This is a genomic window from Parashewanella sp. 2210YD4-3 (assembly GCF_056591735.1).
Map to the genome: position 1 here is coordinate 230,687 of NZ_JBWQOG010000006.1, position 53,257 is coordinate 283,943.

The window sequence follows — 53,257 nt, forward strand, 5'->3', positions numbered from 1 at the left end:
TGTAATTCGTCGCACCAGTGCCAGTATTGCGGCAGATAAAGGTGCGATTGGTGTGGTTATTCGCTCTATTGGTACCTCTAAAAATCGTTTTGCTCATACCGGTCAGATGAGTTACGCCAAAGGCAGCAAAAAAATTCCAATCGGTGCGCTTTCCTCACCTGATGCCAATCTTCTTGCGACCATGCTTAAGAAAGCGGGTCACGTTAAGCTGAGCATGACCCTTGCAACTGAAATTTTACCTGCGGGTAAATCGGCTAACGTGATTGCGGAAATCAAAGGCCGTGAAAAGCCAGAAGAGGTGATTATCCTTGGTGCTCACCTTGATTCTTGGGATTTAGGTACAGGTGCATTAGATGATGGTGCAGGTATTGGTATTGTGAGTGAAGCGGCAAGATTGATTGCGGGCATGCCACAAAAGCCACGTCGTACGATTCGTCTAGTATTGTGGGCTGCTGAAGAGATTGGCTTAGTCGGTTCTAAGCAATATGTACGTGAGCATGAAAGCGATCTTAAAAACATCAAGCTAGTATCAGAGTCTGATTTTGGTGGCAGCAATATTTTCCGCTTTGACAGTAACTTTGCTGCAAGCGACCTTCATTTTGTTAATAAAGTGATGAAAGTGCTGGCGCCACTGGGCATTGAAAAGGGCAATAATACTGCAGGTGGTGGCCCTGACAGCTGGCCATTTAGAATGAAAGGTGTTCCTGTATTCTCGTTACGTCAAAATGGTATCGATTATTTCGATTATCACCATACGCCTAATGACACCCTCGATAAGTTAGATCCTAAACAGATGCAACAAAATGTGGCTGCATGGGCTGCGGTTATCTATATGGCTGCAGAATCTGACGTTGAATTTTCACATTTGCCAGTAAAACAATAACAGCAAGGCCGTAAAACACCATGGAACAAAATAAGAGTGTAGAAGTGCCTGAGTTGGCCTCTGAACCTACAACTGAGCCACGCTCACTGAGTTTATTAATGGCGTCGCTGCCAATCTTAGTGACCTTTTTATTGCTAGTGATTGGCTATGGTCAATTTGATCTGGCGATTGAGCCGCTGCTGATCATCTCTGCTGTATTTGCAGCAGGGATTGCGGTTTATCACGGTTACACTTGGTTAAATATCCAAAATGCCATTGTAAAGAAGCTCTCTGATGCCATGCCATCATTACTGATCTTATTATTGGTGGGTGGTTTGATTGGCTCATGGGTCATTGGTGGCACGATTCCATTATTGGTGTATTACGGCTTAGCCATTATTACCCCTGAATATCTCGCGATTACTGCATTTTTAGTAACGGCGTTTGTGTCTTTATGTACAGGCACATCATGGGGTTCGGCTGGAACGATTGGTGTGGCGTTAATGGGCGTTGCGGTTAGTCTAAATGCGCCTGTCGCAATTGTGGCTGGAGCTGTGGTATCGGGGGCTTATTTTGGCGATAAACTGTCCCCACTTTCAGATACCACCAATCTTGCCCCAACCGTTGCAGGCACGGACTTGTACAGCCATATTAGACACATGCTGTGGACAACCATTCCGGGCTTTATCTTAAGCTGCATCGTTTTCACTTTTGCTTTGCAGGTAGATAGTGAGCAGCCAATGGTGTCTTCGCAAGAAGTAGCTGCAATCCTAGAAAATATTCAACAACTTTATGATTTAAATCTGCTATTACTCTTACCACCAGTATTGGTGTTGTTTGGTGCTATCAAGAAATACCCAACCATTCCTGTGATGTTGGCGGCTTGTGGTTTAGGTTGCTTTAACGCTTTTTATTTCCAAGGTTTTAGCTTGGACGTGATTTTCCAAGCTTTCTTGAATGGCTTTAATGGCAGCATGTTTCCTACAGATACCATCATTAATCCTGATGTGTCCAAAATCATTAATCGCGGTGGCGTAGCATCAATGCTTGATGTGTTGTTACTGGTGATCTGCGCCTTTTCGTTTGCAGGGGCGTTATCGGTTTCTGGTGGTCTACAAGTGATTGTTAAGCACTTTGCCAAAGGGATCACCAACGTATTCAGCTTGATTGGTGCCACTATCGCTACAACACTATTGGTTGTAGGGACTACTGCTGATGGCAAACTGGCGCTGATCATGCCAGCTGAATTGTTTAAAGATATGTATAAAGATTTCAAGCTTAGCTACACCAATTTATCTCGTACCATTGAAGATGCAGGAACGGTTATCGAGCCATTAATGCCTTGGACGGCAGCAGGTGTGTTTATGGCCTCTACCTTGAATGTCCCTACTTTGGATTACCTACCTTGGGCTATTCAGTGTCACAGCGGTGTCATATTTGCCTTAATTTTGGCAGCAACAGGTATTGGTATTTCCACTGTAAAAGCTAAGTCAAATGAACAACAAGCGGTAAATGGATAGGTGTAGCGATGACAACCAATTTCGATCATATCTGGCAACGTCGCGGCACTGATTGTTTAAAGTGGGATTTTCTGGATGAAAGCCTGCAGGCGGATGCAGAGCAAGTGCTCGCCAGCGGCGTGTCAGATTCAGACTTTGCTATTTATGCCCCTATCGTTAAAGCGGTTTCCAAACGCCTAGAACATCCTATTTTAGGCTATTCAGAACGCAGCGAACGTTACTATCAATCGGCCATTGATTGGTATCAAAAACGCCATAACTTAACTCTTAAAAAAGAGTGGTTTCATACCACAGAAGGCATTTTACCTGCAGTTGCTATGCTGATTGAGTTAACCACGAAAGAGCAAGACGCTGTCGTGGTTCAAACACCGATTTATCACGGTATTTCTCGTGTGGTAAATAACCTAGATCGCACTTTAGTGGACAATCAACTTATCAATGATAATGGCTATTATCGTATTGATTTTGATTTGCTAGAGGAGCAATTAAGCTCTGGCGTAAAAGCCATGATCTTTTGTAATCCTCATAATCCAGTTGGACGAATGTGGACGCAAGATGAAGTTTCAAGAGTCGTAGAGCTGTGTCATCGATATCAAGTGATGCTGATCAGTGATGAAGTCTGGGCTGACTACAACCTTTATGGCAAAAGCTTTAACAGTTGTCTTGCCACCAATTCAGATTGGCATCAGAAACTTGCGGTGTGCACCTCACCAACCAAGACCTTTGGTCTAACGGCGCTAAGACTTGCCAATACCATCATTAAAAATAGCCAGTTATCAGAGCAGCTTAAACGTAAGTTATCGGCTTATGGGATGGACGTGTTTAGTTGTTTAAGTGTGCAAGCCAGTATTGCGGCCTTTGAGCAAGGCGAAACATGGCTTGATGAGATGCTTAGCTACCTAGAAGCCAATATGGATTTCACGGCTGACTATTTGAGTACTCACATACCGAAAATCAAATTCCAAAAACCAGAAGCCAGTTACTTAGTCTGGTTAGATTGCCGTGAGTTAGTTCTATCTCAGCAACAACTGATGAATAAGTTGGTTCAAGAGCAAAAGCTGCTGGTGAATTATGGTGAAAACTTTGGTGAAGCAGGGCAAGGTTTTATTCGCTTAAACCTGAGTTGTCCACGCTCAATACTCGAACAAAAACTACAACGAATCGTAAAGGCATTTGCATCATGAATCTACAAGTAGGCGCATCAATTAGCCTTGTGGCTACTCTATTACTTGGTGGCACTTCGTGTGCGACTGTTTCTGAACAACAGTCGGAAAAAACGCTAGAAACCAAAAAGCCGAATATCATTTATATTCTGGCTGATGATATGGGCTATGGGGATTTAGGCTCTTACGGTCAAACTAAAATCAAAACCCCAAATCTTGATCAAATGGCATCGGAAGGCATTCGTTTTACTCAGCACTATGCTGGTTCAACTGTCTGTGGCCCATCCCGTGCCAGTTTATTAACGGGATTGCATTCAGGTAATAGTCCCGTTCGTGGAAACCCAACGTGGACCGATAGCCGTAAGCCATACGATCTACAAGATGCCGATATTACTTTAGGTGAAATGTTGAAAACCGCGGGTTATCAAACCGCGGTAATCGGCAAATGGGGGATGACGGAAGACAGAAGCTTTCCTGAAGATAAAATCAACCCAAGTATGCCCAATCAGCAAGGTTTTGATTACTTCTTTGGTTTTAAATATCACCGTGATGCCCATTATTACTACTGGGACAAACTTTGGGAAAATAACTCGCCTTATTGGTTAAAAGAAAATGATTATATGAACAATAAAGGGGTGTATACCCATGATTTGTTCACCAATAAAGCCATTGATTACATCAAACAAAGTGATAAAACCAAACCATTCTTTCTATATCTGGCTTATACCATTCCGCACCTGCCAATGACTGTGCCTGAAGACTCTAAAGCTCAGTATAAAGACTTAGGCTGGCCAAAGCGCAAGATGAATACCGAAGGCCATTACCGTAATGATAAAGAAGGTAATGTGACTTATGCAGGCATGGTTTCGCGTATGGATAGGGATATTGGCGCGTTACTTAAACTGTTAAAGCAACAAGGGCTTGATGAAAACACCTTAGTGATTTTTGCATCAGACAATGGTCACCACTACGACAATGGTTTCTTTGATTCTAATGGCCCTTTTCGTGGTAAGAAACGTGACTTATATGAAGGCGGAATTCGAGTGCCATTCATTGCCAAATGGGCAAATAAAATTAAGCCAAATACAGAATCAAATCATATCTCGGCTATGTGGGACATGATGCCAACTTTCTGTGAATTATCGGGTGCAGATTGTCCTAAGACAGACGGTGTGTCAGTTGTTCCAACATTATTAGAAAATCACCAGCAAGAGCAGCATGATTTTCTATATTGGGAATTTAATGAACGCCAAGGGCCGATTCAGGCGGTGCGTCATCAAAATTGGAAGTTAGTACGATTTTATGAAAAACCAGCAGAGCTTTATGATTTATCAACCGATGCTGGTGAACTCAACAATGTTGCAACTAAGTACCCAAACGTAGTGAAAAAAATAACAAAAATGATGGATGGTGCACGAAGCCCACATCCGCAATTTTCTTTAAAACCATTAAAAAAATAATACTAAACCTATGGGTGAATTACGGAAATATAAAAGAGTAATAGAGTGATAAGACAACCGTCCGTGACAGGATGTCACGGTCGTCAGCACATGGACGTGCGTTTCAGTTGGTGTTCACTCTATTGCTCTTGAGCTATTTGAAAAACTGATTCACACAACGAGTTATTAAGTAAATCTGGAAGCAAGAACAATGGCAAAAAAGTTAACCACAGCTGTAGCGACAGCGTTAGTGTTGTTATCAGCTGGTTGTAGCAAACCAAGTACCCCTGAGTCGACAACAGAAAAAGTAGCTGCTGAGACACCACAAAAACCAAACCTAATCGTGCTTTATGTCGATGATCTTGGTTATGGTGATGTTGGCGCTTATGGTGCAAAAGGCGTCGAAACCCCAAATATTGACAAGCTTGCCGCTGGCGGTGTGATGTTTACTGATGCGCACTCTTCATCTGCGACTTGTACACCATCGCGTTACTCATTACTTACCGGTGAGCATGGCTTTAGAAATGATGCCGCTATCTTACCCGGTGATGCACCATTGCTTATTCGTCCGGGTAAGAAAACCTTACCGTCTTTATTAAAGCAACAAGGTTATGCGACCGCTGTTGTGGGGAAATGGCACTTAGGACTCGGTAACGGCAGCGTCGATTGGAACACTGACGTTAAACCTGGGCCACTTGAAATCGGTTTTGACTATAGTTTCCTACTACCAGCAACCGGTGACCGTGTACCTACCGTTTATCTTGAAAACCATAACGTGGTGAATTTAGATAAAAACGATCCAATCACGGTGAGTTACCATGAAAAAGTGGGCAACAAGCCTACAGGGTTAACCCATCCTGAGTTGTTAAAATACCCAGCAGACCTAGAGCACAGCGAAACCATCGTTAATGGCATCAGCCGAATGGGGAGCATGACAGGTGGTGAAAAAGCGCTATGGAAAGACGAGGAATTTGCTGACATCTTTACTGAAAAAGCGGTTAAGTTTATTCGTGCCAATAAGAATCAGCCATTCTTCTTATTTCACTCTTACCATGATATCCATGTTCCAAGAATGCCACATGAACGCTTTAAAGGGAAAAGCTCAATGGGACCAAGAGGGGATGCCATTGTTCAAATGGATTGGATTTCTGGTGAAATCGTTAAAGAGCTGGAACGCTTAGGTATTGATGATAACACTATGATTGTCTTCACCAGTGATAATGGCCCCGTATTACATGATGGCTATTTTGACCAAGCCAAAGAGCTGGTTGGCGATCACAAACCCGGTGGCGTATATCGCGGTGGTAAATATGGTGCGTATGAAGGTGCAACCCGTGTTCCAACGATTGTTTACTGGAAAGGAAAAATTCAACCGATTGAATCTGATGCTTTGATCTCTCAAATGGATTTATATGCGTCTTTCGCCAAGCTGATCGATGCGCCACTTGCAGAGGGTGAAGCCCAAGACAGTAAAGATTTTCTTGATGTATTCATGGGTAAGTCTCAGGCTGCTCGTGATTATTTGATTGAAGAATCGGTAGGTACGATATCTTTGCGTTACAAAAATTGGAAACTGATTGATAAAGCCAGCAAGATCCCTAATTGGATTGCTGATAAGAAAATGGACGTTGGATTCAGTGATGAACCACAGCTGTTTGATCTCTCCAAAGATCCGAGTGAGCAAAATAATGTTGCAACAGCTCACCCTGAATTAGTGAATCAGCTACAGCAAAAAATCCAAGATATTAAGCAAAACGGATATTAAATTTATCGATAAAACAGCTGGATTCCATAGTCGAATACAAGTCAGTTAAGCATTTTTATCGTCGCTCCTGCGAAGGCAGGAGCCTAGTGTCTTAAGCTTCTTCAAGCAAGGAACTGGATGCCTGCCTCCGCAGGCATGACAGATTTTATTTAATGATGGGCAGTAGGCTTCTATATCCAGCTTTTTTATTGCTTCTAAAATAGAACGGATCTTCTCTATGACTCGCATAAAATGTTTGATGAACAACGTTACTCAAATATTCCTAGTAACACTAGGAAGCTTATTTTTGTCGCAAGTCACATTGGCTGCTACACCATCTAAATTTGATGCAATTAAATCAAGTAAACAACCCAATGTTCTTGTGGTATTAGTTGATGATCTTGGTTGGTCAGATGCACACAATCAAGAAGCTGGTCTATATGAAACGCCGAATTTAGAACAATTTGCCAAGGAAGGGGTTCGATTTACCGATGCCTATGCCCCAGCCTCTATCTGCTCGCCCTCTCGAGCTGCAATTTTGACAGGTAAGCATCCTGCTCGTTTACAAATTACAGATTGGATCCCCGGTCATAAAGGGAGAAATAAAAAGCTCATTACGCCAAGTATTAAACATCAACTTCCCCTTGAGGAAATAACCCTTGCTGAGCTGTTTAAAAGTGGAGGATATAAGACGATGTTTGCAGGAAAGTGGCACTTAGGTGACAAAGGCTATTTACCTAAAAATCAAGGCTTTGATATTGCTATGGGCGGCTACCACAAAGGCAGCCCAAGGGGAGGGTATTATTCACCTTATGATAACCCTGAATTACAAGATGGCCCAAAAGGCGAATACTTGACGGATAGGCTGACCAATGAAGTCATAAACTTTATTACACAAAACCGAGATCAGCCATTTTTTGCTTACCTGTCCTATTACACGGTTCACACACCGATTGAAGCGAACAAAAAATATATTGATCGATTTGTAAAAAAAGCGAAAACGCTAGAGCGACCAAAACAAGCGTCTTTTATTCAAGAGAGATCCTCGTTAACTAAAACCCAAAAAGATAACCCCGCTTTTGCATCAATGCTCTATTCGATGGATGACAATTTTGGCCGATTACTTCGTCATTTGGATAATGTGGGACTGAAAGAGAATACCATCGTCGTGTTTACATCGGATAACGGTGGTTTATCAACGCTTGCGAGAAAGGTTGGGCCGACCTCAAACTTACCACTTCGCGCGGGTAAGGGGTGGTTATACGAGGGAGGGATACGTGTTCCTATGTTAATAAGAGCGCCTGCTTTGGTTAAAGCTGGAACCGTGTCTTCACAGCCTGTATCGGGCATCGACTTATTTCCTACCTTAGCCCATATGACTGGTATTCAACTGTCTGAAGAACAATTAGATGGTAAAAACTTAATGCCTTTGTTCACACCAGAAAGAACCGCTTTTTCTAGAGAAGCACTGTACTGGCATTATCCTCATTACCATGGTTCAGGTTGGACACCCGGTGCGGCCGTTAGAACAAAAGATTGGAAACTTATCGAATTTTATGAAGAGCAGCGGACCGAGTTATACCATATCAGCAAGGATCTTAGAGAAAAGACTAATCTTGCCGAGCAGTACCCACAAAAAGTAAAGGAATTAAAGGTACTACTCGAAAAATGGCAAAAATCAATCGGAGCGGCTATGCCTAGAACTAATCCAAGGCTTCAAAAAAGCGATTAGAGCGTGGCAAGTAATGGTTATCGTAATTTAGCGACATCACCACTTGCTTGCTCCTTCCGATAATTTCATTTCTTGGCACAAAGCCAATCATTCTTGAATCGGCGCTGTGATCTCGGTTGTCACCAAGGACGAGATAGTGCCCATTTGGAACGCTAACGGTATCAAAACTCGCATAATTTGAATTGGCTTTATCCGTTCTAATCTTGTGCTTTATCCCCAACAAATCTTCTTGCTTATCATCGGCTAAACCATTATTTGAAATAGCTCGATAAGACAATGGCTTGCCATTGATACTAAGTTTATTTTCATTTAATTCAATCACATCACCCGGAATACCAATTACTCGTTTTATCAGCCTTTCATCAGCCACTTTTGATTCAAAAATGATAATGTCTCCACGTTGCGGATCAGACAATCTATAAAGCGAAGTATGAGTAAATGGGATGCGAATATCGTAAGCCATTTTATTAGCGAAAATTCGGTCACCTTCCAATATGGTGGGTTTCATTGAGCCTGTCGGTACGGTATACCAATCGGCTACTGCACTACGAAACACACTCATTAGAACAAGAAAAATGATTAAGCCTCTATTGTCTTTGAAGCTTTTAAGTAGCCAACTTTTCATACACATCCTTTTTGTGGTTGAGCAAGTGGCTTGTTGAAGAGAGCTCTAAGTCCTCCCCGCATCCACTGAAATACACTGCCCAGTAATTAACGTACTTTGGTTTGACGCTAAAAAAAGCGCTAAGTTCGCAACATCTTCAGGCTGAATGCGTTTTTTTATGGCTAAATGCTCCATCCACTTCTGTTCTTGCTCATCGGTGAGCCAAGAATCTAGCTGTTTTTGAGTGGCAACCCAGCCCGGAAGAATGGCATTAACGCGAATGTTGTCTTTGCCAAAATCTTTAGCAAGTGCTTTCGTCATCCCCATTAACCCTGCTTTAGCGGTGATATAAGGCGCCATGCTTTCCATTCCTATTATTGCATTAATTGAGCCAAAATTAATGATGCTGCCGCTTTGTTGAGTCTTCATTATTTTGTGGACGGATTGAGCGGCAGTAAAAGCAGGGGTTAAGTTAATATTTAAACTATCATTCCATTGTGTGAGTGTGACATCGGAAGTGTCAAAACGAGCATCATCAGCCGCACAATTGATCAGTACATCTAAACCTTTAAAATGTTGTTGGGCATCAATGATCGCCTGTTGCAATTCATGGGTATGGCTAATGTCTAATTGACGAAACCAAATATCCTGTTTTTTCTCAGAAAAGGCTTCAAGTAGATCAACAGCAGCGTCAAGGTTTATATCGACAAAAGCGACCTTTGCACCTTGCTGTAAAAAAGCACTGATCACAGCAGCGCCGATCCCAGATGCACCCCCAGTAACGAAAACGGTTTTGTTGTTTAAACAATGATATTGAGTTGTTGTTACCACTAACTTACCCATTTACTAAATATTCTTATTAATATTACTTTATTTACTCTATAGGTTAACGACTTTGCAAGTAGGAAACAGTAAATAATGGCTGTTTTGCTGTAAAACCAGCCAAAAAGCAAACAGCATGGTGTTCACATAGACAATATTTTAGATTGAGGTATAGTGACCAAGCTCAAATACTGTTGATTTTTTGTTAATGTTAGTGCTGGTGTTAGTGTACAATGACCAACTTTTATTTTTAGTATCAATGATATATTGAGTATAAAGTAGAAGAATTAACTGTGTTCTGGTGGTTGTACCAGAGATTAACACTACAGTTAAGTAAAAAATTAACGTAAGATATTTTCTTGATTGCATTACGGCAAATCAGATTTTACTTAAGTCCTGTGCAATTTTGACAGGTAGTTGAATAATAAATAACAAAGCATCAAATAAGAGCTGGATATGGCTACAAATATAAAGCATAACTTAACCTATCAATTGACGCATGATTTAGGTAAAGCAATTGTAACGGGGACTTATAAGGTCAATGAAAGTTTGCCTACAGAGGCAGAACTGTCTTTGGAATATGATGTCAGCCGTAGCGCAACACGAGAAGCGGTAAAAATGCTTTCTGCGAAAGGGTTAATTACTTCAAGACCAAAAAAAGGGATTACGGTATTACCAGAAGAAAGCTGGAATATGTTTGATACCGATGTTCTTGGTTGGATACTGAGTAGTAACCCTTCTCTTAAGGTGTTGAAATCTTTCACTGAAGTCCGTGCAGCCATTGAACCCAGTGCCGCAGCATTAGCAGCAGTCAACGCATCGGAAGAAGAACTCGCTGAAATAGAGCAAGCACTTGAACGGATGAAAGCAGCCGAAAAAGGCTTAGATGATTTCTTAGATTCTGATATCGCATTTCATACTAGTTTGCTAAAAGCCAGTAGTAATCCGTTTATCATTCAATTAACGGATTTTATTAGTACTGCACTTAAAGTCAGTATTCGTTATACCAACGCCACAAAAGGCGCGACTGCTGATATTGAAGCGCATACAAAGATTTTGAATGCGATTAAATCGGGTGAGCCTGATGCGGCACGGCAATGTGTCAAAGAGATTTTGGATGAAGCGATAGAGCTGATTAATTCTAATCTTTAAACTTTGATAAAAAAGAGGCTCAAGTATCTGTGGGAGAATGTAGATACATGAGCCTCAACAGGGTAACTGTTACCTAAAGCGAGTTACTGTTCAAACCGATACTCACCTTTGTTAAAGGTGTATTTTTTACGTAGTGCTTTATTCCACACAAATCTTTCTTTACTTCTTTTGCGCTCAGATTTCGGGACACCCATTACGGCTCCATTTTCAAAGCAAAACACCATTTGTAATTTACCGCTAGATTGTTCGGGCTCGTTGATCACGCAAGTAAACTTGCCACCATCTTTAATGTCGCAAACGTACATTTTTTGCCAGTAAGGACTTTTTATCGAATTCGGGGTATCAGCAATGACAACACTGTGTGCAGGGTAGTCGGTCTTTAACTGACCTTTGACAATAATTTGATTTTTGCTTTTGTCAAAATGTGCTTGATAGTCATTCAGCGAAAAGTTGATTTTTTTATCTATGTCTTTGTCTGTGCCTGTAAATACTGGATTTTTCCATAACATAGCAGCTGATGCTTTGGATAAATAGACACGTTCATCACCCTTAGTTTTGCGCTTATAGACTTTATTCACAGGCCCCATTAACGAGTTACCTAAGCCATCTTTTTGATGAGGGCCATTATGAGGTAAGCCTAAGGCGTGTCCCATTTCATGGACGACGGCCTTGAGAAGAAATGCATCAGCCGTTCCCTTAGCTGCTAATGAACCATTAACATCTATATCACCGTTAACATCTTTAAAGCCAGCGCGTGAAAAACCGCCTTGAAAATCACCACCGCCAACATAAGCGCCTTTTTTTAGCTTTTTAGGATAGTAAAATGCCCACCAGAATTGGTGATCTTTTGGCAAACCGTATTGCTTTGACGTCTGAGCTATTACTGATTTTTTATAAAAACCATAGTTTTCGTATTTTTTACTGGCGTGAGTATAGCGGCCTTCTACGTAATTAACTTTTACCTTACCATCAGCACCACGGTTAAGTTTGAATGGTTGTGTTACAGGGTAACCCCAATAGTTCATCCAATGGTTGTAAAATTTCTCACTGATATTGGCAACTTCATTCAAGCGTTGCTCAGTTTTTTGAGGTGCTGCTTGTCCTTTAGGGGTAAACATTACCATATGGATGAGACTGTCGGTTTTTGCTTGCTCTTGATCGGCAGCCAAGCCCGTATGACTCATTAATAATGAACAGCAGCCGATAGCGATAGTGCTTAATTTTGTTTTCATTTTAAGTACCTTAATTATCTTTTTCTGTAATCAGGACGGCCTTTTTCAGGCACAACGGCTTGAGTGTCTTTACGCCACTGGATCAATTCTTCATGCAGTTTGTTAGCGATCTTTGGGTGTTTGCTCGCAAGGTTTTGGCTTTCACTAAGATCATGTTTGACGTTGTATAGCTCAAGGTGACCATCATCGAAATATTCAATGAGTTTCCAATCACCAGAACGAATTGCACTGGCGGGCTTTCCTCTCCAGCCCGTGTTTGCTTTTTTGCTTAGCGGCTCAGGGGTATAGTTTTGTAAACCTTTACCAGAAAGGTACAGTGGGTAATGCCAAAATAGAGAACGAGAAGTAACTTCTTTGCCTTTCAAAGCAGGCAGAATACTGATGCCATCTAATGGCTGCTTAATTTTTGATAATGATGTTTTGGCAATATCAGCAAAGGTTGGCAGCATATCAACGGTATTGATTGGTGTTGCTGACTTGGTGTTTGGTTTGATGGTTCCTGTCCAACGGGCGGCAAATGGCACGCGAATGCCGCCTTCATACAATGAACCTTTACCACCGCGCAGTGGCGCATTGATGGAAATGTTATTTAGACCGCCATTATCTGAGGTGTAAATAACAAGGGTGTTTTCATCAAGTTGATAGTGATTTAGCGTTTTCAGCACTCGACCGACACCAGTATCGACTGCTTCAACCATCGCCGCATACGTTGGGTTGTATTTACGGCCACTGTTATGTAGCGGGTGATCTTTAAGCTTGTTTTTGTATTTTTTGACGACCTTAGGATCGGCAACTAATGGAATATGGACATCCCAATAAGACATGAACAAGAAGAAAGGCTTATGTTTATTCTGTTTGATGAAATTTACACTGGCATCAGTAATTCGGACGGATGCATTGGCATCGTTGTAATATTTACCTTCTGGACCCGCAATGCCATCACTACTGCTGATATCAAAACCTTGAGTATCTTTGCCTACATGCCATTTACCAAAGCGAGCACTGGTATAACCCGCTTGCTTGAGCACTTCAGCGACACTGGTGGTGCTTGAGGGTAAATCATTGAGTACTTCAAATGGGCGAGGGCCTGATTTAAATCCAAAAGACTTAAGGCGCTTATCATCCAATACCACTTTGAGTTTCATCAAGCGCGGGTCACCTTTAGATGCGGCGCCCGGAGTATAGATTTTATGTCTTGGTGTATAACTACCAGAAATAAATGATGCGCGAGTTGGTGCACAGTTAGGGCCAGCACTATAGGCATCAGTGAAGGTCATTCCTTCACTTGCAAGGCGGTCAATATTAGGTGTTTCATAGAAGTCAGCGCCATTAAAGCCGACGTCTTTCCAACCTTGATCATCAGCCAGAATAAAGATGATATTGGGCCTTTTTTCAAAGGCTGTAGGTGCTTTGGTTGCCGCAACACTGGGGAAGAGGCTGCAAGACAGAATTAAACTACCTAATGAAAGCGCGAGAGTTTTAGTATTTAGCTTCATGCTTATTTGCTCTTCTTTTCATAAGTGGATAAATATTTATCGCGTAACTGTGTTCTGCGAGATTCAAGCTTGTAAGACTGCCCTTCAATAAAGACAGCATCAGCATTAGTGGTGACTTCCAAAGGATCACCATCCCAAATCACAAAATCAGCCACCTTGTTTTTGCTCAAATCTCCAACCTTAGAGAGGTTAAAAATTTTGGCAGGGTTCGTGGTGATGGCTTTGAGAGCACTGGCATGAGATAGCCCATGTGCCACTGCGATCCCTGCTGACTGTCTGACTAAGAACGCGCGTTGATTGCTGTTCTCATAAGTAAAGGCAAACAGGACTCCTGCTTTATCTAATAGTGCTGCATTGTCGTAACGAGCGCCAAGCTTATCAAAATCCACAGGACGATTTTCTTGAGGGTTGATAAGTACTGGAATGTCAGCATTGGCTAGCTCATTTGCGACTTTCCAGGCTTCGGCTGCGCCTGTGATCACCAGCTTAATGTCATACTGCTGTTTAAACTTAATGGCTTGCATTAACTCAATAGCATTATTGACCTCTAACAGCAGTGGCTTATCACCTTGGATCACAGGAAACAACGCCTGCATATTACGCGGGCTTAGAGTAAATGAACTAGTATCTTTACCTTTTTTTACAGCGGATTGATGCTTTTTGAAATAAGCCACTTCATCCATGATTCGATAAAGACGTTCCCATGCAATATTACGATTCACAATGCCTTTTAAACTGGCTTTCATCGGCCCTTGTGAAAGTAAGGTGGTGTGATCGCCACTGAGTTTGATTACTACACCTGAACCATGGAAAAGTTTACCTGAGCTGGTTGGTACCGTGATGGCGCGAGTGACACCATGGCGACGGTTTTCAGCAATGGCTATCGCATTATGATTAAAGGCATAATCAATGCGATAAGCGGCATTTAAATCGCTGCCTCTGGCACTTTGAACATCGGCGGTTGGATTTCCGGGCAGATCAAATAAGCCAATTTGGCTGGCTGGGTAAATAATACCGGCAGTAATGTGCTTACCTGTAGCATCAATGCGCTTAGCTTTACTTGGAATGCTAATGTTTTTGCCTACTGCTTTGATGTTGCCATCTTCAATCAATAGGGTGCCATTGGTGATGACACCTTTACTCGATGACGTGTGGATAGTAGCGCCCGTCACAGCTAGTGTTTCGGATAGACTTTGCTGGCTAAACATACTGGTGAATAACACAGAAAGACTAAGCAGTAATGGTTTGTTAAGTTTCATCTTATCGGGCCCCATGTTATTCGTTAATGCCTAATTCAAAATCACTCTGGATCTTGTTGAAGTTGGTTTTTCTATCGAACATGAGATTACCGTCAATATAAACCTGCTCGGCTAAGGTATAACTACTGAATGGATCACCGCTCCATAACACTACGTCAGCGTTTTTGCCTTTCTCTAATGAGCCTGTAACGTCATCAATCCCTAAGATTTGGGCTGCGTTTAATGTTAACCAACGAAAGGCTTGTGCCTTAGAAATATTGAGTCCAACTTTGTTGCCATCAGCCCATGCTTTAGCGGCTTCTTGATTGAGTTTTTGAACTTGGGTTGCAGAATCTGAGTGTACTACGGCACAGGCACCTTGGCTGGCCAGCATAGGCACGTTTTCATCAATGGCATCAAAGGATTCCATTTTAAAGCCCCACCAATCGGCCCACATAGCGGAGCAAATGTTTTCTTTAGCAAGTGTGTTAGCAATTTTGTAGCTTTCTACGGCATGATGAAAAGCCGTGATCTTGTAATCGAATTCTTTACTGAGATTGATCATCGAGTTCATTTCATCGGCTCGATAGCAATGAATGTGAACTAGAATCTCATCGTCCAGTACACCGACTAGGGTATCTAAAGCGACATTACGTGCAGGAGGTGTGGCTTTTTTTCCTGCCTTTAGGGCTTGTTCATAATTTTGCCATTTCTGTTTATAAGCTTTAGCGTCCTGCCATGCCTTACGATAGCCTGCCATGTTGCCCATGCTGGTTTTTGGGCCGCCTTTATTGCCGTAAGTGCGTTTGGGGTTTTCACCACAAGCCATTTTTATACTGTAGGGTGCATTCGGAAACTTCATGCCTTCACGGCTAATACTCGGAACGTTTTTAATGGTCACGCCGCGACCACCAAACAAGTTGGCTGAGCCGGGAAGTACTAGCATTGTAGTGATACCGCCTTTTAAAGCTCTCGAAAATTCAGGGGCTTGTGGCCAAATTGAATGTTCTGCCCAAACTTCAGGTGTTACGGGTTTCGTCCACTCGTTACCTTCTTTTTGTGATTTATGATTTGGGGATGAAAATAGCCCTAAGTGAGAGTGGGCATCAATAATGCCGGGTGTGAGCCATTTACCTGTGCCGTCAATTTTTTTTGCATTATTGGGAATGTGTATATTGTTACCTAAATCTACGATTTTGCCGGCTTTCATTACGATACTGGCATTATTGATTTGCTTACCATCGCCAGTTAGTACGGTCGCATTGGTGATGGCAATGAGTTGTGAAGACTCAGGAGAATAAGTGCTTGGATAAGGATCCTTGTTAATGGTATGAGCGTAAGCTTGTGGCACTAATAAGCTGGCGGCTACAGCAATCGTTTGCCACCGAATATTTATTTTTTTTAGTTTTTTGAGTAATGGCATGGTGATTATTTGCTAGTAAGTGAAAGGAAAAGAGCCTAATGCTAGGCATTAGGCTCTGTGATGCTTACAAATTAAAACTTGTAAGTGGCACCAAGGACGGCACGTCTATCGTTAATCGCGAAATCACGAGGACGGTATTCATCTTGGTAATATGAATGTACTTCTTTGTTGTTGATGTTCTTCAGACTTAATTTAACTTTAAACTTCTTAGAGAACTTGTAGTTAAATGAAGCATCTAACACACCTCCACCAGAATTAAATAAAGGTCTTCCAGAGATCAAGTTATCAAAGTACTTATCACGCCAGTTCCAAGTGACACGGGCTGAGAACTTATCGTCTTCATAGATACCCACAAGGTTATAACTGGTTTTAGACAAGTCTTGCAGCGGTAAATCAAGGCCTTCAATTTGCGATGGAGCTTCAGAGTCGATATAGGTGGCATTGGCTTTCACACCAAAGTTTGCCCAAATGCCTGGTAGGAAGTCAAAGAACTGCTGATAAGACGCTGCAAAACCTTTGAGATTGCCTTTTTCCCCATTTACACGACGTGTTGTTTCAAACGTTTCACCAAAGAAAGTTTCTTCTTCAGTTACTTTTTGTAAGAAACCATCAACTTCTTTATAAAATAAGACACCAGTTAAGGCTGTTGAGTCGTTTACATACCACTCAACACCAATATCAAATTGGTCAGCTGTGAAAGCCTTAAGATCTGGGTTTCCTGCATTTGCTGTAAGTTGTCCATAGTTTAATCGAACACCAGGTGCTAGGTCTGCGAAATTAGGTTGAGACATTACCCGAGAAGCAGCCACACGAACTAACACCTCATCACTGACTTCAAACTTAACGTTGAGTGATGGTAAAAACGTAGTTTCATCATTTTCAGATTTGCTTGGAACGTACTCATTATCTTTGTTAAGGATTAAGCCCTCACCGTCACGCTGAGTATCGACTACACGAAGGCCAAAGTTACCGCCAACAGGAATATTTCCGATTTCACTTTCGAAGTTAGCTTGAACATATGCTGCTAAAGTATTCTCAGTAATATCGAAACGTAAGTTGTTTGCTGGTGCTGTGGATGTGGCTTCTAGACCTAAGGCTTCGCGAACAAAAACATCATTGCTGCGAATTTTTTCCATATCAGTGATAATAAATCCCGAAGGTAAATTTGCTTCACCGTCATAAAAACCTGTATCAGATAGGCCAAAGTAACCATCTAACGCAGATGTAGCTTTTCTGAATGGCGTTTTCTTCGAATGACGTTTTAGTAGGTCAAAGCCTGAACGTTCAGCATCACGTTTCGTATAACGAAAACCTGTTTCAACTGATTGGAAAAAATCTCCGTTGATATCGTAAGTTAAGTCTGCTCTAAAGGCTACTTCGTCACTTTTGGTATTAGTGATTTGGTCGCGGAACTGATCAATAATAAAGTTAGCTTCATTGTTTATGAACTCATCAGGAAAGGTTACTTTCGGAGATGAATTGTTCGCATTGGTATAATCAACCGTAATTTCGTCTTTTTTGGACGTGTCAGTAAGTCTTAGGTTTTTAAATATAATATCTGTTTCACTACTTACATAACTGGCTTGCAACTCTAACGTGAAGTCATCAATGAAGTATTCCGCACCAATGGCTGCATCGTAAGTACTGGTTTTGCGTTCCTCAATTTGCGATAAAGATTCCATTATTGGATTGATGAACGTGATTTTCGTTACGTCCAAATTAGGGTCATCAAACGTGGCCCCCTTAGTTTTCACTTTACCATTAGCTCTGTAGGCTAATTGATCACGACGAGTATCATTTTTAAAGTCAATATAGCCAAGATCCAAGAAATAGTGAGAATTTTCATTTGGATCCCAATCTAGACGCACAACAACATTGTTACGTTTAGTCTCTTCTGTTCCGTATGTAAATCCGCCTCCAGCTGAACGCTTCGCATCTTCTTTTCCGCCATCTAAATCAACAGAAAATGGGAATGTTCTCTGACGATCAAAGCGAGTGTTACGAGTTTGGTGATTAACTGCGAGTAGTGCACCAAATTCGCCGTATTCAGTGTCAAATGAGTCACCAATCATGCCTGAAAATTTTGGAGCCCACTTTTCAGAAAGATCCGCATACTGAGCTTGAACGTTGATCGAGCCTTTTGACTTATTAAAGTTCGTGGTTTTTACACGCTGTAAATCCAGCGTACCTGCAATACCACCTTCAATTTGGTTAGCTTGTGGGGATTTGTAAACTTTAATGCCTGACAAACTTTCAGAAGGAATGTCTTTTACGTTGATGTTACGACCAATGCCGGTAAACATGGTGCGGCCGTTCATGGTAGTAATGCTTCGACCTAGACCACGGATCGATATTTCACTGCCTTCACCAGTTTGGCTACGACCGATTTGAACACCTGGGAGACGCTGAAGCGTTTCGGCAATGTTAGAGTCTGAGAACTTACCGATGTCTTCTGCGACAATCACATCAACAACTTGGTTAGCTTCACGTTTGTCACGTAGGCCAGATTCTAATGCGGACTTAATGCCTGAAACTTGGATGCGTTCTACATCATTGTGCTTTTTCTTAGCTTTTGCTTGGCTTTCTTCTCTTTGCTCAGCGATTGTATTACTTACTTCCTGTGCGATCAAAGATGGTGTAAAACCTAAACCTATGAGTGTTGCCCCTATGAGCAGCTTGCGGTTAGATGTCAAAATTTTTCTCCTTTTATTGTTTTTATCAGATCGAGGGTTAACGTTTTACTTCTCAAAGCCGCGAGGCATAACATTGAGTGTAAAATTGAAGACGTCTATAAGTGCATAGGGTACTGCCGCAAATATAGGCTACACGACCTATAGTGACCTGAATGTACAAATATATAACATATCGGACAATTATAATAAATATGCTAAATAAGCTTTATTTTTAAGTAAAAAGTCATCTTTTGAGGGGGTAAACGATTAACCTTATGTGTATCAATGTGTTACTGTGTATTTTGTGAGGTGTAGGTAAATGTGTTTTTTTAACAATAAAAATTTAATTGTTAATGAATTCGCCTATAGCAACGTATTCAATCCGGTATTTTTTAAGCAATGAATTTCGAGATATTAGCTTAATGGTTATTCAAAATTATTATTTATATGATTTAATTGGGGCTCACACAAAGGAGAATAATAATGAAAAAATTGGCACGATGCCTTGCACTATGTACATTAATGGCCGCGAGTGCTCAAGCTTCACAAATGAAAGTGGTGATCTTGGGAACAGGGACTCCCAATCCTGATCCTGAACGCTCAGGTCCTGCATTAGCAGTGATCAAAGACAATCAATCTTATTTAATCGATGCGGGTCCCGGAGTGGTGCGTCGAGCAGAATCTGCTAGACAAAAGCATAACATTCCAGCCTTAGCGGCAAGTCAACTTCAAACAGCATTTCTGACCCATTTACACACCGATCACACCGTTGGATTGCCTGATCTGCTTTTTACTTCTTGGACTCTAGAGCGACCTATTCCTCTAGCCGTTTATGGTCCTGAAGGGACTAAGAAGATGATGACGCACCTTCAAAAAGCCTATCAGCAGGATATCGATATCCGTTTAAATGGTTTGGAGCCAGCCAACGATAAAGGCTATCAAGTTGATGTGACAGAGTTTAAAGGTAGTAAGCCTTTGTTGGTGAAAGGCGATTTCAAGGTTACTGCTATTCCGGTACTTCATGGTTCTTGGCAACATTCGTTTGGTTACAAGTTTGAAGACGGAAAACGTAGTATTGTGATTTCGGGCGATGCTCGACCAAGTCCAGAGCTTATTAAAGCCGCCAAAGGTGTGGATGTATTGGTACACGAAGTGTATTCAACCGAAGGCTTTAAAACTCGCCCGCCAGTGTGGCAAAAATATCACTCGTCATTTCATACTTCAACAAAAGAGTTAGCTGAGATTGCTAAGAAAACCCATCCTAAGTTATTGGTGCTTTACCATCAGTTATATTGGGGTACATCTGATGCGGATCTTATCAAAGAAATTCATAAATATGGTTACAAAGGTAAGGTGGTATCGGCGGCTGACTTGGATATGTATTGATTCATCACTGAAAGTAAAGGTAGCTCATTAAATAGAGCTACCTAATTGATTTATTAACTCTGCAATAACTGCTTTTCTACGAACTGCCATTGCTCAGGAAATTGAGCTGTTGGTTTTTTCTTGAAATCACTACGAACAAATTGAGCGATTCTACCTTCTGCAATCGCCAACAATAAATTGGCTAATACGGCTTCATCAATATGAAACCCTTGCCCTTCGCGCAAGGTTTTTTCACGCAAAATTTGTTTTAAGTGGGTTTCAATCTTTGAGAAAAGAGCGTTGATACGATCACGTAGGCGCTCATTTTCACCGAGTAGCGCATCACCATTCAACAAGCGTGAAATACCCGGATTACGCTCTGCAAACATTAATACGAGCTGTAATAACAATTGGCAGCGTTTCATGGTGTCTTTTTCTTCATCCATAATGAGGTTTATACGAGTTAGAAGGGACTCTTCCATAAACTCAATTAAGCCTTCGTACATTCTGGCTTTACTTGGAAAGTGACGGTATAGCGCGGCTTCTGAAACACCTACTTCGGCGGCTAATTTCGCGGTGGTGATCCGTTGTCCTGGGTTGGTTTCCAGCATGTGAGCTAAACATTCAAGAATATGCTGCTTGCGGCTTTTTTTCTTTGTTTCTGCCATCTTGTATTCCTACTGCACCTATAGTTGTTACTGTGTGCCAGAGTGACCAAAGCCACCTTCGCCACGCTGTGAACTATCAAATTCGTCCACTAATTTAAATTCAGCTTGAACCACAGGTACAAACACCAGTTGCGCTAAACGTTCACCGATTTGTAAGGTAAATGGCTCATTAGAGCGATTCCAACATGACACCATTAATTGACCTTGATAATCGGAATCAATTAAGCCGACTAGATTGCCTAAAACAATGCCTTTTTTATGGCCAAGACCAGAACGGGGGAGAATAACGGCCGCTAATCCAGGATCGGCGACATGAATTGCAATACCTGTTGGGATCAATTGAGTCTCACCAGGTTCAATTACCATTTCAGTGTCAATCATGGCGCGTAAATCCATACCTGCACTACCAACAGTAGCATAGTCTGGAAGAGGATATTCAGAGCCGATACGTGAGTCGAGAACTTTTAATTCAATTGGAGTTTTCATCGTTGTCCATTCTTTCAATGATAAGTTGTAGCAACTGTTGAGCTAATTCGGTTTTACTGGCAGTGGGTAAACTGTGTTGACCGCCTGACCATAATACATGCAGTGCATTATTATCGGCATTAAAGCCTTGTCCTTGAATGGCAACATCATTGGCTGCAATCATATCAAGGTTTTTGCGCTCCAGTTTGCCTTGGGCATACTCAATTACATTACTGGTTTCAGCCGCGAATCCTACCGTAAATGGTTTGTGTTTTAAATTGGCGACACTCGCTAAAATATCGGGATTGCGAGTCAGTTGTAACAGCATAGTTTCAGTTGATTTCTTTATTTTATCTGTAGCGATTTGCTCTACTTTATAGTCGGCTACCGCAGCACAACCAATAAAGATATCTTGCTCTTTGATCTCAGACATGACTGCTTCGAGCATATTCTCTGCGCTATCTACCACAATACGATTAACTTTTTCAGGTGCATTGAGGTTCACTGGGCCAGAAACTAACGTGACATTAGCACCGAGAGCTTGTGCGGCATGAGCAATGGCATATCCCATTTTTCCGGAGCTGTGGTTAGACAAATAACGAACAGGATCGATAGCTTCACGAGTTGGACCCGCTGTGATCATCACATTCTTGCCCTGAAGTGAAAGTGATTGTGCTGTAGAAAAGAAATCAATCGCCATTGAAGTGATTTCCAATGGTTCAAGCATTCTGCCTGGGCCTACTTCTCCGCAAGCCTGACTGCCGGATGCTGGTCCCCAAACGTGTGTATTTCGCTGTTGTAATACTGTTAAATTGCTTTGAGTCGCTTCGTGCACATACATTTGCTGATTCATCGCTGGGCAAATAGCTACGGGTGACTCAGTTGCGATACATAAGGTGGTGATCAGCTCATCTGCCATGCCTGCCGTGAGTCTGGCGATAAAATTCGCAGTAGCTGGCGCTATGATGATTAAATCAGCCCATCTTGCTAGCTCGATGTGTCCCATTGCTGCCTCCGCAGATGGATCGAGTAAGCTGTCAGAAACAGGGTAGCCAGATAACGCTTGTAAAGTTAACGGAGTAATAAACTCTTTTGCACTTTGGCTCATGACTACGCGAACATCAGCACCTTGCTCTTTCAGCTTTCTTACTAAATCAGCGCTTTTATAGGCGGCGATTCCACCGCAGATCCCAACGAGTATTTTTTTATGGCTCAGCTTCATGTAAGTGTTCACTAACAAAAGAATATGGATAACCATATCATAGACTCAAAATGCCCTCAAAGTATTGAAATTCCCTTGAGTCACTTAGTTGAAGTTATAGCAATTCTGATTTTTGAATAATAGACTTGATTCCTATTGTGTTGTTTATTAGATGATTTTTGACATAATGGTTTTACTTATCACCTATGATCAAGGATGAATATGGGGATTAACCACTGGCCAGAAGGAGAAGGGCCAAGAGAAAAACTTCTAGAGTCGGGAGCGACTCGATTATCCGATGCTGAATTATTGGCCATTATTTTACGTAATGGCAATAAAAATATGGATGCGGTGGAATTGGCGCGGCATCTTATTCAAGAATTTGGTGGCTTAAGGCAATTATTCTCCGCTTCATTCAAACAGATGTGTCGACTTCCGGGTGTCGGACCTGTAAAATACGCGCAGTTGCAAACTGTGGCTGAACTGTCAACGCGTTTAGCGCAACAAAGTTTGCATCGAGGTCCCGTATTATCCAGTCCCGACATTACTCGTGATTATTTAATACGTCAGTTATCGGATCGGAATTATGAAGTTTTTGCCGTGCTGTTGTTGGATAGCCAGCACCGAGTCATTCAATTTGTTGAATTATTCCGCGGCACAATAAATGCGGCATCAGTGTATCCTAGGGAAATCATAGGATTGGTGCTTGAAAAAAACGCAGCAGCTGTGATTGTTTGTCATAATCACCCTTCTGGGGTGGCGGAGCCGAGTCAGGCCGATAAGCGCATCACTGAGCGCATTCATTCTGCCTTATCTACCATAGACGTAGCTTTGCTCGATCATCTGGTAGTAGGTGACAGAGACATCGTATCGTTTGCTGAACGTGGATGGCTCTAAAATAAGGCGAATGTGGTGAAATTAACCAAGAAAACGAAAAATTCTTGATCTCACCCTATGAATCGTGTATAAAATGCGCCCTCTTTGTGCCTCGGGCGACGGCCATACGAGGCACATAAATGCTCGAGCGTTAAAATTGTTTTTTGGAGAAGATTGACATGTCAAGAGTATGCCAAGTAACTGGCAAGCGTCCGATGGTTGGTAACAATCGCTCGCACGCAAAAAACGCGACTCGTCGCCGCTTTTTGCCGAACCTACAAAGCCACCGTTTCTGGTTAGAATCAGAAAAGCGCTTTGTAAAATTACGTGTATCTACTAAAGGTATGCGCATCATCGATAAGAAAGGTATCGAAGTTGTTGTTGCTGAACTTCGTAACCGTGGCGAGAAGGTGTAATAAAAAATGGCTAAAGCTAAAGGTAATCGCGAGAAGATCAAGTTAGTTTCAAGCGCTAAAACTGGTCATTTCTACACGACTGAAAAGAACAAGCGTAACATGCCTGAGAAAATGGAAATCAAAAAATTTGATCCAGTAGTTCGCAAGCACGTTATCTACAAAGAAGCAAAAATTAAATAATTTGTTTTTTTGATGTGTTCTAAAGCCTCGACATTGTTCGAGGCTTTTTTTTATCTAAAATTTTGGTAAGGTGATTATATCTGTTAGGCACAAAAAGGACTTATGCCATGGATCCTATCTCACTTTCTCTCGCTCCTCTGAGCACTATGGGCATTATTTGGTTCGTAGGCCTGTTTGTTCTTCTCTGGTATGTATTAATGAAAACGTCTTCTGCAGACGGCTTTTTCAAGTATTTATGGGTACTGCCAATTGTCGCGCTGATAAGTGCATTAGGTTATACCTTTGTGAATACTTGGAGTTCAGAGCTTAAAATCGAAGAGCAGCAACTTACTCTGTCTGTGCCTTTTTATGGCCACTCATGGTCGATAACTGAAGTGAATTGGTCGAAGGTGCAATTGGTGGATCTAACCCAATCTTCAGAAATAGAAATCAGTCATCGTGAGAATGGTGTGGGCTTGCCTGAATTTAAATTGGGTTACTTTCGTTTAAAGCAAGCTTTTGACGGTAAAACCACAGCTTTGTTAGCGATTACGGAACCGCATTATGTATTGGTTTTACCGACAGATAATCTAGTGGTAATGGTAAGCCTTAAGCATCCCCAACAAGCACTACTTCTGTTGTCGCCGTTTACGAACGAGAAGCAGATCTGATACAAAAACGATCAGCGCAAGCCAAATAAAGCCAAAGGTGGTGGCTTTTTCTGGGGTAAAGGGTTCGTGATACAAAAAGGTCGCCAAAATAAACATCAAACTAGGACCTATATATTGAAAAAAGCCCAGCATGGATAAGGGAATACGAATTGCAGCACCTGCAAAGCATAATAAAGGGATTGAAGTGACGATGCCTGCTAGGAGTAAAATGATGTTGGTTTGCAGAGGGTGGTCCATAAATACTATGCCCTCAACGAAAAATTGATAGCTGATATACAGAAGTACGATAGGCAGTAAGAGGGCGGTTTCAACCAATAGACCTGTTTTTGCATCAACATTCGCTTTTTTGCGTACAAGGCCATAAATGGCAAACGAGCTGGCTAATGCAATTGAAACGATGGGGATAGAGCCGAATGAAATCAGCTGGATCAATACTCCTATCACGGCGAGGGCAACTGCCAACCATTGTAGCTTTCGTAATCGCTCACCGAGAAACAGCATACCCAATACCACATTAAACAGTGGATTAATAAAATAACCGAGACTGGCATCGAGCATATGCTCATTATTAACGGCCCAGATAAACAATAGCCAGTTGAAAGCTATTAGGACAGATGTGCAGCTCAATACTTGCAATTTTTTAGGGGTGCGAAATAGCTGCCTAAAATGGTTAAATCCACCCATAAATGACATCAACAACACCATAAATACAAATGACCAAACGACTCTATGTAAAAGGATTTCAGTTGCGGGAATCGTTTCGATTAATTTGAAGTACATAGGGGCGATACCCCATAAAACATAGGCACAAATCGCCAACGCGATCCCTTTTTGATGTTCGTTATGAGTCATGAATGATAGCAATGGTGGAAAAGAACGTGAATTGTATGTGTGACTGAGATCAAAGTCGACGAAAAATAATTTCTCAAGACAAGATAGTGGTAGTTGATTAGAATATGTTTTTTGCACTTTTAGTCAGCATACATGGAAACAGTCGAACAATTGGAAACTGCCTGCCCTCTTCACTCTTGCTTGTCTCAAGTTTTTGGCTATCGTTCGTTCCGAGAAGGACAACAATCGGTCATTGAACGCGTTCTGCAGGGAAAGGATGTAATGGCGATTATGCCAACAGGAGGAGGTAAGAGTTTATGTTATCAAGTACCCGCTTTACTGCTTCCAGGGCTTACCATTGTGGTTTCTCCTCTGATTTCATTAATGAAAGATCAAGTAGACAGTTTGTTGCAAACAGGAGTTGCAGCAGCGTACTTGAATTCGTCACTTGATCGTGAGCAGATCAGCGATATTTTCAGGCGCTTAAATCAAGGTGAAATTAAACTGTTATACGTCTCGCCAGAGCGATTAATGAATGGTGATTTATTAGAGCGTCTTTCAAACCTTACTATCAGTTTATTTGCCATTGATGAAGCTCATTGCATCAGCCAATGGGGACATGATTTTAGACCCGAATATGCCGAACTAGGACAATTAAAACAGCGTTTCCCACATATTCCATTGATTGCGCTTACTGCGACGGCTGATAAAGCGACACGGCAAAGTATTTGCGAGCGCTTGAACATACAGCCTTTTGAGTGGCTTTCCAGTTTTGACCGTCCCAATATCCGTTATACGGTTGTAGAGAAGTTGAATGCCTCTCAGCAATTGCGTCAGTTTATTAGTACCCAACAAGGCAATAGTGGCATTGTTTATTGTTCATCCCGCCGGCGGGTCGATGAAGTGGCAGATAGGTTAACTTCGCAAGGGATCAAAGCGAAAGCCTACCATGCTGGGATGACGACTCAAGAGCGTGCCGAGGTTCAAGAAGGATTCCTTAAAGATCACGTCGATGTCGTTGTTGCCACTGTCGCTTTTGGGATGGGGATCAATAAATCGAATGTACGTTTTGTAGTGCACTATGACATCCCCAAGAGCATCGAATCCTATTATCAAGAAACGGGGCGAGCAGGGCGTGATGGTTTGGAAGCCGAAGCCTTTATGCTGTTTGATCCAGCTGATATTGGGCGAGTGCAGCACTTAATTGAGCAGTCGCCCTCACCAAGCCAGCAGCAGGTAGATAGACATAAGTTACATTCCATGGCGGCCTTTGCTGAAGCCCAAACCTGTCGTAGGCAAGTGTTGTTACATTATTTTGGGGAACAAGCGAATGAGCCATGCGGTAACTGTGATGTGTGTTTAGATCCACCTAAGCAATATGATGGAACCGAAGATGCGCAAAAAGTTCTATCTTGCATTTATCGGATCAAACAGGGCTATGGTGTCAATTACCTAATCGATGTACTCAGAGGGTCACAATCTCAATTGGTTGTAGAACGTGGGCATCAAACCTTGAGTACATGGGGAATTGGTAAAGACAAAAGCCATGAACATTGGCTGAGTATTACTCGTCAGTTGATCCATTTAGGTCTAGTGACTCAAGATATTACTCGTGGTTCAGCCGTTATACTTAACCCCAGTGCTAGAGCAGTATTAAAAGGCGAGCAAGCGCTACAACTTGCGGTTCCTCGAATGCAAGTCAAACCTGTTACGCGTAAGTCGAAGACAGCTAGTCGCGCACCACAGCATTATGATAGGCAGTTGTTTGCTAAGCTGAAATTATTACGACGTAAGTTGGCAGACGAATTAGAAATTCCACCTTATTTGGTATTCAGTGATGCTAGCTTAGCAGAGATGGCAGCAAATATGCCGACAACAGAACAGCAGTTTTTAGCCATTAATGGTGTCGGCGCGAGAAAGCTGGAGCGCTTTGGCTCTGATTTTATCGATGAAATTCAATCGTTTTTGACTGAAAGTGTATGTTGAGACTTAATAACCTCAGCTCTGCATAAGCAACCTCTACAGCACAGCTACTTATGCGTATTTCTGTGTTAGAACAGCCCGAAATAGACCTGCTATTACGAACTGTTCTGCCTTGAACTACACAAAATTAGCAGTACTGTAGATAAAAAATTAATGTTTGTAGTGTAAATCAGAATGTTATGGGTTTCGTTATACAGAGCTGAGGTTAAATAGCTAACATATCGGTCTGATCATCTTTGATTTCTCGGCGCTGGATTTGTGAAAGTCTCTCTAGATAAGCACGTTTGATTAGCGAGTCTAAATTATCAAAAGATTTAAATGTACTCAGACCAAAGGTGAGTTTATTTAATTCATTTGGCAAGCTGTATGAGATCTGACGAATGATTTTATAGCCTGTGGTATTGTTGACTTTAGGTAACAAAACCACCCATTCATCTTGTTCATGCTCTAGCAATAGATCTCCATCACGTAGTACATCGTGAATGGCTTCTAAAGCCTGAATTTTTTCTGTTTCTGAAAGAGGCTTCATATTGGTCACTAAGGCTGTAACTGTGTGACTATGACGTTTGGCTTTTTTCAGCATATTAGTAGCTCTTAGTTCCAGAGGCTCTAGTCGTTTTTCTTGCTGAGCTTTTTTAGAAATATGCTGCTTACGTTGAAAAAAGAAGACTAATCCAATCAGAAAACCTAAGAGGCTAACTGCAACCAAAATAATGATCACGGCTTGGGTTACGGTCAAAAATGGCTGGTCATTTTTAGTGTTTGCCATATTGTTTTGATGGTTTAATGAGGTTTGGCGATCTAATCGAGCTTTGTATTGAATGAGACGAGCATTGCTTGTTTTTTTATTTGCATGTTTAGCTGACTCATGAGCTTTATTTAAGAACTCATAAGCTTCTTTATAATTATTTTGAGAAAGATAATATTTTTTTAAAACCAAATAAAAGTATTCGAGATCACCATGTAATTTCAGTTCAATGGCTTTAGGAATAATTTCATTCATAATTCCTAATGCCTTAGTGTGTTGATTTTGATCAAAAAGAATTTGAGCATACAGCCGCTTTGCACGTAATAAGTATATAGTTCTGTGGCTTTTGGTGAATAAATTAATGCTTATGTGTAAATAGTTAATTGCTTGCTCAAAATTTTTAAAATCTCTTTCTAATGAGCCGACGATAACATACGCCCATGCAATATCTTGAGGGGAATCAAGGTCCACTAGTCCTTCTTTGGCTAATTGAAGGTGCCGATAGCTGGTCTCTTTATCTCCATGATCGAAATACATTCTTGAAGCACCAAGGTGGGAATATAGCTCAAGTTTTCCTTTTTTACCTTTAATATCCAATGCCTTATTTATGTATTTGATGCTTCTTTCGGTATCGCCTGTTGAGACTAATAAATTAGCCATAGAAATATATAAATAAGCCTTGGGTGGCCAAAGCCAGTTAGTCTTTTGATTAAATATATCGGGATAAATATCCAGTGCTAGATTGATGTCTTCTAGAGGGGACATATAACTGCCTAAATCTTCTTCCACAATTGAACGAATCCAAAGTGCATGAGTTAATAATTGAGGCTGATAGTATTCTTTTGCTTTATTGATAACAGTATCGAGCAGTGGCAATGCAATTTTGAGGTCACCCATGTTAGCGTGAGCATCAGCCATACATAAATGAAAATAAGGCCTTACTTCCTCTAGGCCTGCGCGCTGTGCTTTCGCTCCAAATAATCGAGCAATATTTATAGCAGCTTTATTTTCACCGAGTTGGGCATAAGTGTGGCATTTTAGAAGTTGTAAGCGAAGTCTTTCTCGAATCGGAGTACTTTCATTTAATTGAAGTTCGAGCGTTTTAATTTGTGATAAGGCGTTTTGAGGAAATTCAAAACTTAATGTAGCCAATTCATCCATTTGTTTCATTGGGTTGCCAAACGCGGCAGGGAGCCAAAGCACCAGCCCGAAAACCCAAATTCGAAAATCCATTTACTACCCCAACTGCTTTTATATTACGCAAATACATTTTTATTTTTACGACCAGCAAGTGTAACAATCTGGAAGAGGTAATTGAATTGTTTTTGTTCAACTGTGCAAGGTTTATCAAAATTTTGTTCAATGAATAAGCCTAATGTGAATATAGATAGGAATGTGAGTTCATAAGGTGTTGCTAACTTAATTCTGAGTAGTATGATTGCGCGCCGTTGAGTTTTTGCTCTAAATAGCGGCGACTTAGCTTATTCATAGAATGTAAATACAGAATTAATGTGAGACAAAATTTTGATCAAATTTAACAAAAGCTTTCTTAGCGCTGCGTTGTATTCAGCAGTTGTGTTGACGAGTAATCACGTATCTGCGGCGGGTTATCAATTAGCGGAATATTCAGCAACAGGCTTAGGAAGAGCTTTTGCTGGTGAAGCTGTAATCGCAGATAATGCGTCAGCCCAAGGGCGTAATCCTGCATTGTTGTCTTCGATTCAAGGTAAAACTGTGTCGATGGGAGCGATTTATGTCAAAACGAATGTACATGTTCCCGGCTCTGTTTCACTCGCGTTAACTCCCGTTGGCGGTAAGTCAATGCCTTTGGGTCGATTTGATGCGAGCGCTAATGATGTTGCAGATAACGCAGCGATACCAAATTTCTATTACAGCAACCAGCTCAATAGTCGTTGGAGTTGGGGGATAGGTATTAGTTCAAATTATGGTTTATCTACAGAAATTCAAGATACTCACGCTGCGGCTTTGTTTGGTCAGAACACATCGATAAAAACTGTCGAGATTAACCCTAATCTGGCTTATCAATTCAGTGATGAATTCGCGATAGGTCTTGGAGTCAGAATTATCCATGCAGAAGGTGAAGTGAACTCGACCGTTCCAGAATGGGTAACGAAATTACCTTTACCTAGGCCTTTACCACTTCCTCCTGTGGGTACCAGTTTGAAACACTTGAAAGGTGATGATGTCAGTTTAGGGTGGAAACTGGGTGTTAAGTGGTCTCTCTCTGCAGAGCATCAATTTGGCTTTGCTTATCATAGTGGTGTTGATCTTACCTTAACAGGTAAAGCTGATGGTTATCTTTATAATCGTGGCAGTAACCAAAGTTTTGATGGTCAAATCCCACTTGAATTGCCAGCTTTTGCAGAAGTATCGGGCATACATCAAGTCACAGATGCTCTGAAAATCCACACTAGCATCAATTGGACTAAGTGGAGTGTATTCGAAGAACTCAGAGCTGAGTTTACCGGAAAAGAAAAACCGTTAAACAGCATAAAGCAACCTATCAGCTATGACAGGTTAAAAGAAGAGCACTTTAAAGATAACTGGCGTTTTGCATTGGGCGGTACTTACCAGTTAAATTCAGCATGGATAGTTAAAGCGGGGGTAGCCCTAGATAAAACGGCAGTATCGAATGAGTATCGAACTACCACTATCCCCGACTCTGATCGCTTATGGTATTCAATTGGTGGGGCTTATCAAGCGAATGAAAAACTGAGTCTTGATTTTGGCGTTACCTATATCAGTTCACATGGTAAAGCGCCAATTAATGAAACGATCCCTTTGCAAACTAGCCTAGGAAAGCTCGCCATTAATTTTGACGGTGAAGCGACAGGTAATGTTTGGTTAGCAGGGGTTCAACTTAACTACAAAATATAGTAATTCGATGCACCCAGCCTCACCATTGTGGGGCTGTATTGACTGCTTGCCGCAATAGTTATTCCTTATTAGAAAATGACTTAAGACCAACATAAATACTGTTGTTCGAATTTTTCAAAATCGTTTTCCGTTTATATTGCTGGTATTCAGGCTAATAGCGATAAACTTAATGAAATTAACACTGGTGATTGAAAGGAAGGGAGTTGTTCTAAAAGTAGCGTTATTAAAAGAAGAAAATTGCTAACAAGGAACATTGTAATACTTGCCCTGCTTAGATTTGACCATATTTTCAATATCATGCTAGATGTGAAGACTTCTTGACAATTCTTGTCAACTATCCCTAAACTTAGCTGTGGTGGGAAATTGTGGATATTTGTGGACAAGGATGGGAAAACGTGTTTTCAGGAGCCAGCAGTGTCAACTTAGATAGCAAGGGACGGATCGCGATGCCAACGCGGTACAGAGAGCTATTGCGCGTTGAATCTGAAGGCAAATTTGTTATCACGGTAGACATTCAATCTACTTGTCTATTGCTTTATCCCATTCACGAATGGCACAAAATTGAAGCCAAATTATTGTTGCTGTCAGATACTCAGCAAACAGAACGAGCATTGAAACGCCTGTTACTGGGCCATGCGCATGAATGCGAGATGGACGGCAACGGGCGTTTGTTATTACCCCAGACATTAAGAAAATACGCAGGGTTAGAGAAACATGCAATGTTGGTGGGGCAATTGAATAAATTTGAGCTATGGGATGAGTTATCGTGGCAGCAACTTATCGACGAAAGCAAACAAGTGATTACCAATGAAAACCTAGCCAATAGTGAAAGGCTGTCAGAGTTTTCATTGTAAAAAAGAGAACAATATGACAGAAGTATTTGACCATGTGTCAGTGTTATTAAAAGAAACCGTTGATGGCTTGAATATTAAGCCTGATGGGATTTATATCGATGGCACGTTTGGTCGAGGTGGGCACTCAGGACTGATTTTGTCTCAGCTTGGAGATGAAGGTCGTTTAATTGCTATCGATCGTGATCCTCAGGCGATCGAAGCTGCCAAAAAGTATGAGGCTGATCCAAGATTTGAAATTGTTCATGGTGGTTTTGGTCAATTAGCCGAATATATTGCAGCGAAAGAGCTGGTGGGTCAAATTGACGGCGTTTTATTGGATCTAGGAGTATCGTCACCTCAGCTTGATGATGCTGAGCGAGGATTCAGTTTTTTGCGTGATGGACCACTTGATATGCGTATGGACAATAGCCAAGGAGAAACGGCGGCACAGTGGTTAGCAAGAGCTGAAATTGAAGATATGGCATGGGTGTTTAAAACCTATGGTGAAGAAAAAAATTCGCGCCATATAGCGCGTTGTATCGTAGCTGACCGTGAAAAAACACCGTTTTTACGCACAAAAGAATTAGCGGACCTTATCTACCGCATAACTAAGAAAAAAGAAAAGAATAAGCATCCCGCAACACGAGTGTTTCAGGCGATACGAATTTATATAAACAGCGAGCTGGAGCAAATTGATCAAGCTCTAGAAGGAGCGTTAACGGTTCTTGCCCCCGAAGGTCGATTATCTGTTATTAGTTTTCATTCTTTAGAAGACAGGATGGTGAAGCGTTTTATTCGAAGACACAGCCAAGCGGCGGAGGTGCCTTACGGATTACCGGTATCAGAGGCTGAATTAAATAAAAATCGAAAGCTTAAAGCTGTTGGAAAGGCAATGAAACCATCAGCAGCGGAATTGGAACTTAATCCACGTGCACGTAGTTCAGTACTGCGAGTGGCCGAACGCCTACCGTATTAGGAGGGAGGATGGCTAAAGGACAACTGAGCTTACCCCACATTGTATTCCAAGATCTTTGGAATCATAAGTGGGTGTTACTGCTAATGTTGTTTGTGATTTTAAATGCCGTTTCGGTGGTTTATTACAGTTATGCCAGCCGTAAGCTTATCACTGAATGGGATGGGCTCTTGCAGCAACGTGATCAATTGGACGTTGAGTGGCGCAACTTGTTGTTAGAGGAGCAGTCGCAAACGGAGCATAGCCGTATCATTAGGATTGCGACCAAAAAATTGCATATGAAAAGACCGTTACCCAATGAAGAGGTGGTAGTCAAATTACCATGACCAGAGCAGCAAAGCAGAAACAGCAAAAACCTGAACTTATCCACTGGCGATTATATGTGGTGATGGGGTTTGTGTGTCTGCTTTTAGTTAGTTTGCTCGGCCGTGCCGCATACATTCAAGTTGTTGAGCCAGAAAGGCTACGTCATGAGAGCGATATGCGAACATTGCGAACGACCAGCAGTGAAGTACAACGTGGTTTGATTACTGATCGTAATGGTGAGATGTTGGCTGTTAGTGTTCCTGTAAGGGCGGTTTGGGCTGATCCTAAAGTCATTCATGATAACAAAAGCGTTAATGACAGACGTCGATGGCAGGCATTGGCCGATGTATTGCAAATTCAAGAAAATACGCTGTTAGATCGAGTCACATCAAACCCTAAGCGTCGCTTTGTTTATTTAAAGCGGCAAGTGACGCCTGCTGTTGCCGAATATATTAAAAAATTACGCTTAAGAGGCGTGTATTTAAAAGCGGAATCAAGACGTTATTACCCGGCGGGAGAAACAATTGCTCAGTTGGTGGGGATCACTAATATTGATGATGCTGGAATTGAAGGCATTGAACGTGCCTATGATTCATGGTTATCAGGGTCGCCATCCAAAGAGAAAGTTCGTAAATCAAGGGACGGCCACGTTGTTGAGCGTTTGGGTGTCATTGAAGAGGGTGAAAAACCTAACGATTTGGTGCTAAGCATTGACCAACGTATTCAGGCTCTAGCATATCGTGAGTTAAAGAAAGCCACCGAATATTATCAAGCAACTTCAGGATCTGTTGTGGTGTTGGACGTTCATAGTGGGGAAGTCCTTGCTATGGTGAATACGCCATCTTATAACCCAAATTCAAGAGAGAACCTACAAAGCTATCGAATGCGCAATCGTGCGGTCACCGATACTTATGAGCCGGGTTCTACCATCAAGCCTTTTGTAGTTGCCGCGGCATTAGAAGCCGGAGTGGTGAAGCTTGATGAGATTATTCCTACTTCACCTGGCTGGATGAGAATTGGCGGAAGGCAAGTACGTGATTCCAGAAATTATGGTGATATGACGCTAGCCAAGATTTTGCAAAAATCCAGTAACATGGGAGTAAGCAAACTTTCTCTAAGAATGCCTGTAGAACAGCTATTAGGTACTTATCAATCTATGGGACTAGGGAATTACACTGGCATCAATCTAATTGGTGAGAGTGCAGGGCTAATCAGAGAACAACATAGATGGTCTGATTTTGAACGGGCGACGCTTTCTTTTGGTTACGGGTTAACCTCTACGCCACTACAGTTGGCTAGAATGTACGCCACACTTGGTAGTGGCGGAGTTTTACGTCCTGTATCGGTATTAAAATTAAAAAAAATACCCGAGGGTGAGCGTATTCTTGACCAAAAAATTGCTAATGAACTCATCAAAATGATGGTTGGAGTGACTGAGAGAGGTGGAACGGCCTTGCAAGCTCATATTGATGGTTACCCTGTTGCTGGCAAAACGGGTACCAGTCGCAAAGCTGTGGCTGGTGGTTATGGTGATGATTATGTCGCACTGTTTGCAGGAGTTGCACCAGCCAATAATCCAAGGTTGGCAATCTCTGTGGTGATCAATGATCCAAAAAGCGATCATTACTATGGTGGTGATGTTGCAGCGCCCGTATTTGCTAAAGTGATGTCAGCTTCTTTACAAATGCTTAATGTTGAACCTATTAGCCCACAAGAACAGTCTAGATTAGCCGCTTATACAAGAGGAGTGCGATGATGCAAATTAAAGATCTTCTTGCTCCTTGGTTCCACTATTCGGGTGATGAAACGTTTAATGAGTTAACGATAGACAGTCGTCAGATAAATTCTGGTGACGTTTTTGTTGCCATTCCTGGGCACCAAGTAGATGGCCGGGATTTCATTCAGCGAGCTTTTTTTCAAGGGGCGGTAGCTGTGATTGCTCATACTGATGATCCTGAACAACATGGCGTGCAAACAATGACTCCTGCAGGGCCTATCGTTTATTTTTCACACCTACCTGGACAGTTATCTGCACTGGCTTTTCAGCGATATCCTGTTGATAAAACAAAGATGAAAATCGTTGGGGTTACAGGAACAAACGGTAAGACCACTGTCACCCAATTAATTGCTCAATTAGTTACGAATCTTGGCGGTAAAGCTGCTGTGATGGGGACGGTTGGTAACGGGGGTTGGGGACAACTTCGTGAAAGTGATAATACGACATCAGATGCCATCACGACTCTTAAACAATTGCATGAGTTTCAACAACAGGGTGTAGAGCTTTGTGCCATGGAGGTTTCCAGTCATGGTCTAGTGCAACATCGAATTGATGCTGTGCCATTTAGCAGCGCGCTAATGAACAATTTAAGTCGAGATCACCTTGATTACCATGGTGATATGACTAATTATGCTGCTGCGAAACGCCGCTTGTTTCAATTTCCTGAATTAGAACATCGTTTGATGAACCTCGATGATAACGTTGCGTTATCTTGGCATACCGAGCATGAATTTATTGACAGTGTTGGCTTTAGTATCCATCCATCTGTCAGTGCCAGTTATCAAGTGAGTGATATCGAATATCACAACACTGGTGTGACGGCAAAATTGGTTTGCCCTCATGGCCAGGGAACAATTGATTCTCCCTTACTTGCTGAATTTAACTTGTCTAACGTGCTTGCTGCATTAGCGCTCTTACTCGAAGAAGGTTACCCATTTGAGCCGTTATTGGCACAAGTATCTAAGTTAGAGCCTGCTAAAGGAAGAATGGAATGCTTTGATCATCAAGGGATCACTGTAGTGGTGGATTATGCCCATACACCAGACGCATTAGAGCAAGCATTAAAAGCCCTGACAAGCCATTGCCAAGAACAATTATGGTGTGTGTTTGGTTGTGGGGGAGATAGAGACAAAGGGAAACGTCCGCAAATGGCTGAAGCAGCTGAGCGTTATGCGCAACGAGTAGTGATCACCAGTGACAACCCTCGAACTGAAAGCCCAACGTCCATTATTGAGGACATCGTTACAGGATTAACACAGCCTCAAATTGCGCATATTGAGCCAGACAGACAAACAGCCATTAAGTTTGCATTATCTCATGCACAAGCTGGAGATATAGTGATGTTGGCAGGGAAAGGACATGAGACTTACCAAGAAATCAAAGGCATAAAGCACAGTTATGATGAGCGCGCTTTAGTGGGAGCATTAGTAGGAGCTTCAGCATGATAACACTTACTTTAACAGAAGTGGCTGAAGCGATTAATGCTCGTTTAATTGGTGAGGATGCGTCTATTTCAGCAGTTAGTACGGATACTCGGCAGATAAAAGCAGACTGTCTGTTTATTGCCCTTATTGGGGAACGTTTTAATGCCCATGATTTTATCGATACTGCCGTAGCTAATGGTGTTAAAGCGGTATTGGTTTCAAAGCCGTTGAATGCTTCGGTGCCACAACTCATTGTTGAAGATACTCGTATCGCACTTGGTTTGTTGGGGGCTTATGTTCGATCAAAGCTCGACGTGATTACAGTGGCTATTACTGGGTCTAATGGCAAAACCAGCGTGAAAGAGATGCTGGCCACTATTCTTAAACAATCTCATCAAGTGTTATATACCGCAGGTAATTTTAATAATGATATTGGCGCTCCGCTCACCTTGCTGCGTTTGACAGAAAACGATCAGTACGGCGTGTTTGAGTTAGGGGCCAATCATAAAGGTGAAATTGATTATACGTCAGCGTTGGTTAAGCCTAGTGTGGCACTGGTCAATAATGTTGGAGAAGCGCATATTGAAGGTTTTGGCTCGATAGATGATGTTGCTATTGCTAAATCTGAAATATATCAACACCTGACGAATGACGGAATTGCCATCATTAATGCTGATGATGCTTATGTTGATCACTTTAAAAAGGTTGCGCAAAACCACAAACAACTTTGTTTTGGTATCAATCACGATGCAAACGTGAAAGCCACTGACATTCGCTCTAATGAATTCGGCCAATACCAGTTTATTTTATGTTACCTACAGCAAAGGCTTGAGATACAACTGCCGTTATGCGGTAAACATCATGTTCATAATGCGTTGGCGGCCTCCTCAATGGCAATCGCATTAGGCATCTCGTTAGCAGACATATCTGCTGGCTTACATCGGGTCAGTGCCGTGGATGGACGAATGCAGCCTCACCAAATTGAGCATGTACAGCTCATTGATGACAGTTATAATGCCAACCCTTCTTCTGTTAGAGCCGCCATTGATTGGTTGGGACAACAGCAGGGTGATCAGATATTAGTATTGGGAGATTTCTCTGAGTTAGGGGCAAATACAGAGCAACTGCATAGAGATATTGGTGAATACGCCAAGAGCAATCATATCAATGATGTGTTGACCTTAGGTGATAAAAGCCAAGCAACTTCAGAACAGTTTGGTGGGAAACACTTTACCCAATTACAAGCTTTAGTAGATACCTTGCAAGAAAGAATAAATCAACAACAAACAGCAATGACGATTTTAGTAAAGGGCTCACGCAGCGCGGCAATGGAGCGGGTGGTGAATTCGATAAAAGGCGCTTATGAGCGTGGGGAGTGGAAGTAAATGCTGGTTTATCTAGCGGAGTATTTAACCCAGTTTTATTCAGGGTTTCATGTCTTTTCTTATTTGACATTGAGAGCAATTTTAGGGCTATTAACAGCACTGTTATTTAGCTTATGGCTAGGCCCAAAACTAATTGAACGCTTGCAATTAATGCAGATTGGTCAAGTAGTACGTAATGATGGTCCGGAGTCGCACTTTAGTAAACGTGGCACTCCGACTATGGGAGGTTTACTGATATTATTTGGTATTTTTGCCAGTGCGTTACTTTGGGGAGACTTGGACAATCACTATGTATTAGTAACTCTGTTTGTGTTGGCAAGTTTCGGTGCGATTGGCTTTTTGGACGATTACCGAAAAGTGGTAAGAAAAGATCCAAAGGGCTTGATTGCGAGATGGAAGTATATTTTTCAGTCCATTGCTGCATTAGTTGTAGCATTTTTCCTGTACTTTAATGCTTCTTCGCCAGGTGAAACCCAATTGGTGGTGCCATTTTTTAAAGACATTATGCCACAATTAGGTGCTTTCTTTATTGTGCTGGCTTATTTCACCATTGTTGGGTCGAGTAATGCAGTAAACCTTACTGATGGATTGGATGGGTTGGCCATTATGCCTACTGTCATGGTGGCTGCTGCATTTGCATTAATCGCTTACTTATCTGGTCATACTGGGTTTGCGCATTACTTGCATATTCCTTACCTACCCGGAGCGGGTGAACTAGTGATTGTATGTACCGCTATTGTGGGAGCCGGATTAGGATTCCTCTGGTTTAACACATATCCGGCTCAAGTTTTTATGGGAGATGTAGGCTCACTATCTCTTGGAGCAGCACTGGGTGTGATTGCTGTATTGGTCAGACAAGAAATATTGTTAGTGATCATGGGCGGGGTATTTGTGATGGAAACCTTGTCGGTGATCTTACAGGTCGGCTCTTATAAGTTACGTGGACAACGTATTTTTAGAATGGCGCCTATCCACCATCATTACGAATTGAAAGGTTGGCCAGAACCTAGAGTGATTGTACGTTTTTGGATCATTTCTTTGTTCTTGGTCATGTTAGGTTTGGCCACATTAAAACTCAGATAAGACATTAGGGTAATACAATGAAACAGCCACACACGCACATAGTATTAGGAATGGGAGCCACAGGGCTTTCAATCGTGCGTTATTTGCTAAAACAAGGCATTACCCCTTGTGTCATGGACAACCGTGCCGTGCCGCCTGGACTTGAATCTTTGATTAATGAGTTCCCAACAGTGGGCGTGATTGTTGGTAAGTTTGACCAGGATATGTTGATACAAGCCCAGCAGATCATTATCAGCCCTGGCGTATCAGCATCAACTCCAGAAGTGAAAACCGCCAAAAATTTAGGGGTGGAGGTAGTGGGCGATATCGAACTATTTGCTCGAGCTATTGAAACTACTGAAGCTAAAGTGATTGGTATTACGGGGTCGAATGGTAAGTCCACCGTCACCACCTTGGTGGGCGATATGGCTAAGCGTAGCGGTATAAACGTAGCTGTTGGCGGTAACCTTGGTACTCCAGCACTGGACTTGCTTGAGCAAGAAGCAGATCTTTATGTATTAGAGTTAAGCAGTTTTCAATTAGAAACCACAATAAGCCTAAACTGCCTTGCTGCAACGTGCTTGAACATTTCACACGATCATATGGATAGGTATCTGACATTTGATAGCTATCGTAAGACTAAGCTGAAATTATTTGATCAAACTCAGCATCAAGTCATCAACAGACATGATTTTCAAGCGCACCCGCTTAATCCAAATCATATGATCAGTTTTGGCTTAGATAAGCCAGATCCTCAGCAATGGGGGATCGTGGATGATCAGTTATGTCATGGTGATGAAACCATCATGCGCACCAATGAAGCTGCTGCTCTAGGCCGTCATAATCAAGCAAATATCCTGGCTGCGATGGCATTAGCTCAGATAGCCGGTGTAAACAAGTCTGCGATGATAGAAGCGGCTAGTCAGTTTGAAGGACTATCTCATCGTTGTGAGAATATTGCTCAATATAATGGGGTCACCTTTATTGATGATTCAAAGGCGACCAATGTCGGGGCCGTCGTAGCTGCCATTGACGGACTCCACAATGATGATGGCGATATCATACTGATTGCTGGAGGGGACGCTAAAAAAGCTGATCTGTATCCGCTGAAAGCCCAACTGGAACGAGTTAAAGTTACCATTTTATTTGGCCAAGATGCCGAAGATTTAGCGAAGCTGACTGAAAAACACAAAATTGTTGGTGACATGAAGCAGGCCGTATCCTATGCCATAGAGCAGGCAAAAGATAAAGATATCGTATTGTTATCCCCTGCATGTGCCAGTACCGATATGTATACCAATTTTGTTGAGCGTGGAAACGACTTTAAACAAAAGGTGCTTGAACACTATGGCGAGCACTGAAAAGCAGCTTAACTTATTTGGCACAGAGGTCTCTTGGTCATGGCCTAAGAGGTGGTTTGATGATCGCAGGCCCGGACATCAACTCTATGACAGAGCATTATTGCTTTCGATCATTAGTTTATTTGGTTTTGGGTTTGTTATGGTGATGTCAGCTTCAATGCCAGAAGCTGAAAGTTTAACTGGAAATCCATACCAGTTTGTTAGCCGACATGTATTGTACCTTGCAGGATGTTTAGTCATCTCTTTGGTGGTGCTTAGCGTGGAAATGCAGGTTTGGCAAAAGCTGAGTCCGTGGATGTTAATTGCCGTTTTGCTAGGGCTTATCGCGGTATTATTGATTGGTCATAATGTTAACGGTGCAACGCGTTGGTTAAAGTTAGGCCCAATCAGAATACAAGTCGCTGAGGTGGCGAAACTGGCGTTTAGCGTTTATTTAGCTGGATATTTAGTCAGGCGTAATACAGAAGTTCGTAACCACATATTCGGTTTTATTAAGCCAATAGTGGTTTTGGGTGCCTATGCGGTATTAATCCTTTTGCAGCCAGATTTAGGGTCAGTCGTTGTACTGTTCGTTATCACAGTGAGTTTATTGTGGTTAGCAGGAGCGAGGTTACAAGACTTCTTTCTCCTTATTATGACTGGAATCGGGCTGTTTGTTGTATTGGTTATTACAGCGCCATATCGTATGCGGCGGGTTACTTCGTTTTTAAACCCGTGGGATGACCCGTTTGGAGCGGGTTATCAGTTAACTCAATCGCTGATGGCTTATGGTCGTGGTGGCTGGTTAGGACAAGGCTTAGGTAATAGCATTCAAAAATTGGAATACCTGCCAGAAGCTCATACCGACTTTATCTTTGCCGTTATTGGTGAGGAACTTGGCTTTATTGGGATTGTATTGGTATTGCTGGTGATGTTTTTTATCACATTTAGAGCAATAAAATTAGGCAGTACATGTCTAACGGTTAATAAAGCATTCGAGGGTTACTTAGCTTATGCCATTGGGATTTGGATTTGTTTTCAAACCGTAGTAAATGTTGGTGCCAGTATCGGGATGTTGCCAACGAAAGGACTAACGTTACCGTTTATCAGTTTTGGTGGTAGTAGTTTATGGGTAATGACGGCGGCGGGCATGATGCTGTTAAGGATTGATCATGAAGTACGGTTGGACAAAACACAAGCAGTCCAACGGCGAGGAAGTGCATGACAACAGTGAACGAAACAAATAACGAAACAGAAAAAAAGCGCATTTTAGTCATGGCTGGTGGAACTGGCGGTCATGTATTTCCTGCTTTAGCTGTCGCTAAGAAGTTGGCAAATGAAGGTTGGGAAGTACTTTGGCTCGGTACTGCTGAACGAATGGAAGCTAAGTTGGTTCCACAGCACGGCTTTAATATTAGGTTTATTGATATTAAAGGTGTTCGTGGTAACGGTATCATTAGAAAGTTAATGGCACCAATAAAAATAATTAAGGCAATCGCTCAAGCGAGGGCGGTGATTAAAGAGTTTCAACCCGATGTCGTTATGGGGATGGGTGGCTTTGCTAGTGGACCTGGTGGTGTCGCGGCTAAATTGTGTGGCATACCTTTGGTTTTACATGAGCAAAATGCGATACCCGGGATGACCAATAGATTGCTATCGAAAATTGCGACTAAAGTGTTATGTGCTTTTAAAAACACTTTTGAACCATCGGTGAATGCAGAAGTCGTTGGTAATCCAATCAGGGCAGAGTTAGAAAGCCTGAGGGATGAGCCATCCAATATAAATGATAACGCCTTTAAAGTGTTGATTGTCGGTGGCAGTTTAGGAGCAGGTATTTTTAATGAGAGAATGCCGTTAATTGCAGCTGAATTAAGTCGCACTTATTCCGTCACATTTTGGCATCAGGTTGGTAAAGGTAATTTATCAACCGTGACTAAGGCTTATCAAAAACACCAACAGCAAGATTCAGTTCAAGTCGCTGAGTTTATTGATGACATGCAAGCGGCCTATCAATGGGCCGATGTAGTGATTTGTCGAGCTGGAGCGTTAACCGTGTCTGAGTTAGCGATGGTTGGGAAACCGAGTATTTTGGTTCCTTATCCGCATGCGGTTGATGATCACCAAACAGTAAATGCTAAGGTGCTGGTTGATGCTGGCGGGGCATTTTTGTTACCACAGCCTATCGCATCGGTTGATCTGTTTGTTGAGAAATTAAGCCTGTTAGCAGAAAACAAAGCTGAGTTAGCAGGGATGAGTAAACAAGCGAAGCAAGTTGCTGTAATGAATGCTACTGAGCAGGTTGCTGCAGTGTGTAAAGCACTAACGGAGAAAGAAGTCGCATGACAAATGCAGAAAAACACGCGCAATTACGTAGTCAAATACCAGAAATGCGTCGAATAAAACGCATTCATTTTGTTGGCATCGGTGGTGCTGGCATGGGCGGTATTGCAGAAGTGCTTTTAAATGAAGGTTATGTGATCAGTGGTTCAGATATTGCCACAAATAGAGTAACGGACAGGTTAGCTCAACTAGGAGCTGAGATTACCATTGGCCATTATGAAGAAAACGTCAAGCAGGCCGATGTCGTAGTAGTGTCAACGGCGATTCAAAGTGACAATCCTGAATTGATTGCTGCGCAAGCGTTGAGGATCCCATTGGTGCAGCGTGCTGAAATGTTGGCAGAACTGATGCGATTTAGACATGGTATTGCCATTGCGGGAACTCATGGCAAAACGACCACAACCAGTCTAATCGCCAGTATTTATGCTGAAGCGGAAAAAGATCCAACCTTTGTAATCGGTGGCTTGCTAAACAGCGCGGGAACCAATGCTCGTCTTGGCAGTAGCCGTTACTTGATTGCAGAAGCAGATGAAAGTGACGCTAGCTTTTTACATTTGCAGCCAATGATAGCCGTTATCACTAATATTGAAGCGGATCATATGGACACTTATGAAGGGAACTTTGAAAAGCTAAAATCGGCTTTTATTGAGTTTCTGCATAATTTACCGTTTTATGGCTTAGCGGTTGTATGCATTGATGACCCTGTTATTCGTGAGTTGCTGCCTCAAATAGGCCGTAAAATAGTCACTTATGGTTTCAGTGAAGATGCTGATTACAGAGCCGTGAACTTTGAGCAGCATGGAGCTATCAGTGCGTTTACGGTTCGTCGCTCTGGAAAGAAAGACTTGCAAGTTAAGCTGAATATGCCAGGGAAACATAACGTATTAAATGCATTAGCTTCGATAGCTGTGGCTGAAGAAGATGAGATCATTGAGTCACCAATCGAGAAAGCCCTAGTGGAGTTTCAAGGTATTGGCCGTCGTTTTCAAACACTGGGAGACTTCACTACACCTAAGGGGCAAGTGCTATTAGTTGATGATTATGGTCATCACCCGAGCGAAGTTGCTGCTACGATACAGGCGGCCAGACAAGCCTATCCTGATAAACGTCTAGTGATGGCTTATCAACCGCATCGCTATACTCGTACTCGGGATTTATTTGAAGACTTTGCCGATGTGTTATCTCAAGTAGATAATTTATTGTTATTAGAAGTATATGCCGCTGGAGAAGAACCTATCCCAGGAGCTGATGGTCGTACTTTATGCCGGACAATCCGTCAACGAGGTAAAGTCGACCCAATTTTTGTTAATACCACTGAGCAATTAGCCACGCTATTGCCTGATGTATTGCAAGACAATGATCTCTTGTTAACCCAAGGGGCTGGAAATATTGGTGCGTTGTCGAAAGAATTAGTAAAAACTGAGCTGGGTTTTTCGTTGATTAAGGACGAATAATCTTCATAATACGGCGTTTATCAGCAGGTATGCCATGCTACAACAGTATTGGACTGACAGTGAGAATAGAAAGTGGCTTGGAGTGACTCAGGCTTGAAATGGAGAGAAAATTACCAAGATTACAAAGAAAGACTGACGAACGTGAATTGGTATTTTGTTGGTGGTCTTTTCTTTCTATTGCTTGTGATCTTCGGATTCTCGCTGACAGGATGGAAACTTGCAAAGTTAGTTAACGATGCGAAACAAGTACCGATCGATGCGGTTGTTGTAAAAGGAGAGCGTCACTATCTGACAGATAGTGAGATACAAGTGTCACTAAAAAGTTTGCTAAGTCGTAGTTTTTTTAGTGCCAATGTAACTCAAGTACAAAAGGCGCTCGAAGCGTTGCCATGGGTGTATCGCGCTTCGGTTAAACGTGAATGGCCGTCAAAATTGAAGGTTTATATACAAGAACAACAAGTATTAGCTCACTGGAATGGTAATCAGTGGATAAACAAACAAGGTGATGTGTTTCAAGCAGTAGTGCCTAAACACATACAAATGAAGCCCTTACCATACCTGTATGGGCCAGATGAAGAGGCAAAGGATATGCTCACAAGTTATCATCAGCTAAGAAAGTTATTAGCTATAAATGGATTTCAGTTAGAGCAACTGACCCTTACACCAAGACGTGCTTGGCAAGTGAAATTAGCAAATGGTGTAGAGCTGTATCTTGGGCGAGAAGATAAAATGCGCCGAGTGCAGCGATTTATTGATGTGTATCCAACCTTAAAAAGGGAAAACAAGCCGATCGCTCATGTAGATTTACGGTATGATACAGGATTAGCCGTTGGCTGGGAAAAAGAACAAAGTGAGAATCGATAACTCATGACCAAAAACCTAGAAAGAAATTTAATTGTTGGGTTGGACATAGGAACCTCAAAGGTGGCAGTGATCATTGGGGAAGTATTGCCCGATGGCGAAATTACTGTAGTGGGTGTCGGTAATCATCCATCTAGAGGAATGGATAAAGGCGGGGTTAACGACTTAGACTCGATCATCCGCAGTGTTCAGCGTTCGTTAGATCAGGCTGAGCTGATGGCTGATTGTCAGGTGACCTCGGTGTATCTCAGCATTTCTGGTAAACACATCTCTTGCCAGAATGAGAACGGTATGGTGTCCATTAATGACGAAGAAGTGACCCAAGAAGATGTAGATAATGTGATTCATACGGCTCGTTCGGTTAAAATACCTACCGAGCGTAGAATTTTGCATGTATTGCCACAGGAATACGCTATTGATGTTCAAGATGGGATAAAAAGCCCAATTGGAATGTCAGGCATGCGGATGGAAGCAAAAGTACATATTGTGACCTGTGCCAATGATATGGCGAAAAATATCACAAAAAGTGTTGAGCGCTGTGGCTTAAAAGTGGATGATCTAGTGTTCTCTGGTATAGCTTCAGCTGATGCCACATTGACTAATGATGAAAAAGACTTAGGGGTATGCTTAGTCGACATTGGTGGTGGTACAACAGATATTGCGGTGTATACCAATGGTGCACTTCGTCACTGTGCTGTCGTTCCTGTGGCAGGAAACCAAGTAAGTAGCGACATCGCAAAGATATTCCGAACCCCTTTAACACATGCTGAACAAATTAAAGTTCAGTTTGCAAATGCACGGAGTGCGGCTGTAAGCCGAGAGGAAAATATTGAAGTTCCGTCAGTAGGGGGACGACCATCACGTTCGATGTCACGCCATACGTTGGCCGAAGTGGTGGAACCAAGATATCAGGAAATGTTTGAACTGATACTGCAAGAATTACGTGATAGTGGTTTTGAAGATCAAATCGCAGCTGGGATCGTATTAACAGGTGGTACGGCTTCGATAGATGGAGCCGTAGATGTAGCAGAAGCAACGTTTGGTATGCCAGTTCGGGTTGCAACCCCATTGGCCGTAAAGGGACTTTACGAATACGTTGAACAGCCAATTTATTCAACGGGGTTAGGATTATTGCACTATGGCGCTCGTCAATTGATGGATCGTGAAAACGATCGCTCAGAGCGGCAAGGGGTGACCAGTCTACTCGGTACGGTGAAAAGTTGGTTTAAAGGTGAGTTTTAATTTTTTAATGCAGGCAATATGGAGTTCTGATTATGTTTGAGATCATGGACACTCATTCAGATGAAGCGGTGATCAAAGTCATCGGCGTTGGCGGCGGTGGTGGTAATGCCGTCGAGCACATGGTGAAACACAATATCGAAGGGGTCGAGTTTGTTGCGACAAATACGGACGCACAAGCGTTACGTAAATCATCGGCTGGCTCAACAATCCAGCTTGGTCGTGATATTACGAAAGGCTTAGGTGCTGGAGCAAACCCTGAAGTTGGTCGCTTAGCTGCTGAAGAAGATAAAGATAACATTCGTGCTGCAATCAAAGGTTGCGACATGATTTTTATTGCAGCAGGTATGGGTGGTGGTACAGGAACCGGTGCGGCGCCTGTAGTGGCACAAATTGCAAGAGAAGAGGGGATTTTAACAGTCGCAGTTGTGACTAAACCATTCCCGTTCGAAGGCAAAAAACGTATGACGTTTGCAGACGAAGGCATCGTTGAGCTTGGCAAGCATGTTGACTCTCTCATTACGATTCCTAATGAAAAGCTGTTGAAAGTGCTAGGTCGTGGTACCTCTTTATTGGATGCCTTTGCTGCTGCTAATAATGTACTACTAGGTGCGGTTCAAGGTATTGCTGAGCTGATCACTCGTCCTGGTTTGATCAACGTCGACTTTGCTGACGTGAAAACTGTAATGTCAGAAATGGGTAATGCCATGATGGGTACAGGCATTGCTAGCGGTGAAGACCGTGCAGAAGAAGCAGCTGAATCTGCGGTAGCAAGTCCATTACTTGAAGACATTGATCTGGCTGGTGCACGTGGCGTGTTGGTGAATATCACTGCGGGCATGGACATGAGCATCGAAGAGTTTGAAACCGTGGGTAATCACGTTAAAGCTTACGCTTCAGACAATGCTACTGTAGTTGTTGGTGCCGTTATTGACACTGAAATGAGCGATGAACTGAGAGTGACTGTAGTCGCAACGGGTATTGGTGCTGAAAAAAAACCTGATATCACATTGGTTAATAAGCCTCATACTCCAGCACCAACACCGCGTGTTGATGTTGAGCCAGTAACCGTGAGTGTTGCTGAAAACTTGGCGATTGATGACACTAAGGTAGGAGTTGCTACGCCAACAGGTAATGTTGTGCCAGCAAGTCAAACATCAGTTTCACCAAAAACTGAGCCCGACTATTTAGATATTCCAGCGTTTTTGCGTAAGCAAGCTGACTGATAGTCGGTTAACTTATAGCCCTAAATGTAGGATATATCCGGCATAATGGCTCACCATAAACTGGTGAATTTTTGTGTCGTGGGTAAAATGTGTTAGTATATCTGGCTCGTTTAAGCCAGCCTGCGGCTAAAAACGGCACAGATTACTAACCAATAGAAAAAACGAATACAGGTAACTGCATGATTTTTCAAAGAACAGTCCAAAAAATGGTTAAGACGACAGGTGTTGGGTTACACTCAGGCCGTAAAGTCACACTTGCCATTCGTCCAGCACCGGTGAATACAGGAATTGTATTCATGCGTACGGATCTGGAACCGGCAGTAGCAATTCCAGCTAAGGCCGATCAAGTTCGTGAAACTATGCTTTGCACTGTATTAGTTAATGACGATGGTGTGAAGATTCAGACCATCGAGCATTTGTTTGCCGCTTTGGCGGGTTTAGGTATCGATAATGCTTTTATTGATGTTGATGCTGAAGAAATACCTATCATGGATGGCAGTGCAAGTCCGTTTGTGTTTTTGCTGCAATCTGCGGGCATTGCTCAGCAGTCTGCACCGAAAAAGTACATTCGCATCAAAGAAACGATCCGCGTTGAAGATGGTGAAAAATGGGCTGAAATTAAGCCTTATTCTGGTTTCAAAGTTGATTTCCAAATCGACTTCGATCACCCAGAGATTGCCCGTAGCCAACAGCATATGGTAATGGATTTTTCCACTTCAGGATTTGTAAAAGACATCAGTCGTGCTCGTACTTTTGGTTTTATGCGTGATATTGAGTATCTTAGAGCGAATAACCTTGCATTAGGTGGCAGCATGGAAAATGCGGTGGTGCTTGATGAATATCGAGTATTGAATCCTGATGGGCTGCGTTATGACGATGAATTCTTAAAGCACAAAATCCTTGATGCATTTGGGGACTTGTATGTCGCGGGTCACGCATTGATTGGTGAATTCTGTGCTTATAAAACGGGTCATGCTCTCAACAATAAACTGGTTCGTGCTTTACTCAACCATCAAGAAGCATGGGAATTAGTAAGTTACGAACAAGAAGCCGACGTTCCAGTGCAATTCATTAGCACCAGCAACGCGGCTGCCATGGCCTAATACTTCTAAGATTGCCTATTACGGCTGGCTAATGCAGCCAGCCGTTTTAGTTTCTGGCCTAACTCTCCTTCAACATTCTCTGCCAGTGCCTCAATGTGAGAAGCTGAAGTTTGGCTGAGTTTTGCGTGTTTAATGGGAGGATTTGCGTCATAGGTCGATAACCTTGGGTTGACTTTGACGTCAATACCAGTGAGCATTGGCAATGCTTCATTTTGAATTGTAAGTAATATTTGAGCTTTTTGTGCATTTAATCGAGTAGCCCAAACCGCAGAGGGCGTTTCGAGGATTATTGTATTTTGGCGTAAGTTAGCTACATGCACTTGCTCAGCTATCGGACCACGTAAATGCTGCTTTAGCAATTGGTTCAAACGTAAAATTAGTTCGGCTTTCTCTTTTAGCTCGGGCAGTGAGCCAGAGTTATTAAGCAATTTATTGAGTTGTTGAGGAAGCTTTTTCATATTAATAATATTGGCTAATGGTTTATGAGTGTCACTTTATTTATACAAAGTAAACAAGGTGCAAAACGCATTGAATTAGGAAAGCGCTGGCTGTTATTGCCTGTGACGCTCATAGCAATCCTTGTGAGTGCATACCACTATAATAATCAGCGATTTGTTGATCAGCAAGTTAGCATTAACACTGCTAAGCATCAAAGACAGGTTCAAAAAGAGCAAGTAATAGAGCTCAAACAACAAACTCAAGCTCAAATTGCACTGCTCGTTTCTCATATTGCTCGAATGCAAGCCAATCTTACTCGTGTTGAGGCTCTAGGTCAGCAAGTTGCCAAAAAAAATCATTTGGACGATCAATTTAACTTCTCAACCGAAGTTGGTGTTGGTGGTGTCAGTGAAATAGGTGAGAGTGTCCAGCTAGATCAGCTTCTTAAAGATATGGATGATCTTGCAAACCGCATCGAAAATCGTCAACAACAACTCAAAGTACTTGAAACTGTTGTAACTAATCACCATATAGATATCGAGCGATACATTTCCGGTCGTCCCATTAATAAAGGTTGGCTATCTTCTCCTTATGGATTACGCAATGATCCTTTCTCAGGCCGAAGAGCAATGCATAAGGGCATTGATTTTGCTGGAACTGAGGGAGAGAATGTTGTGGCTACAGGTTCAGGAGTTGTGACTTGGGCGGGTAGTATGTTCGGATATGGAAATTTAGTCGAAATTGATCATGGTAACGGGTTACGTACTCGTTATGGACATAACTCAAGCATTAGCGTGCACCTTGGAGATGTGGTTACCAAGGGACAAAAAATTGCCAACATGGGAAGTACAGGCCGTTCAACTGGGCCTCATGTGCATTACGAAGTATTGCGGGCAGGACAGCAAGTCAATCCGCAAAAGTACGTCTACCGTAAACCAAGATGATCCCCTTGGTCGTTAACTTTAGACAAATTTTTAGCCTTTAGCAGAAAAAGTGATTCAGATGTTTGGAAAATTACTAACAAAAATATTTGGTAGCCGTAACGAACGCACCCTAAAAAGTTTAGGAAAAGTTGTCACCCAAATTAACGCAATGGAAGCGGATTTTGAGAAGCTTTCTGATAGCGAGCTTGCCGATAAAACGAATGAGTTTCGCAAGCGTATCGAAGGCGGTGAAACGTTAGATAGTATCACGCCCGAAGCGTTTGCCGTCGTGCGTGAAGCATCTAAGCGTGTTTTCGAAATGCGTCACTTCGATGTTCAGTTATTAGGTGGCATGGTACTCGACAGTAATCGTATTGCAGAAATGCGTACCGGGGAAGGTAAAACCCTAACTGCAACTCTACCCGCTTACTTAAATGCATTAACGGGTAAAGGCGTACACATCATTACCGTGAACGATTACCTTGCAGGGCGTGATGCAGAATTAAACCGCCCATTATTTGAATTCCTTGGTTTAAGCGTTGGTATCAACGTGGCAGGTCTTGCACCGGAAGAGAAAAAGCAAGCTTACGCCGCTGACATTACTTACGGTACTAACAACGAATTTGGTTTCGACTACCTTCGTGACAACATGGCGTTCTCACCACAAGAACGTGTGCAACGTCCACTTCACTATGCACTGATTGATGAAGTTGACTCCATTCTTATTGATGAAGCTCGTACTCCACTTATCATCTCTGGTGCAGCAGAAGATAGTTCAGAGCTTTACATCAAAGTGAACAAGCTGATCCCTAGCCTAATATCACAAGAAAAAGAAGACAGTGATGAATTCACTGGTGATGGTGATTACAGCGTTGACGAAAAATCCAAGCAAGTCCACATGACTGAGCGTGGTCAGGAAAAGATTGAAAACTTGCTGATTGAAACAGGATTGCTGCAAGACGGTGATTCTCTTTACTCTGCGGCCAACATCTCATTATTGCATCATGTTAATGCCGGATTACGTGCTCATACCTTATTTGAAAAAGACGTCGACTATATTGTGACTGATGGCGAAGTGGTCATTGTTGATGAACACACTGGTCGTACTATGCCTGGTCGTCGTTGGTCTGAAGGTCTACATCAAGCTGTAGAAGCAAAAGAAGGCGTTGATATTCAAAACGAAAACCAGACGTTAGCTTCTATTACTTTCCAGAATTATTTCCGTATATACGAAAAACTGGCCGGTATGACCGGTACAGCAGATACCGAAGCATTCGAATTCCAACACATCTATGGTCTAGATACCGTTGTTGTTCCAACGAACAAACCCATGATCCGTGATGATCGTGCAGACTTGGTTTATTTAACGGCTAGTGAAAAGTACAATGCGATTTTGGATGACATTCGAGACTGCCGCGAACGTGGTCAGCCAGTATTAGTAGGTACCGTTTCGATTGAGCAATCTGAATTGTTAGCTCGCTTAATGAAGCAAGAAAAAATTCCACATCATGTTTTGAACGCGAAGTTCCATGAAAAAGAAGCAGAAATTGTAGCGCAAGCAGGTCGCTCAGGTGCTGTGACGGTTGCGACTAACATGGCAGGCCGTGGTACCGATATCGTATTGGGTGGTAACTGGAACGTTGAAGTAGCGGAGCTAGAAAACCCAACTGACGACCAAATTGCAAAAATTAAAGCAGATTGGAAAGTACGTCACGACGAAGTTATCGCAGCAGGTGGTCTACACATTTTAGGTACTGAGCGTCACGAGTCTCGACGTATCGATAACCAGCTTCGTGGTCGTTCGGGTCGTCAAGGTGATGCAGGTTCATCTCGCTTCTATCTATCTATGGAAGACAGCTTAATGCGCATCTTCGCATCTGACCGTGTGTCAGGCATGATGAAAAAGCTGGGCATGGAAGAAGGTGAAGCGATTGAACATCCATGGGTATCACGAGCCATTGAAAATGCACAGCGTAAAGTAGAAGCACGCAACTTCGATATCCGTAAACAGCTTCTTGAGTTTGATGATGTTGCTAACGATCAGCGTCAAGTGGTTTACTCACAGCGCAATGAACTGATGGATGCTGAACATATTGAAGAGACCATTGCTAGCATTAAAGATGATGTACTTAATGGCATGATTGATCAATACATACCACCACAGTCTATTGAAGAGCTTTGGGATATCTCTGGTCTAGAAACGCGTCTTAAGCAAGAATTTGGTCTACAGCTACCAGTTCAAGAGTGGTTAGATAAAGAAGACGATCTACATGAAGAAACTCTTCGTGAACGTATTGTCGATACGTGGGCAAAAGAATACGCGCAAAAACAAGAGATGGTAGGGCTTGAAGTTCTACGTCAATTTGAAAAATCTGTAATGCTGCAAACGCTAGATACGCTTTGGAAAGAGCACTTGGCTGCGATGGATCACTTAAGACAAGGTATTCATTTACGTGGATATGCTCAAAAGAATCCAAAGCAAGAATATAAGCGTGAGTCATTCGAGTTATTCCAAGAAATGTTGGAATCACTAAAATACGATGTGATCAGTATTCTTTCAAAAGTTCAGGTGCAAGCACAATCCGAAGTTGAAGAGATGGAACAGCGTCGCCGCGAAGAAGAAGCACGCTTACATCGTGAATATCAACATGCACAAGCTGAGTCGATTGCGACTGGTGATGAAATGACAGCAGAGATGGCCAATCACACTCCAATCGTAAGAGACGGTGAAAAGATTGGTCGCAATGACCCATGCCCTTGTGGTTCTGGTAAGAAGTACAAACAATGTCACGGTCGCTTAAGCTAAAAGCATCCTTTATATAAAGTAATTTAAGAAGGCGTTCCTTATAAGGAACGCCTTTTTTATACATATAACCATAAAAGACAACAGATATTCTGCTTCTAGCTGCCAATGACAATGACAATGAAAAGCAATAACTGATCTAAAGGTTAAATACAGCCTAAAACATGATAAATGTGGATAACTCTGTGAGTTAAAGGTGCGTTAATTGTGTTTAATTTGGGAATAAAAAATAAATGCAAAAAACCTTAAAAAAGCCCTTGCGGAGTTTCAAAATCTCCCTATAATGCGCATCCACTGACACGGCACAGCAGGCACTACAGCGATGTAGCAGCAAGCAAGGCGAGTCAGGGTTTGAAGAGGATTTAATCACTTTTCAAACGGCCTGAAAAA

At 42.2% G+C, this 53,257-nt stretch carries 44 protein-coding genes (1 of these 44 only partly in view); 31 read left to right on the forward strand and 13 right to left on the reverse strand.

Going from position 1 to position 53,257, the window contains the following annotated elements; translation table 11 throughout:
• The 6 genes from AC1EU0_RS11290 to AC1EU0_RS11315 all read left to right on the forward strand — a co-directional run.
• Positions 1-883: the 3' portion of a M20/M25/M40 family metallo-hydrolase gene (locus tag AC1EU0_RS11290; protein ID WP_480302505.1), read on the forward strand. Its footprint begins 512 nt before the window's first position; the window shows 883 of its 1,395 coding nt (coding positions 513-1,395); its start codon lies off the left edge, out of view; the stop codon is at positions 881-883.
• A 20-nt stretch (positions 884-903) separates the two neighbouring features.
• Positions 904-2,382, forward strand: a complete 1,479-nt coding sequence (gene nhaC / locus AC1EU0_RS11295) for a Na+/H+ antiporter NhaC (protein ID WP_480302506.1) — start codon at positions 904-906, stop codon at positions 2,380-2,382.
• Positions 2,383-2,390: 8 nt separating this feature from the next.
• Positions 2,391-3,566 carry a MalY/PatB family protein gene (locus tag AC1EU0_RS11300; RefSeq protein WP_480302507.1) on the forward strand — a complete coding sequence of 392 codons (1,176 nt, stop codon included), beginning with the start codon at positions 2,391-2,393 and terminating at the stop codon, positions 3,564-3,566.
• Positions 3,563-5,005 carry an arylsulfatase gene (locus tag AC1EU0_RS11305; protein WP_480302508.1) on the forward strand — a complete coding sequence of 481 codons (1,443 nt, stop codon included), beginning with the start codon at positions 3,563-3,565 and terminating at the stop codon, positions 5,003-5,005. The genes AC1EU0_RS11300 and AC1EU0_RS11305 overlap by 4 nt, the downstream gene beginning before the upstream one ends.
• Positions 5,006-5,195: 190 nt before the next feature.
• Positions 5,196-6,749 (forward strand): sulfatase family protein, encoded by a 1,554-nt coding sequence (locus tag AC1EU0_RS11310; protein WP_480302509.1) that lies wholly within the window; start codon positions 5,196-5,198, stop codon positions 6,747-6,749.
• A gap of 217 nt (positions 6,750-6,966) precedes the next feature.
• Positions 6,967-8,460: a sulfatase gene (locus tag AC1EU0_RS11315; protein ID WP_480302510.1), complete on the forward strand. Its 1,494-nt coding sequence runs from the start codon at positions 6,967-6,969 to the stop codon at positions 8,458-8,460.
• Here the strand turns inward: AC1EU0_RS11315 and lepB are convergent.
• Complete coding sequence (gene lepB / locus AC1EU0_RS11320) at positions 8,432-9,085, reverse strand: signal peptidase I (RefSeq protein ID WP_480302511.1); 654 nt, start codon at positions 9,083-9,085, stop codon at positions 8,432-8,434. The genes AC1EU0_RS11315 and lepB overlap by 29 nt on opposite strands.
• A 45-nt stretch (positions 9,086-9,130) precedes the next feature.
• Positions 9,131-9,907, reverse strand: coding sequence for an SDR family NAD(P)-dependent oxidoreductase (locus AC1EU0_RS11325; protein WP_480302512.1), 777 nt, complete (start codon positions 9,905-9,907; stop codon positions 9,131-9,133).
• A 435-nt stretch (positions 9,908-10,342) separates the two neighbouring features.
• Between AC1EU0_RS11325 and AC1EU0_RS11330 the strand changes: the two genes are divergently transcribed.
• Complete coding sequence (locus tag AC1EU0_RS11330; protein ID WP_480302513.1) at positions 10,343-11,038, forward strand: FadR/GntR family transcriptional regulator; 696 nt, start codon at positions 10,343-10,345, stop codon at positions 11,036-11,038.
• A gap of 83 nt (positions 11,039-11,121) precedes the next feature.
• On the opposite strand, the gene AC1EU0_RS11335 is transcribed toward AC1EU0_RS11330, so the two are convergent.
• The 5 genes from AC1EU0_RS11335 to AC1EU0_RS11355 all read right to left on the reverse strand — a co-directional run bounded on the left by AC1EU0_RS11335 (position 11,122) and on the right by AC1EU0_RS11355 (position 19,120).
• The gene (locus AC1EU0_RS11335; RefSeq protein WP_480302514.1) at positions 11,122-12,270 is read right to left on the reverse strand and encodes a hypothetical protein; all 1,149 of its coding nucleotides are present in this window, start codon (positions 12,268-12,270) and stop codon (positions 11,122-11,124) included.
• Positions 12,271-12,284: 14 nt separating this feature from the next.
• Positions 12,285-13,766, reverse strand: coding sequence for a sulfatase (locus AC1EU0_RS11340; protein WP_480302515.1), 1,482 nt, complete (start codon positions 13,764-13,766; stop codon positions 12,285-12,287).
• A 2-nt stretch (positions 13,767-13,768) separates the two neighbouring features.
• The gene (locus tag AC1EU0_RS11345) at positions 13,769-15,025 is read right to left on the reverse strand and encodes an amidohydrolase family protein (RefSeq protein ID WP_480302516.1); all 1,257 of its coding nucleotides are present in this window, start codon (positions 15,023-15,025) and stop codon (positions 13,769-13,771) included.
• A gap of 16 nt (positions 15,026-15,041) precedes the next feature.
• The gene (locus AC1EU0_RS11350) at positions 15,042-16,427 is read right to left on the reverse strand and encodes an amidohydrolase (RefSeq protein ID WP_480302517.1); all 1,386 of its coding nucleotides are present in this window, start codon (positions 16,425-16,427) and stop codon (positions 15,042-15,044) included.
• A gap of 71 nt (positions 16,428-16,498) precedes the next feature.
• Positions 16,499-19,120, reverse strand: a complete 2,622-nt coding sequence (locus AC1EU0_RS11355; protein WP_480302518.1) for a TonB-dependent receptor — start codon at positions 19,118-19,120, stop codon at positions 16,499-16,501.
• A 462-nt stretch (positions 19,121-19,582) separates the two neighbouring features.
• Here AC1EU0_RS11355 and AC1EU0_RS11360 point away from each other — a divergent pair, with 462 nt between their 5' ends.
• Positions 19,583-20,485 (forward strand): MBL fold metallo-hydrolase, encoded by a 903-nt coding sequence (locus tag AC1EU0_RS11360; RefSeq protein WP_480302519.1) that lies wholly within the window; start codon positions 19,583-19,585, stop codon positions 20,483-20,485.
• Between the two features lie 53 nt (positions 20,486-20,538).
• Here the strand turns inward: AC1EU0_RS11360 and slmA are convergent, their stop codons facing one another.
• The 3 genes from slmA to coaBC are packed head-to-tail and all read right to left on the reverse strand — an operon-like array spanning position 20,539 to position 22,819.
• Positions 20,539-21,132 carry a nucleoid occlusion factor SlmA gene (gene slmA, locus AC1EU0_RS11365; protein WP_480302520.1) on the reverse strand — a complete coding sequence of 198 codons (594 nt, stop codon included), beginning with the start codon at positions 21,130-21,132 and terminating at the stop codon, positions 20,539-20,541.
• A gap of 27 nt (positions 21,133-21,159) precedes the next feature.
• Complete coding sequence (dut, locus tag AC1EU0_RS11370) at positions 21,160-21,618, reverse strand: dUTP diphosphatase (RefSeq protein WP_480302521.1); 459 nt, start codon at positions 21,616-21,618, stop codon at positions 21,160-21,162.
• Positions 21,602-22,819 carry a bifunctional phosphopantothenoylcysteine decarboxylase/phosphopantothenate--cysteine ligase CoaBC gene (coaBC, locus tag AC1EU0_RS11375; RefSeq protein ID WP_480302522.1) on the reverse strand — a complete coding sequence of 406 codons (1,218 nt, stop codon included), beginning with the start codon at positions 22,817-22,819 and terminating at the stop codon, positions 21,602-21,604. The genes dut and coaBC overlap by 17 nt, the downstream gene beginning before the upstream one ends.
• A gap of 201 nt (positions 22,820-23,020) precedes the next feature.
• On the opposite strand from coaBC, the gene radC reads away from it, so the two are divergent.
• The 4 genes from radC to AC1EU0_RS11395 all read left to right on the forward strand — a co-directional run bounded on the left by radC (position 23,021) and on the right by AC1EU0_RS11395 (position 24,920).
• Positions 23,021-23,695: a RadC family protein gene (gene radC / locus AC1EU0_RS11380; RefSeq protein ID WP_480302523.1), complete on the forward strand. Its 675-nt coding sequence runs from the start codon at positions 23,021-23,023 to the stop codon at positions 23,693-23,695.
• A gap of 158 nt (positions 23,696-23,853) precedes the next feature.
• A complete protein-coding gene (gene rpmB / locus AC1EU0_RS11385) occupies positions 23,854-24,090 on the forward strand; it encodes a 50S ribosomal protein L28 (RefSeq protein ID WP_121839751.1) in 237 nt (78 codons plus the stop codon).
• A 6-nt stretch (positions 24,091-24,096) separates the two neighbouring features.
• Complete coding sequence (gene rpmG, locus AC1EU0_RS11390; protein ID WP_121839750.1) at positions 24,097-24,270, forward strand: 50S ribosomal protein L33; 174 nt, start codon at positions 24,097-24,099, stop codon at positions 24,268-24,270.
• A 107-nt stretch (positions 24,271-24,377) separates the two neighbouring features.
• Positions 24,378-24,920: a hypothetical protein gene (locus AC1EU0_RS11395; RefSeq protein ID WP_480302524.1), complete on the forward strand. Its 543-nt coding sequence runs from the start codon at positions 24,378-24,380 to the stop codon at positions 24,918-24,920.
• Here AC1EU0_RS11395 and rarD read toward each other — a convergent pair.
• Positions 24,879-25,772, reverse strand: a complete 894-nt coding sequence (gene rarD / locus AC1EU0_RS11400; RefSeq protein ID WP_480302525.1) for an EamA family transporter RarD — start codon at positions 25,770-25,772, stop codon at positions 24,879-24,881. The two genes, AC1EU0_RS11395 and rarD, sit on opposite strands and share 42 nt — an antisense overlap.
• Before the next feature lie 132 nt (positions 25,773-25,904).
• Between rarD and recQ the strand changes: the two genes are divergently transcribed.
• Positions 25,905-27,737, forward strand: coding sequence for a DNA helicase RecQ (gene recQ / locus AC1EU0_RS11405; protein ID WP_480302526.1), 1,833 nt, complete (start codon positions 25,905-25,907; stop codon positions 27,735-27,737).
• 202 nt (positions 27,738-27,939) lie between these two features.
• On the opposite strand, the gene AC1EU0_RS11410 is transcribed toward recQ, so the two are convergent.
• Positions 27,940-29,715 carry a tetratricopeptide repeat protein gene (locus tag AC1EU0_RS11410; RefSeq protein ID WP_480302527.1) on the reverse strand — a complete coding sequence of 592 codons (1,776 nt, stop codon included), beginning with the start codon at positions 29,713-29,715 and terminating at the stop codon, positions 27,940-27,942.
• 345 nt (positions 29,716-30,060) lie between these two features.
• Here AC1EU0_RS11410 and AC1EU0_RS11415 point away from each other — a divergent pair, with 345 nt between their 5' ends.
• The 16 genes from AC1EU0_RS11415 (at position 30,061) to lpxC (ending at position 48,703) form a co-directional block, all read left to right on the forward strand.
• Complete coding sequence (locus AC1EU0_RS11415; protein WP_480302528.1) at positions 30,061-31,380, forward strand: outer membrane protein transport protein; 1,320 nt, start codon at positions 30,061-30,063, stop codon at positions 31,378-31,380.
• 395 nt (positions 31,381-31,775) lie between these two features.
• Entirely contained in the window at positions 31,776-32,234 is a 459-nt protein-coding gene (mraZ, locus tag AC1EU0_RS11420) for a division/cell wall cluster transcriptional repressor MraZ (RefSeq protein WP_480302550.1), read from the forward strand.
• Between the two features lie 13 nt (positions 32,235-32,247).
• Positions 32,248-33,189, forward strand: coding sequence for a 16S rRNA (cytosine(1402)-N(4))-methyltransferase RsmH (gene rsmH / locus AC1EU0_RS11425; RefSeq protein ID WP_480302529.1), 942 nt, complete (start codon positions 32,248-32,250; stop codon positions 33,187-33,189).
• An 8-nt stretch (positions 33,190-33,197) separates the two neighbouring features.
• Positions 33,198-33,512 carry a cell division protein FtsL gene (gene ftsL / locus AC1EU0_RS11430; RefSeq protein ID WP_480302530.1) on the forward strand — a complete coding sequence of 105 codons (315 nt, stop codon included), beginning with the start codon at positions 33,198-33,200 and terminating at the stop codon, positions 33,510-33,512.
• A complete protein-coding gene (locus tag AC1EU0_RS11435; protein ID WP_480302531.1) occupies positions 33,509-35,248 on the forward strand; it encodes a penicillin-binding transpeptidase domain-containing protein in 1,740 nt (579 codons plus the stop codon). The genes ftsL and AC1EU0_RS11435 overlap by 4 nt, the downstream gene beginning before the upstream one ends.
• On the forward strand, positions 35,245-36,714 hold the full coding sequence (murE, locus tag AC1EU0_RS11440) for a UDP-N-acetylmuramoyl-L-alanyl-D-glutamate--2,6-diaminopimelate ligase (RefSeq protein ID WP_480302532.1): 1,470 nt from the start codon (positions 35,245-35,247) through the stop codon (positions 36,712-36,714). Before AC1EU0_RS11435 ends, murE begins: the two co-directional genes overlap by 4 nt.
• Entirely contained in the window at positions 36,711-38,078 is a 1,368-nt protein-coding gene (locus AC1EU0_RS11445) for a UDP-N-acetylmuramoyl-tripeptide--D-alanyl-D-alanine ligase (protein ID WP_480302533.1), read from the forward strand. Before murE ends, AC1EU0_RS11445 begins: the two co-directional genes overlap by 4 nt.
• On the forward strand, positions 38,079-39,161 hold the full coding sequence (gene mraY / locus AC1EU0_RS11450) for a phospho-N-acetylmuramoyl-pentapeptide-transferase (protein WP_480302534.1): 1,083 nt from the start codon (positions 38,079-38,081) through the stop codon (positions 39,159-39,161).
• 17 nt (positions 39,162-39,178) lie between these two features.
• Positions 39,179-40,501 carry a UDP-N-acetylmuramoyl-L-alanine--D-glutamate ligase gene (murD, locus tag AC1EU0_RS11455; RefSeq protein WP_480302535.1) on the forward strand — a complete coding sequence of 441 codons (1,323 nt, stop codon included), beginning with the start codon at positions 39,179-39,181 and terminating at the stop codon, positions 40,499-40,501.
• The gene (gene ftsW / locus AC1EU0_RS11460; RefSeq protein WP_480302536.1) at positions 40,488-41,705 is read left to right on the forward strand and encodes a cell division protein FtsW; all 1,218 of its coding nucleotides are present in this window, start codon (positions 40,488-40,490) and stop codon (positions 41,703-41,705) included. Before murD ends, ftsW begins: the two co-directional genes overlap by 14 nt.
• Positions 41,702-42,823, forward strand: coding sequence for an undecaprenyldiphospho-muramoylpentapeptide beta-N-acetylglucosaminyltransferase (gene murG, locus AC1EU0_RS11465; RefSeq protein ID WP_480302537.1), 1,122 nt, complete (start codon positions 41,702-41,704; stop codon positions 42,821-42,823). The genes ftsW and murG overlap by 4 nt, the downstream gene beginning before the upstream one ends.
• The gene (gene murC, locus AC1EU0_RS11470; RefSeq protein WP_480302538.1) at positions 42,820-44,274 is read left to right on the forward strand and encodes a UDP-N-acetylmuramate--L-alanine ligase; all 1,455 of its coding nucleotides are present in this window, start codon (positions 42,820-42,822) and stop codon (positions 44,272-44,274) included. The genes murG and murC overlap by 4 nt, the downstream gene beginning before the upstream one ends.
• A gap of 72 nt (positions 44,275-44,346) precedes the next feature.
• Complete coding sequence (locus tag AC1EU0_RS11475; protein WP_480302539.1) at positions 44,347-45,138, forward strand: cell division protein FtsQ/DivIB; 792 nt, start codon at positions 44,347-44,349, stop codon at positions 45,136-45,138.
• Positions 45,139-45,141: 3 nt separating this feature from the next.
• On the forward strand, positions 45,142-46,377 hold the full coding sequence (gene ftsA, locus AC1EU0_RS11480) for a cell division protein FtsA (RefSeq protein WP_480302540.1): 1,236 nt from the start codon (positions 45,142-45,144) through the stop codon (positions 46,375-46,377).
• A gap of 32 nt (positions 46,378-46,409) precedes the next feature.
• Positions 46,410-47,600: a cell division protein FtsZ gene (ftsZ, locus tag AC1EU0_RS11485; protein ID WP_480302541.1), complete on the forward strand. Its 1,191-nt coding sequence runs from the start codon at positions 46,410-46,412 to the stop codon at positions 47,598-47,600.
• Positions 47,601-47,779: 179 nt separating this feature from the next.
• Positions 47,780-48,703 (forward strand): UDP-3-O-acyl-N-acetylglucosamine deacetylase, encoded by a 924-nt coding sequence (gene lpxC / locus AC1EU0_RS11490; RefSeq protein WP_480302542.1) that lies wholly within the window; start codon positions 47,780-47,782, stop codon positions 48,701-48,703.
• Between the two features lie 5 nt (positions 48,704-48,708).
• On the opposite strand, the gene AC1EU0_RS11495 is transcribed toward lpxC, so the two are convergent.
• Positions 48,709-49,161, reverse strand: a complete 453-nt coding sequence (locus AC1EU0_RS11495) for a DUF721 domain-containing protein (protein ID WP_480302543.1) — start codon at positions 49,159-49,161, stop codon at positions 48,709-48,711.
• A 24-nt stretch (positions 49,162-49,185) separates the two neighbouring features.
• Here AC1EU0_RS11495 and AC1EU0_RS11500 point away from each other — a divergent pair, with 24 nt between their 5' ends.
• Both AC1EU0_RS11500 and secA read left to right on the forward strand, forming a co-directional pair.
• The gene (locus AC1EU0_RS11500) at positions 49,186-50,085 is read left to right on the forward strand and encodes a peptidoglycan DD-metalloendopeptidase family protein (RefSeq protein WP_480302544.1); all 900 of its coding nucleotides are present in this window, start codon (positions 49,186-49,188) and stop codon (positions 50,083-50,085) included.
• Positions 50,086-50,143: 58 nt separating this feature from the next.
• Complete coding sequence (gene secA, locus AC1EU0_RS11505; protein WP_480302545.1) at positions 50,144-52,870, forward strand: preprotein translocase subunit SecA; 2,727 nt, start codon at positions 50,144-50,146, stop codon at positions 52,868-52,870.
• Positions 52,871-53,257 lie beyond the last annotated feature (387 nt).

Bases quoted from the DNA above. Each gene is read 5' to 3' on its own strand.
- nhaC (WP_480302506.1), top strand. From the start codon at position 904: ATGGAACAAAATAAGAGTGTAGAAGTGCCTGAGTTGGCCTCTGAACCT.
- AC1EU0_RS11300 (WP_480302507.1), top strand. From the start codon at position 2,391: ATGACAACCAATTTCGATCATATCTGGCAACGTCGCGGCACTGATTGT.
- AC1EU0_RS11305 (WP_480302508.1), top strand. From the start codon at position 3,563: ATGAATCTACAAGTAGGCGCATCAATTAGCCTTGTGGCTACTCTATTA.
- AC1EU0_RS11310 (WP_480302509.1), top strand. From the start codon at position 5,196: ATGGCAAAAAAGTTAACCACAGCTGTAGCGACAGCGTTAGTGTTGTTA.
- AC1EU0_RS11315 (WP_480302510.1), top strand. From the start codon at position 6,967: ATGACTCGCATAAAATGTTTGATGAACAACGTTACTCAAATATTCCTA.
- lepB (WP_480302511.1), bottom strand. From the start codon at position 9,085: ATGAAAAGTTGGCTACTTAAAAGCTTCAAAGACAATAGAGGCTTAATC.
- AC1EU0_RS11325 (WP_480302512.1), bottom strand. From the start codon at position 9,907: ATGGGTAAGTTAGTGGTAACAACAACTCAATATCATTGTTTAAACAAC.
- AC1EU0_RS11330 (WP_480302513.1), top strand. From the start codon at position 10,343: ATGGCTACAAATATAAAGCATAACTTAACCTATCAATTGACGCATGAT.
- AC1EU0_RS11335 (WP_480302514.1), bottom strand. From the start codon at position 12,270: ATGAAAACAAAATTAAGCACTATCGCTATCGGCTGCTGTTCATTATTA.
- AC1EU0_RS11340 (WP_480302515.1), bottom strand. From the start codon at position 13,766: ATGAAGCTAAATACTAAAACTCTCGCGCTTTCATTAGGTAGTTTAATT.
- AC1EU0_RS11345 (WP_480302516.1), bottom strand. From the start codon at position 15,025: ATGAAACTTAACAAACCATTACTGCTTAGTCTTTCTGTGTTATTCACC.
- AC1EU0_RS11350 (WP_480302517.1), bottom strand. From the start codon at position 16,427: ATGCCATTACTCAAAAAACTAAAAAAAATAAATATTCGGTGGCAAACG.
- AC1EU0_RS11360 (WP_480302519.1), top strand. From the start codon at position 19,583: ATGAAAAAATTGGCACGATGCCTTGCACTATGTACATTAATGGCCGCG.
- slmA (WP_480302520.1), bottom strand. From the start codon at position 21,132: ATGGCAGAAACAAAGAAAAAAAGCCGCAAGCAGCATATTCTTGAATGT.
- dut (WP_480302521.1), bottom strand. From the start codon at position 21,618: ATGAAAACTCCAATTGAATTAAAAGTTCTCGACTCACGTATCGGCTCT.
- coaBC (WP_480302522.1), bottom strand. From the start codon at position 22,819: ATGAAGCTGAGCCATAAAAAAATACTCGTTGGGATCTGCGGTGGAATC.
- radC (WP_480302523.1), top strand. From the start codon at position 23,021: ATGGGGATTAACCACTGGCCAGAAGGAGAAGGGCCAAGAGAAAAACTT.
- rpmB (WP_121839751.1), top strand. From the start codon at position 23,854: ATGTCAAGAGTATGCCAAGTAACTGGCAAGCGTCCGATGGTTGGTAAC.
- rpmG (WP_121839750.1), top strand. From the start codon at position 24,097: ATGGCTAAAGCTAAAGGTAATCGCGAGAAGATCAAGTTAGTTTCAAGC.
- AC1EU0_RS11395 (WP_480302524.1), top strand. From the start codon at position 24,378: ATGGATCCTATCTCACTTTCTCTCGCTCCTCTGAGCACTATGGGCATT.
- rarD (WP_480302525.1), bottom strand. From the start codon at position 25,772: ATGACTCATAACGAACATCAAAAAGGGATCGCGTTGGCGATTTGTGCC.
- recQ (WP_480302526.1), top strand. From the start codon at position 25,905: ATGGAAACAGTCGAACAATTGGAAACTGCCTGCCCTCTTCACTCTTGC.
- AC1EU0_RS11410 (WP_480302527.1), bottom strand. From the start codon at position 29,715: ATGGATTTTCGAATTTGGGTTTTCGGGCTGGTGCTTTGGCTCCCTGCC.
- rsmH (WP_480302529.1), top strand. From the start codon at position 32,248: ATGACAGAAGTATTTGACCATGTGTCAGTGTTATTAAAAGAAACCGTT.
- ftsL (WP_480302530.1), top strand. From the start codon at position 33,198: ATGGCTAAAGGACAACTGAGCTTACCCCACATTGTATTCCAAGATCTT.
- AC1EU0_RS11435 (WP_480302531.1), top strand. From the start codon at position 33,509: ATGACCAGAGCAGCAAAGCAGAAACAGCAAAAACCTGAACTTATCCAC.
- murE (WP_480302532.1), top strand. From the start codon at position 35,245: ATGATGCAAATTAAAGATCTTCTTGCTCCTTGGTTCCACTATTCGGGT.
- AC1EU0_RS11445 (WP_480302533.1), top strand. From the start codon at position 36,711: ATGATAACACTTACTTTAACAGAAGTGGCTGAAGCGATTAATGCTCGT.
- mraY (WP_480302534.1), top strand. From the start codon at position 38,079: ATGCTGGTTTATCTAGCGGAGTATTTAACCCAGTTTTATTCAGGGTTT.
- murD (WP_480302535.1), top strand. From the start codon at position 39,179: ATGAAACAGCCACACACGCACATAGTATTAGGAATGGGAGCCACAGGG.
- ftsW (WP_480302536.1), top strand. From the start codon at position 40,488: ATGGCGAGCACTGAAAAGCAGCTTAACTTATTTGGCACAGAGGTCTCT.
- murG (WP_480302537.1), top strand. From the start codon at position 41,702: ATGACAACAGTGAACGAAACAAATAACGAAACAGAAAAAAAGCGCATT.
- murC (WP_480302538.1), top strand. From the start codon at position 42,820: ATGACAAATGCAGAAAAACACGCGCAATTACGTAGTCAAATACCAGAA.
- ftsA (WP_480302540.1), top strand. From the start codon at position 45,142: ATGACCAAAAACCTAGAAAGAAATTTAATTGTTGGGTTGGACATAGGA.
- ftsZ (WP_480302541.1), top strand. From the start codon at position 46,410: ATGTTTGAGATCATGGACACTCATTCAGATGAAGCGGTGATCAAAGTC.
- lpxC (WP_480302542.1), top strand. From the start codon at position 47,780: ATGATTTTTCAAAGAACAGTCCAAAAAATGGTTAAGACGACAGGTGTT.
- AC1EU0_RS11495 (WP_480302543.1), bottom strand. From the start codon at position 49,161: ATGAAAAAGCTTCCTCAACAACTCAATAAATTGCTTAATAACTCTGGC.
- AC1EU0_RS11500 (WP_480302544.1), top strand. From the start codon at position 49,186: ATGAGTGTCACTTTATTTATACAAAGTAAACAAGGTGCAAAACGCATT.
- secA (WP_480302545.1), top strand. From the start codon at position 50,144: ATGTTTGGAAAATTACTAACAAAAATATTTGGTAGCCGTAACGAACGC.